At 67.8% G+C, this 54,375-nt stretch carries 63 protein-coding genes (2 of these 63 only partly in view); 30 read left to right on the top strand and 33 right to left on the bottom strand.

Features of this window, described 5'->3' with window-relative positions:
• Positions 1–123: the 5' portion of an NADPH-dependent FMN reductase gene (locus EV650_RS22575; protein WP_134121021.1), read on the bottom strand. 402 nt of this gene lie to the left of the window's left edge; 123 of the gene's 525 nt are visible here — the first part of the coding sequence; the start codon lies at positions 121–123; its stop codon lies off the left edge, out of view.
• Positions 124–158: 35 nt separating this feature from the next.
• A complete protein-coding gene (locus EV650_RS22580; RefSeq protein WP_134121022.1) occupies positions 159–1,259 on the bottom strand; it encodes a M4 family metallopeptidase in 1,101 nt (366 codons plus the stop codon).
• 127 nt (positions 1,260–1,386) lie between these two features.
• On the opposite strand from EV650_RS22580, the gene EV650_RS22585 reads away from it, so the two are divergent.
• Positions 1,387–3,627, top strand: a complete 2,241-nt coding sequence (locus EV650_RS22585; protein ID WP_134121023.1) for a HelD family protein — start codon at positions 1,387–1,389, stop codon at positions 3,625–3,627.
• Here the strand turns inward: EV650_RS22585 and EV650_RS22590 are convergent.
• Both EV650_RS22590 and EV650_RS22595 read right to left on the bottom strand, forming a co-directional pair.
• Positions 3,621–4,202, bottom strand: a complete 582-nt coding sequence (locus EV650_RS22590; protein ID WP_134121024.1) for a hypothetical protein — start codon at positions 4,200–4,202, stop codon at positions 3,621–3,623. The genes EV650_RS22585 and EV650_RS22590 overlap by 7 nt on opposite strands.
• Positions 4,203–4,213: 11 nt before the next feature.
• Positions 4,214–4,408: a hypothetical protein gene (locus EV650_RS22595; RefSeq protein ID WP_134121025.1), complete on the bottom strand. Its 195-nt coding sequence runs from the start codon at positions 4,406–4,408 to the stop codon at positions 4,214–4,216.
• Between the two features lie 93 nt (positions 4,409–4,501).
• Between EV650_RS22595 and EV650_RS22600 the strand changes: the two genes are divergently transcribed.
• Both EV650_RS22600 and EV650_RS22605 read left to right on the top strand, forming a co-directional pair.
• Positions 4,502–5,149 carry an excalibur calcium-binding domain-containing protein gene (locus EV650_RS22600; RefSeq protein WP_134121026.1) on the top strand — a complete coding sequence of 216 codons (648 nt, stop codon included), beginning with the start codon at positions 4,502–4,504 and terminating at the stop codon, positions 5,147–5,149.
• Positions 5,150–5,442: 293 nt separating this feature from the next.
• The gene (locus EV650_RS22605) at positions 5,443–5,958 is read left to right on the top strand and encodes a M23 family metallopeptidase (protein WP_134121027.1); all 516 of its coding nucleotides are present in this window, start codon (positions 5,443–5,445) and stop codon (positions 5,956–5,958) included.
• A gap of 135 nt (positions 5,959–6,093) precedes the next feature.
• Here EV650_RS22605 and EV650_RS22610 read toward each other — a convergent pair whose 3' ends face one another.
• From EV650_RS22610 to EV650_RS22635, 6 genes are all read right to left on the bottom strand, one after another.
• Positions 6,094–6,675: a hypothetical protein gene (locus EV650_RS22610; protein ID WP_134121028.1), complete on the bottom strand. Its 582-nt coding sequence runs from the start codon at positions 6,673–6,675 to the stop codon at positions 6,094–6,096.
• A 61-nt stretch (positions 6,676–6,736) separates the two neighbouring features.
• Positions 6,737–7,390, bottom strand: a complete 654-nt coding sequence (locus tag EV650_RS22615) for a response regulator (RefSeq protein WP_134121029.1) — start codon at positions 7,388–7,390, stop codon at positions 6,737–6,739.
• Entirely contained in the window at positions 7,387–8,517 is a 1,131-nt protein-coding gene (locus EV650_RS22620; RefSeq protein WP_134121030.1) for a sensor histidine kinase, read from the bottom strand. The genes EV650_RS22615 and EV650_RS22620 overlap by 4 nt, the downstream gene beginning before the upstream one ends.
• 4 nt (positions 8,518–8,521) lie before the next feature.
• Positions 8,522–8,878 (bottom strand): YciI family protein, encoded by a 357-nt coding sequence (locus tag EV650_RS22625; protein WP_134121031.1) that lies wholly within the window; start codon positions 8,876–8,878, stop codon positions 8,522–8,524.
• Positions 8,878–9,327 carry a YdeI/OmpD-associated family protein gene (locus EV650_RS22630; RefSeq protein WP_134121032.1) on the bottom strand — a complete coding sequence of 150 codons (450 nt, stop codon included), beginning with the start codon at positions 9,325–9,327 and terminating at the stop codon, positions 8,878–8,880. Before EV650_RS22630 ends, EV650_RS22625 begins: the two co-directional genes overlap by 1 nt.
• Positions 9,324–9,968, bottom strand: coding sequence for a DUF998 domain-containing protein (locus tag EV650_RS22635; protein WP_134121033.1), 645 nt, complete (start codon positions 9,966–9,968; stop codon positions 9,324–9,326). Before EV650_RS22635 ends, EV650_RS22630 begins: the two co-directional genes overlap by 4 nt.
• A 55-nt stretch (positions 9,969–10,023) precedes the next feature.
• On the opposite strand from EV650_RS22635, the gene EV650_RS22640 reads away from it, so the two are divergent.
• Both EV650_RS22640 and EV650_RS22645 read left to right on the top strand, forming a co-directional pair.
• Positions 10,024–12,618 carry an alpha/beta fold hydrolase gene (locus EV650_RS22640; protein WP_202874829.1) on the top strand — a complete coding sequence of 865 codons (2,595 nt, stop codon included), beginning with the start codon at positions 10,024–10,026 and terminating at the stop codon, positions 12,616–12,618.
• A 62-nt stretch (positions 12,619–12,680) separates the two neighbouring features.
• Positions 12,681–13,046, top strand: a complete 366-nt coding sequence (locus EV650_RS22645; protein ID WP_134121034.1) for a VOC family protein — start codon at positions 12,681–12,683, stop codon at positions 13,044–13,046.
• A 260-nt stretch (positions 13,047–13,306) separates the two neighbouring features.
• On the opposite strand, the gene EV650_RS22650 is transcribed toward EV650_RS22645, so the two are convergent.
• Complete coding sequence (locus tag EV650_RS22650) at positions 13,307–13,537, bottom strand: hypothetical protein (protein ID WP_134121035.1); 231 nt, start codon at positions 13,535–13,537, stop codon at positions 13,307–13,309.
• A 193-nt stretch (positions 13,538–13,730) separates the two neighbouring features.
• Positions 13,731–14,495, bottom strand: coding sequence for an SDR family NAD(P)-dependent oxidoreductase (locus tag EV650_RS22655; RefSeq protein ID WP_134121036.1), 765 nt, complete (start codon positions 14,493–14,495; stop codon positions 13,731–13,733).
• Between the two features lie 94 nt (positions 14,496–14,589).
• Here EV650_RS22655 and EV650_RS22660 point away from each other — a divergent pair, with 94 nt between their 5' ends.
• Together EV650_RS22660 and EV650_RS22665 are read left to right on the top strand one after the other, a co-directional pair.
• On the top strand, positions 14,590–15,204 hold the full coding sequence (locus EV650_RS22660) for a winged helix DNA-binding protein (protein ID WP_238174386.1): 615 nt from the start codon (positions 14,590–14,592) through the stop codon (positions 15,202–15,204).
• Positions 15,205–15,265: 61 nt separating this feature from the next.
• Complete coding sequence (locus EV650_RS22665; RefSeq protein ID WP_134121037.1) at positions 15,266–15,631, top strand: VOC family protein; 366 nt, start codon at positions 15,266–15,268, stop codon at positions 15,629–15,631.
• Here EV650_RS22665 and EV650_RS22670 read toward each other — a convergent pair.
• Together EV650_RS22670 and EV650_RS22675 are read right to left on the bottom strand one after the other, a co-directional pair.
• Positions 15,622–16,425, bottom strand: a complete 804-nt coding sequence (locus EV650_RS22670; protein WP_238174387.1) for a DUF3152 domain-containing protein — start codon at positions 16,423–16,425, stop codon at positions 15,622–15,624. The two genes, EV650_RS22665 and EV650_RS22670, sit on opposite strands and share 10 nt — an antisense overlap.
• Positions 16,426–16,510: 85 nt before the next feature.
• Positions 16,511–16,996, bottom strand: coding sequence for a GNAT family N-acetyltransferase (locus EV650_RS22675; RefSeq protein ID WP_238174388.1), 486 nt, complete (start codon positions 16,994–16,996; stop codon positions 16,511–16,513).
• Positions 16,997–17,035: 39 nt separating this feature from the next.
• Between EV650_RS22675 and EV650_RS22680 the strand changes: the two genes are divergently transcribed.
• Entirely contained in the window at positions 17,036–18,565 is a 1,530-nt protein-coding gene (locus tag EV650_RS22680; protein ID WP_134121039.1) for an LCP family protein, read from the top strand.
• Here the strand turns inward: EV650_RS22680 and EV650_RS22685 are convergent.
• From EV650_RS22685 to EV650_RS22695, 3 genes are read right to left on the bottom strand one after another with little or no spacing between them, the layout of a single operon-like run.
• On the bottom strand, positions 18,562–19,329 hold the full coding sequence (locus EV650_RS22685; RefSeq protein WP_134121040.1) for an SDR family NAD(P)-dependent oxidoreductase: 768 nt from the start codon (positions 19,327–19,329) through the stop codon (positions 18,562–18,564). The two genes, EV650_RS22680 and EV650_RS22685, sit on opposite strands and share 4 nt — an antisense overlap.
• A 56-nt stretch (positions 19,330–19,385) precedes the next feature.
• Positions 19,386–20,099 carry a VOC family protein gene (locus tag EV650_RS22690; RefSeq protein WP_134121041.1) on the bottom strand — a complete coding sequence of 238 codons (714 nt, stop codon included), beginning with the start codon at positions 20,097–20,099 and terminating at the stop codon, positions 19,386–19,388.
• A 44-nt stretch (positions 20,100–20,143) separates the two neighbouring features.
• Entirely contained in the window at positions 20,144–20,728 is a 585-nt protein-coding gene (locus tag EV650_RS22695; RefSeq protein ID WP_166678238.1) for a TetR/AcrR family transcriptional regulator, read from the bottom strand.
• 43 nt (positions 20,729–20,771) lie between these two features.
• On the opposite strand from EV650_RS22695, the gene EV650_RS22700 reads away from it, so the two are divergent.
• The 5 genes from EV650_RS22700 (at position 20,772) to EV650_RS22720 (ending at position 24,840) form a co-directional block, all read left to right on the top strand.
• Positions 20,772–21,602, top strand: a complete 831-nt coding sequence (locus tag EV650_RS22700; RefSeq protein WP_134121042.1) for a virginiamycin B lyase family protein — start codon at positions 20,772–20,774, stop codon at positions 21,600–21,602.
• 57 nt (positions 21,603–21,659) lie between these two features.
• A complete protein-coding gene (locus EV650_RS22705) occupies positions 21,660–22,565 on the top strand; it encodes a UbiA prenyltransferase family protein (protein WP_238174389.1) in 906 nt (301 codons plus the stop codon).
• Positions 22,566–22,568: 3 nt separating this feature from the next.
• Positions 22,569–23,522 (top strand): prolyl aminopeptidase, encoded by a 954-nt coding sequence (gene pip, locus EV650_RS22710; protein ID WP_134121043.1) that lies wholly within the window; start codon positions 22,569–22,571, stop codon positions 23,520–23,522.
• 96 nt (positions 23,523–23,618) lie between these two features.
• On the top strand, positions 23,619–24,428 hold the full coding sequence (locus EV650_RS22715) for a phytanoyl-CoA dioxygenase family protein (RefSeq protein ID WP_134121044.1): 810 nt from the start codon (positions 23,619–23,621) through the stop codon (positions 24,426–24,428).
• 67 nt (positions 24,429–24,495) lie between these two features.
• Entirely contained in the window at positions 24,496–24,840 is a 345-nt protein-coding gene (locus EV650_RS22720) for a cupin domain-containing protein (RefSeq protein WP_134121045.1), read from the top strand.
• Positions 24,841–24,921: 81 nt separating this feature from the next.
• Here the strand turns inward: EV650_RS22720 and EV650_RS22725 are convergent, their stop codons facing one another.
• Together EV650_RS22725 and EV650_RS22730 are read right to left on the bottom strand one after the other, a co-directional pair.
• Positions 24,922–25,506 (bottom strand): YdeI/OmpD-associated family protein, encoded by a 585-nt coding sequence (locus tag EV650_RS22725; RefSeq protein ID WP_134121046.1) that lies wholly within the window; start codon positions 25,504–25,506, stop codon positions 24,922–24,924.
• Positions 25,503–26,468 (bottom strand): helix-turn-helix transcriptional regulator, encoded by a 966-nt coding sequence (locus tag EV650_RS22730; RefSeq protein WP_134121047.1) that lies wholly within the window; start codon positions 26,466–26,468, stop codon positions 25,503–25,505. The genes EV650_RS22725 and EV650_RS22730 overlap by 4 nt, the downstream gene beginning before the upstream one ends.
• 85 nt (positions 26,469–26,553) lie before the next feature.
• Here EV650_RS22730 and EV650_RS22735 point away from each other — a divergent pair, with 85 nt between their 5' ends.
• The 3 genes from EV650_RS22735 to EV650_RS22745 all read left to right on the top strand — a co-directional run bounded on the left by EV650_RS22735 (position 26,554) and on the right by EV650_RS22745 (position 29,696).
• Complete coding sequence (locus EV650_RS22735) at positions 26,554–27,507, top strand: ATP-binding cassette domain-containing protein (protein WP_134121048.1); 954 nt, start codon at positions 26,554–26,556, stop codon at positions 27,505–27,507.
• Between the two features lie 121 nt (positions 27,508–27,628).
• Positions 27,629–28,441: an ABC transporter permease gene (locus tag EV650_RS22740; RefSeq protein WP_202874830.1), complete on the top strand. Its 813-nt coding sequence runs from the start codon at positions 27,629–27,631 to the stop codon at positions 28,439–28,441.
• Between the two features lie 94 nt (positions 28,442–28,535).
• Positions 28,536–29,696 (top strand): zinc-dependent metalloprotease family protein, encoded by a 1,161-nt coding sequence (locus EV650_RS22745; RefSeq protein ID WP_134121049.1) that lies wholly within the window; start codon positions 28,536–28,538, stop codon positions 29,694–29,696.
• A gap of 95 nt (positions 29,697–29,791) precedes the next feature.
• Here the strand turns inward: EV650_RS22745 and EV650_RS22750 are convergent, their stop codons facing one another.
• Positions 29,792–30,625: an NAD(P)H-binding protein gene (locus EV650_RS22750; RefSeq protein ID WP_134121050.1), complete on the bottom strand. Its 834-nt coding sequence runs from the start codon at positions 30,623–30,625 to the stop codon at positions 29,792–29,794.
• A 91-nt stretch (positions 30,626–30,716) separates the two neighbouring features.
• Here EV650_RS22750 and EV650_RS22755 point away from each other — a divergent pair, with 91 nt between their 5' ends.
• Both EV650_RS22755 and EV650_RS22760 read left to right on the top strand, forming a co-directional pair.
• Positions 30,717–31,649: an AraC family transcriptional regulator gene (locus EV650_RS22755; protein WP_134121051.1), complete on the top strand. Its 933-nt coding sequence runs from the start codon at positions 30,717–30,719 to the stop codon at positions 31,647–31,649.
• A gap of 39 nt (positions 31,650–31,688) precedes the next feature.
• Positions 31,689–32,207 carry a putative immunity protein gene (locus EV650_RS22760; RefSeq protein WP_134121052.1) on the top strand — a complete coding sequence of 173 codons (519 nt, stop codon included), beginning with the start codon at positions 31,689–31,691 and terminating at the stop codon, positions 32,205–32,207.
• On the opposite strand, the gene EV650_RS22765 is transcribed toward EV650_RS22760, so the two are convergent.
• Genes EV650_RS22765 through EV650_RS22775 form a run of 3 tightly spaced genes read right to left on the bottom strand, consistent with a single transcriptional unit; the run spans position 32,185 to position 33,872 of the window.
• Positions 32,185–32,874 carry a dienelactone hydrolase family protein gene (locus EV650_RS22765; protein WP_134121053.1) on the bottom strand — a complete coding sequence of 230 codons (690 nt, stop codon included), beginning with the start codon at positions 32,872–32,874 and terminating at the stop codon, positions 32,185–32,187. The two genes, EV650_RS22760 and EV650_RS22765, sit on opposite strands and share 23 nt — an antisense overlap.
• Before the next feature lie 9 nt (positions 32,875–32,883).
• Positions 32,884–33,264: a TIGR03618 family F420-dependent PPOX class oxidoreductase gene (locus tag EV650_RS22770; RefSeq protein ID WP_134121054.1), complete on the bottom strand. Its 381-nt coding sequence runs from the start codon at positions 33,262–33,264 to the stop codon at positions 32,884–32,886.
• 17 nt (positions 33,265–33,281) lie between these two features.
• On the bottom strand, positions 33,282–33,872 hold the full coding sequence (locus tag EV650_RS22775; protein ID WP_134121055.1) for a dihydrofolate reductase family protein: 591 nt from the start codon (positions 33,870–33,872) through the stop codon (positions 33,282–33,284).
• A gap of 86 nt (positions 33,873–33,958) precedes the next feature.
• On the opposite strand from EV650_RS22775, the gene EV650_RS22780 reads away from it, so the two are divergent.
• Positions 33,959–34,411 (top strand): winged helix-turn-helix transcriptional regulator, encoded by a 453-nt coding sequence (locus tag EV650_RS22780; protein WP_134121056.1) that lies wholly within the window; start codon positions 33,959–33,961, stop codon positions 34,409–34,411.
• Here EV650_RS22780 and EV650_RS22785 read toward each other — a convergent pair.
• Together EV650_RS22785 and EV650_RS22790 are read right to left on the bottom strand one after the other, a co-directional pair.
• Positions 34,408–35,238, bottom strand: a complete 831-nt coding sequence (locus EV650_RS22785; protein ID WP_134121057.1) for a phosphotransferase enzyme family protein — start codon at positions 35,236–35,238, stop codon at positions 34,408–34,410. The two genes, EV650_RS22780 and EV650_RS22785, sit on opposite strands and share 4 nt — an antisense overlap.
• Before the next feature lie 15 nt (positions 35,239–35,253).
• Positions 35,254–36,474 (bottom strand): MFS transporter, encoded by a 1,221-nt coding sequence (locus EV650_RS22790; RefSeq protein WP_134121058.1) that lies wholly within the window; start codon positions 36,472–36,474, stop codon positions 35,254–35,256.
• Between the two features lie 82 nt (positions 36,475–36,556).
• On the opposite strand from EV650_RS22790, the gene EV650_RS22795 reads away from it, so the two are divergent.
• Positions 36,557–37,462 (top strand): LysR family transcriptional regulator, encoded by a 906-nt coding sequence (locus tag EV650_RS22795; protein WP_134121059.1) that lies wholly within the window; start codon positions 36,557–36,559, stop codon positions 37,460–37,462.
• Here EV650_RS22795 and EV650_RS22800 read toward each other — a convergent pair.
• Together EV650_RS22800 and EV650_RS22805 are read right to left on the bottom strand one after the other, a co-directional pair.
• On the bottom strand, positions 37,459–38,289 hold the full coding sequence (locus EV650_RS22800; RefSeq protein ID WP_134121060.1) for an SRPBCC family protein: 831 nt from the start codon (positions 38,287–38,289) through the stop codon (positions 37,459–37,461). The genes EV650_RS22795 and EV650_RS22800 overlap by 4 nt on opposite strands.
• Positions 38,282–38,845 (bottom strand): ArsR/SmtB family transcription factor, encoded by a 564-nt coding sequence (locus tag EV650_RS22805; RefSeq protein ID WP_134122621.1) that lies wholly within the window; start codon positions 38,843–38,845, stop codon positions 38,282–38,284. The genes EV650_RS22800 and EV650_RS22805 overlap by 8 nt, the downstream gene beginning before the upstream one ends.
• Before the next feature lie 194 nt (positions 38,846–39,039).
• Here EV650_RS22805 and EV650_RS22810 point away from each other — a divergent pair, with 194 nt between their 5' ends.
• The 3 genes from EV650_RS22810 to EV650_RS22820 are packed head-to-tail and all read left to right on the top strand — an operon-like array spanning position 39,040 to position 40,973.
• Positions 39,040–40,116 (top strand): ABC transporter ATP-binding protein, encoded by a 1,077-nt coding sequence (locus EV650_RS22810; RefSeq protein WP_134121061.1) that lies wholly within the window; start codon positions 39,040–39,042, stop codon positions 40,114–40,116.
• A 4-nt stretch (positions 40,117–40,120) separates the two neighbouring features.
• Positions 40,121–40,555 carry a protein-tyrosine phosphatase family protein gene (locus tag EV650_RS22815; RefSeq protein ID WP_238174390.1) on the top strand — a complete coding sequence of 145 codons (435 nt, stop codon included), beginning with the start codon at positions 40,121–40,123 and terminating at the stop codon, positions 40,553–40,555.
• A gap of 22 nt (positions 40,556–40,577) precedes the next feature.
• Positions 40,578–40,973 (top strand): RidA family protein, encoded by a 396-nt coding sequence (locus EV650_RS22820; protein WP_134121062.1) that lies wholly within the window; start codon positions 40,578–40,580, stop codon positions 40,971–40,973.
• Between the two features lie 35 nt (positions 40,974–41,008).
• On the opposite strand, the gene EV650_RS22825 is transcribed toward EV650_RS22820, so the two are convergent.
• Positions 41,009–42,280 (bottom strand): FAD-binding oxidoreductase, encoded by a 1,272-nt coding sequence (locus EV650_RS22825; protein ID WP_238174391.1) that lies wholly within the window; start codon positions 42,278–42,280, stop codon positions 41,009–41,011.
• A 66-nt stretch (positions 42,281–42,346) separates the two neighbouring features.
• Between EV650_RS22825 and EV650_RS22830 the strand changes: the two genes are divergently transcribed.
• Positions 42,347–43,315 (top strand): helix-turn-helix transcriptional regulator, encoded by a 969-nt coding sequence (locus EV650_RS22830; protein ID WP_202875061.1) that lies wholly within the window; start codon positions 42,347–42,349, stop codon positions 43,313–43,315.
• Positions 43,316–43,319: 4 nt separating this feature from the next.
• Here the strand turns inward: EV650_RS22830 and EV650_RS22835 are convergent, their stop codons facing one another.
• A complete protein-coding gene (locus EV650_RS22835; protein ID WP_134121065.1) occupies positions 43,320–43,721 on the bottom strand; it encodes a hypothetical protein in 402 nt (133 codons plus the stop codon).
• Between the two features lie 91 nt (positions 43,722–43,812).
• Here EV650_RS22835 and EV650_RS22840 point away from each other — a divergent pair, with 91 nt between their 5' ends.
• The 4 genes from EV650_RS22840 (at position 43,813) to EV650_RS22855 (ending at position 46,383) form a co-directional block, all read left to right on the top strand.
• The gene (locus EV650_RS22840; protein ID WP_134121066.1) at positions 43,813–44,445 is read left to right on the top strand and encodes a MerR family transcriptional regulator; all 633 of its coding nucleotides are present in this window, start codon (positions 43,813–43,815) and stop codon (positions 44,443–44,445) included.
• A gap of 114 nt (positions 44,446–44,559) precedes the next feature.
• Positions 44,560–45,405 (top strand): alpha/beta fold hydrolase, encoded by an 846-nt coding sequence (locus tag EV650_RS22845; protein WP_134121067.1) that lies wholly within the window; start codon positions 44,560–44,562, stop codon positions 45,403–45,405.
• 79 nt (positions 45,406–45,484) lie between these two features.
• Positions 45,485–46,006 (top strand): SRPBCC domain-containing protein, encoded by a 522-nt coding sequence (locus EV650_RS22850; protein WP_238174392.1) that lies wholly within the window; start codon positions 45,485–45,487, stop codon positions 46,004–46,006.
• Positions 46,006–46,383 (top strand): VOC family protein, encoded by a 378-nt coding sequence (locus EV650_RS22855; RefSeq protein ID WP_134121068.1) that lies wholly within the window; start codon positions 46,006–46,008, stop codon positions 46,381–46,383. Before EV650_RS22850 ends, EV650_RS22855 begins: the two co-directional genes overlap by 1 nt.
• On the opposite strand, the gene EV650_RS22860 is transcribed toward EV650_RS22855, so the two are convergent.
• Positions 46,380–49,514 (bottom strand): replicative DNA helicase, encoded by a 3,135-nt coding sequence (locus tag EV650_RS22860; protein ID WP_439648817.1) that lies wholly within the window; start codon positions 49,512–49,514, stop codon positions 46,380–46,382. The two genes, EV650_RS22855 and EV650_RS22860, sit on opposite strands and share 4 nt — an antisense overlap.
• 356 nt (positions 49,515–49,870) lie before the next feature.
• Here EV650_RS22860 and EV650_RS22865 point away from each other — a divergent pair, with 356 nt between their 5' ends.
• Both EV650_RS22865 and EV650_RS22870 read left to right on the top strand, forming a co-directional pair.
• Positions 49,871–51,193: an MATE family efflux transporter gene (locus EV650_RS22865; protein WP_238174393.1), complete on the top strand. Its 1,323-nt coding sequence runs from the start codon at positions 49,871–49,873 to the stop codon at positions 51,191–51,193.
• Between the two features lie 41 nt (positions 51,194–51,234).
• A complete protein-coding gene (locus EV650_RS22870; protein ID WP_134121069.1) occupies positions 51,235–51,972 on the top strand; it encodes a hypothetical protein in 738 nt (245 codons plus the stop codon).
• A 2-nt stretch (positions 51,973–51,974) separates the two neighbouring features.
• Here EV650_RS22870 and EV650_RS22875 read toward each other — a convergent pair whose 3' ends face one another.
• The 3 genes in view from EV650_RS22875 to EV650_RS22885 are tightly spaced (at most 1 nt apart) and all read right to left on the bottom strand, a layout consistent with a single transcriptional unit that may run on beyond the window.
• Complete coding sequence (locus EV650_RS22875; protein ID WP_134121070.1) at positions 51,975–52,310, bottom strand: YrdB family protein; 336 nt, start codon at positions 52,308–52,310, stop codon at positions 51,975–51,977.
• A gap of 1 nt (position 52,311) precedes the next feature.
• Positions 52,312–52,689, bottom strand: a complete 378-nt coding sequence (locus EV650_RS22880; RefSeq protein WP_134121071.1) for a DUF4913 domain-containing protein — start codon at positions 52,687–52,689, stop codon at positions 52,312–52,314.
• Positions 52,679–54,375: the 3' portion of a type IV secretory system conjugative DNA transfer family protein gene (locus tag EV650_RS22885; protein WP_134121072.1), read on the bottom strand. Its footprint extends 151 nt past the window's final position; the window shows 1,697 of its 1,848 coding nt (coding positions 152–1,848); its start codon lies beyond the right edge, outside the window — the gene reads right to left on this strand; its stop codon occupies positions 52,679–52,681. The genes EV650_RS22880 and EV650_RS22885 overlap by 11 nt, the downstream gene beginning before the upstream one ends.

A 54,375-nucleotide genomic window follows, 5' to 3' on the forward strand; every position in this document is an offset into this window, starting at 1 on the left:
ATCGAGCTTGAACTCGTCCGCCCGCTCGACCTCCCGGGCGAACCACCGCGTCACCGCCGTGCCGAACCGCCCGTCGTCGAGATTGCGCGTCAGCACGACGAGCCGGAGCGGATGAACAGTCACGCCAACGGACGCTAGTACCTCAACAAGACTTGAGGTCAAACCTTCTCAGGAGGCGGTGAGGACGGCGGTGTGGAGGGTTGGAGTTCGGTTTGGGCCGCGTCCATGAGAGTGGTCTGGTCCTCGAGGACGCCGACCGATTGCCAGGACTTGGTGACGGCGGTGAGCTGGGCCGAGTCCGCGCCGAAGAGGTTGCCGGCGACGGCCTGGGTGGCTTCGGCGAAGACCTTGAAGGTGGCGGTTTCGGCGAGGCCGCCCGAGGTCAAGGTGGCGTACCAGATCTTGCCGGCGTCGCCGTACGCGTTCCCGCCGAGAGCGGTCGCGACCAGGTAGAACGCGTGGTTCGGGATGCCGGAGTTGAGATGTACGCCGCCGTTGTCGTCCTCGGTCTCGACGTACCCGGACATGTTGTCCGGCTGCGGATCCTTCCCCAGCCGCGGATCGTCGTACGCCGTCCCGGGGGCCTTCATCGATCGCAGCGCGACACCTTGGACACCTGGCAGGAACAGCCCGGCTCCGATCAGCCAGTCGGCGTCCGCGGCGCTCTGACCGAGTGCGTACTGCTTGGCGAGCGAGCCGAAGACGTCCGAGATGCTCTCGTTCAGCGCACCGGACTGGCCGTCGTACGAGAGGTTCGCGGTGTACTGCGTGACGCCGTGGGTCAACTCGTGGCCGGTGACATCGATCGAGCCGGTGAAGTTCCCGAAGATCTGCCCGTCACCGTCGCCAAACACCATCTGTGCGCCGTCCCAGAACGCGTTCGCGTACCCGCGGTCGTAGTGCACCGTCGAGGTCAGGACGAGCCCGGCGGCGTCGATCGAGTCGCGCCCAAAGCACTCCTTGTAGAGGGTCCAGGTCGCGCCGGTGCCGTCGTACGCCTGGTTGACAGCCTTGTCCTGGGCCGGGTCGTCGCCCTCGGAGCGGACCAGCGTCCCGGGGAGGTCGGTCCCGTTCTCGGCGTCGTACACCTTGCGTTGCCGGCCGCCTGCCGCCGTCGGCGACGCAAGGCCGGCCGCGGGCCGGGTGCGCAGGACGGCATCGTGCTGCAGGGACTGCCGGATGCGGGCCCGGAGGTTGGGGTCGTCGGTCGTCCGCTCAAGCTGCTCGAGCAGGTACGGCGGGATGATCGAGTGGAACACCACTACAGGAAAACCCGGGCACCGGATAAACTCAAGGATTTGTGGCTGCCGCGCGCAGTGTCATTTCTCAAGAACTGGAATGCGGCCTGAAAACCAACGGGACGTATTTTAACACAAGGGGTTTGAATTGCCGAATCCGGTCGACGCCGAACAGGCTCACCTGACCACGTTCTACGCCGCGCTCGACCGGGAGCGCGACCGCACGGACGCACGCACCGACGATGAGCAACTGGTCCATACCCGCAACGCGCAGGCTCTGCACCAGCGCGACGGGCGCATCCGTGACCTCAAGCTCCGGCAGGCCCGGCTGACCGCCGCCGAGGAGGGCCTGTACTTCGGCCGCCTCGACACCGAGGACGGCGAGATCCTGCACGTCGGCCGGATCGGTCTGCACGACGACGACTACGAACCCCTGCTGGTCGACTGGCGCGCCCCGGCAGCGCGGCCGTTCTACATCGCGACCGCGGTGGCGAACCACGGCATCGTCCGCCGACGGCACGTCCAGACCCGGTTGCGCCGCGTGGTCGATGTCCAGGACGAGCAGCTGGACCTGCAACGGGAGGCGGCCGACCCGTCCAAGCCGGGTACGGGCGTGATCGGCGAGGCCGTCCTGATGAAGGCGCTCGAGGCGCGGCGGACCGGCCAGATGGAGTCGATCGTCCAGACCATCCAGGCCGATCAGGACCGGATCATCCGTTCCGATCTGCCCGGAATCCTCGTTGTCCAAGGCGGTCCGGGAACGGGTAAGACCGCGATCGCGCTGCACCGCGCCGCATTTCTGTTGTACACACATCGTGAGCAACTGGAAAAGCGCGGAATTCTTGTCGTCGGGCCGAATGCGGCGTTCCTGCGGTTCATCGGCCAGGTGCTGCCGTCGCTGGGTGAGGACGGCGTTCGCCTGGTCACGATCGCCGAGCTGTACCCGGGTCTCAGCGCCACCCGGCCGGAGCCGTCGGAGAGCGCCGAGGTGAAGGGCCGGACGATCATGGCTGACGTGATCGCGAAGGCGGTCGCGGACCGTCAGTGGCTCCCTTCGGAGCCCGTGCAGGTCACCGTCGACCGGACGGTGCTGACGCTTGACCCGTCCGTCTGCGCCGCAACGCACGCTCGGGTGCGCAACCGTGGTCTCACCCACAACCAAGCGCGACCGTTCATCCTGAACGAGCTCACCGACTACCTCACCAACCAGTACGCCGAACTGATCGGCACCGACCCGCTCGACGGCGAGCAATTGCTCGACGAGTACGACCTGGCCGAGCTGCGCAAGGAGGTGCTCGCGGAGCCCGCCGTACAGGCTCTGCTCGAGCAGCTGTGGCCGTTGCTCAGTCCGCAGAAACTGCTCGAGGAGTTGTACGGCGACGAGGACCGGCTGGCGTCCGCCGCGCCGCAGCTGTCGGAGCTCGATCGCGAACATCTGCTGAGGTACGGCGCCGACTGGAGTCCGGCCGACGTTCCGCTGCTCGACGAGGCGGCGGAGCTGCTCGGCGACGACGGCACCGAGGCAGCGCGAGAGCGGGCCGCTCGGGCGCGCGCAGTCGCTTATGCACAAGGGGCTTTGGACTTGCTGAGCGGTTCGGGGTCGACGGACTTCGACGAGGATGACGATGCGGAGATCCTGACCGCGAAGGACCTCCTGGACGCCGAGGCGCTGGCTGAGCGGTACGAGGCGGACGACGACCGGACGCTCGCCGACCGAGCCGGAGCGGACCGGCGGTGGACGTACGGTCACGTGATCGTCGACGAGGCGCAGGAGCTGTCGCCGATGGCGTGGCGGGCGATCGCGCGACGCTGCCCGTTGCGGTCGATGACCGTGGTCGGCGATGTCGCGCAGACGAGCTCGATCGGTGGCGGGACGTCGTGGGCGAGTGCGCTCGGCGAGACGTTCGGCGATCGATGGCGGCTGGCCGAGCTGACGCTCAACTACCGGACACCGGCCGAGGTGATGGAGCTGGCGAACGACGTACTGCGGGAAGTCGACCCGTCCGCGCGGGCGCCTCAGTCGGTCCGGTCGACCGGTGTGAAGCCGTGGCACGTGGACGTGCCCGCGGCCGAGCAGGCGATGTACGTCTACAAGATGGCCGCGGAGGAGACGGCGTACGGCGAGGTCGGGGTGATCACGTCCCGGAGCCGGCTCGAGCTGCTCCAGGAGGCGGTCGACGGCCTGAGCGGCGTCACCGTCCTGACCGCCCGCGAAGCCAAGGGCCTCGAGTTCGACTCGGTCCTCGTCGTCGACCCCGACGGCATCGTGATCGAGTCCCCGCGCGGCCTACGCGACCTGTATGTCGCTCTCTCCCGCTGCACCCAACGCCTGGGTGTCATCGGCGAACTTCCCGACGTACTGCGCAATTCAGCCGCCTGGAGTCAGTGATCGGCGCAGCACTTCTGTTGGTGCTGGAGTTCGAACGGGATGAGGAGGTCGCCGGCGGCGGGCTGGACCTGGAGGACGAGGCGGCCGTCGCGGCGGACCGGGCGGAGGAAGTCGAGGGTGTCGACCAGCGTGTCGTCCTCGACCGGTACGCCGCCGATGCCTTCGAGGTCATCGATGCCGCACCGGGTGCGCAGCTCGGCGGCGGGCAGTACGCCGTGCGCCTGCTCGTGACCGGGCCAGCGGACCACGCGTCCCGTCGTACCCAGGGCCGCTTCGACCGCGGCGACGTACGCGCCACGGACCAGGCGGCTCGGTCCGGCCAGCTCCGGTTCGGATGCGCCGGGCCGGGTGATCGCCAGGCCAACGTTGCGGTCGGCAACGACCTCGCGGATCGAGTCCGCGAGGTCGGCGGCGCTGGTGAGCGACACCGCGACATGGGGCCGGTCACCGCCCGACACCGTGTGGGTGAGGGCGACGACCGGCTGAGCCCTGATGCCGATCTGATCGATCAGGTCGTACAGCAGGTGGTCGGCCGCGGCCGTGTCCTTGCTGTCGGCATCGATCGCGATGATCACAGCTTGGTTCCTTACTTGGGCAGCACCCAGATCGGGTTGGTGTAGAACCACAGGTCGACCCACGGGTCGGCGTCTCCGACAACGTCGAGCTTAGGCCCGGCCGGGTCGACCGCCGCGCGACCCAACGGGTAGACAGGTTCGAACGTACCTCGCCTGCCCGAGGTGTCCCACCGTTCGACCTCGGCGCGATCATCGCGGTTCTCCATGACCACCAGATGTTCCGTCGGTGAACACACCTACCGACCCCGAGCCATAGACAACGGAGAGTAACCGGGCTTCAATGGCCGACGGGGGGAATCATGAATGGAGAACCGTATTCACGCACGCACTGTCACCGCCTGAACCAGCACGGCAACGCGACCTTGGCAGCTCTGGGGGGAGTTGCGGTCGGCGTCATCCTGGTGCTGCTCACCTGGCTGGTGGTGTTGATGACGAAGGACGATCCGGCGCCTGCGCCGCAGTCCGCGCCGGCCGCGGTGGCCTCGGTGCCGGTGTCGGTGACGACGCGGACCGTCGCACCGAAGCCGGCGGTCAAGGGGACGTCGAACTCGGCGCCGGCGGTCGGGGACGTGCGGTCATTGCCGGGCGGGTTGTTCTGCCGGGATCTGAATGCCAAGGGATACAGCTATGTCGCGGCGATCGACTACTGGCGGCTGCACGGTCAGCCGAACCAGATGGATGCCGACCGCAACGGAATCCCGTGCGAGACGGTGTACTCGCGCAGTGACGTCGCTGCCTACTGGAACGGACGCGAGGTGAGCGGTGTCGTGTTCTGGTCGTCCGGGTTGTTCTGCCGGGACCTCGCCGCGCGGGGTGCGTCCTACGCGGAGGCCGTCCGGTACTGGTGGTACTACGGCATGCCGGATCGGATGGATGCGGACAAGAACGGCATACCGTGTGAGACGGTGTACTCGTCCGCAAACGTCAACGCATTCTGGTATCCGTGACGCGACAGGTCTGGGCAGTCTTTCTGGTAGCGGTGGTCGGTGTCGCCGGCGCCGGGTTGTTTGGCCTGTCCGCGGCCGGGGTCTTCGACCGCACGCAACCTGGCACCGCGCCAACACCGGCACCAGAGGTATCGACTGCGCCACGGGCGAGCACGCCGAGTCCCGCACAGTCGAGGCCGACTCCCGCACAATCGAGTACGACGAAGCCTGCGCCGAGCACGCCAGCACGGTCCAGCGCGCCGACTCGAGCGGTCAGCCCAACGCGGCCGCCGTCCCCAGCTGCACGGCGGTATGTGTTTCCTGTTGGGGGTTGTCGGGCGGATGCTTCGCAGAGTCATCATGACTACCCCGCGTCGGACATCTTTGCCGACGTGGGTTGTCTGTTTGTGTCGCCTGTGGATGGGCGAGTCGACGAGGTGACGCGCGTCGACACCTGGGATCCGAAGACCAACCGCGGTCCCGATCGCGGAGGCCTTTCCGTTTCCGTGGTGGGCGTCGACGGAGTCCGGTACTACGGCTCACACCTGTCCGCGATTGCCGCAGGGATTCGACCTGGCGTGATCGTGCGAGCAGGCCAGACCTTGGCGCGGACGGGCAAGACAGGAAGCGCGAGGGTCACTCCGCCGCATCTGCATTTCGGGATCAGTTGGCCGACGAAACCAAACACCTGGTGGATCCGGCGCGGCGCCGTGCCGCCGCAGGAGTTCCTCAACAGCTGGCATCACGGCGGGCAGCTGTCGCCAGTAGGGCTCGTCGCCAAGACACGGCGTACGTACGGCGTCGATCGCGGGTGCCGCTCGTACTGCTGACACAAGTGGTCTAGCCAGGTTGATTGGCACCAGCGGGTCGGGCTCGAAGAATGAGGAACCACCCAGGCAACCGTTTCGAGGTCCGCTTCGCGCCGGTCCGGGCTCACCACGTGAAGGTGGCCTTCACCCGCACCTTCACGAAGGCTGCCGACGGAGTGTTCCTGGACGAAATCGAGGTGTACTGAACGCCAGGCCGAGAAGGGCGCCACCGATCGGCATCAGGTCGAGGTTCGCACTGATCAGCACGAACCCGGCGACCAGGACCGGTGCCGCCCAGACCGGCAGCCGGCGTTCGACGGTCAGCAGTACGGCGAGCGTCAGCAAGCCGACCAGGAACAGGATCGGCCCAAGGGTCTGCAGCGGTTCGTAGATCCCGAGGTTGCCCGGCCAGCGGTCGTAGTTGCCGCCGATCGCCGACATCTGTGCATGATCCGACGCCCGGAAGCCGACGATCAGGTCGGTCAGAATGACCCGGACGAAGGCAGCCACCCCGACAAGGCCCACGACCATGGCCGCGGTACCGAGCGGCCGCCGGCTGGTGAGGGTGTTCCGCCCGACCACCAGAACGGCGCCGAACAGCAGGAGGCCGAGCAGGAACAGGAGGTGACCGCTGGTCCAGGCGAGTCCTGGGCCGCGGTCGCCGTTCGCTCCGTCGATCAGCCGGATGATGCCGTAAGCAACGAAAAGGGCGCCGGCGAGGATGCCGAGTTTCTTCATGGGCCGAGCGTCGCCGAACCCGGCGGCCCACACATCGCCGATGAGAGGGAGATGGCGGCGGTTACTGGTTCGTGGGAATGATGAGCCCGGTCTCGTACGCCGCGATGACGGCCTGGACGCGGTCACGCAGCCCGAGCTTGGTCAGCGTGTTGCTGACATGGGTCTTCACCGTGTGTTCGCTGACGCCCAGGGCGGTCGCGATCTCGGCGTTGGACAGGCCGCGGCCGAGCAGGACGAGAGTCTCCCGCTCGCGGCCGGTCAGGACGTCGAGAGCCGCGGCCGGCGTCGTGCGCGGCCGATTCCGGGTCAGGTCGGCGATCAGCCGGCGGGTGATGCTGGGCGCGAGCAGTGACTCCCCGGCGACGACGACACGGACGGCGTGAACCAGGTCGTCACGCCGTACGTCCTTCAGCAAGAACCCGCTCGCTCCGGCGTACAGCGCGTCGTACACGTAGTCGTCGGAGTCGAAGGTGGTGAGCATGACGACCTTCGTCCTGGTGCTCGCACAGATCGCGCGTGCTGCGGCGAGGCCGTCGACGCGGGGCATCCGGACGTCGAGCAGAGCCACGTCCGGGGTCAGCGAGCGGACCAGCGAGACCGCCTCGGCGCCGTCCGCGGCCTCGCCGACGACCTCGATATCCGGCTGAGCGTCGAGGATCATCGCGAACCCACTGCGGACGAGCTCCTGGTCGTCCGCCAGCACCACCCGGATCATGAAACTCCTTCTAGATAAGGCAATCTGGCCCGCACCTCGAAGCCACCACCGGCCCGTGGTCCGGCTTCCGCCGTACCTCCGCAGGCTGCGGCACGCTCCCGGATCCCGACCAGGCCGTGCCCGCCCGAGGCGACGTCTCCGCCGATACCGTCGTCCGTGATCGACAGGTCCAGCTCGTCCGCCGACCAGTTCAGCCGTACGGCGACCTGCTGAGCGCGGGCGTGTTTGACCGTGTTCGTCAGCGCCTCCTGGACCATCCGATAGATCGCGACCTCGGTGTCGGGCGTAACAGGACGCCGTACGCCGGTCTCCTCGAACTGCGCGTCCTCCACGAGCTCCGGCAGCGACGCCAAGGTTGGTTGCGGAGCACGATCCTCACCTGCCTTGAGTACGCCGAGCAGTCGTCGGAGCTGCACCATCGCGTCCCGGCCCGCGTCGGCGATCGCGTCGAAAGCCTGCTCGGCCCGGTCCGGATCCGTGCGGACGACGACCGGTCCGGCCTCGGCCTGGACGACCATCAGGCTGACCGCGTGCGCGAGGATGTCATGCATGTCGCGGGCGACCCGGGCCCGCTCCTCCGCGGCGGCGCGGGCGGTCTCGGCGGCGCGTTCCCGCTCCAACTGGTCAGCCCGTTCACGCAGCGCCACGGCCTTCTCGCGGTGGCTGCGTTCCAGCGATCCGGCCAGGAACGCGGCCACCGGCAGCAGGAAGGTGAACATGAACTCGGCCGGGTCGTTGTGCTTCAGCAACAACGACGCCGGCGGGAACGTGATCAGGATCAGCACGAGTACGCCGATCCGCTGCCACCGCTTCCGGCCGAGGCTCGCGACCGAGTAGATCGCCACCAGACCGCCGTACTGCAGGTACTGCCCGGGCCGGTGGTGGAGCGACACCAGCGCGGCGGCCGTGGCCACGACCACCATGACCCCGAACGGCCACCGCCGCCGCCAGAGCAGCGGGACCACGGTCCCGAGGTTGAAGAGCACGCCGAGCCAGGTGATCTCGCCTGGAGCGCGGCCGATGAACGGCACCGACGACGCGATCGCCACCGCGACCACGACGGCGAGGTCGATCACCCGGTCCACACCACGTGGCCCAGGGATACCGAGCCGCTTCAGTGCGCCCACGGCCTCAGGACTCCGGGCCGAAGATCTGGCGGATCTCGGATTCGCCTTCCCAGGTCGGCCAGGTGCGGCGGTGCAGGTCCATGAAGCGCTTGGTCCAGTCGATGACCTCGTCGCGGGTGGTCACGTCGTAGACGGCATAGGCGCCGAGGGGCGCCGGGTCGTCGAACGGGCCTTCGGTGACGGTCAACTCGCCGGCCGTGACCCCGACTCTCGTGGCCGTTGCGACGGGCAACAAGCCGGCGGTGTCGACGAGGACACCTGAGCGAGCGGCCTCCGCTCCCAGCGCGGCGATCCCCTCAGCCAGCTCCGGCGGCGGGAACCCGTGTGCCTCGGCAGTCCGCAGTACGGCGATGAACCGCATCAGCGGGCCTTGCCTTCGCGGAGCATTCCGATGGACTTCTCGATCCGGCGTTCCCGGGTCGCATCCGTCTTCGCCGACGTGACCTGCAGGACGTGCCACTGCTGCTTGCTGTAGCTCAGCGTCGCCCAGAACTCCTTGGCCTTCGCATCCGCGGCCAGCGCAGTCGCAAACTCCTTAGGTACGTCGAGCACTCGCTCGGCCGTGTCGAGTTCGACCTCCACCTCCATCATGGAGCCGGGTGAGACCCCGGCCTCGGTACGGCGTTCCGCGCTGAAGCCGAGCAGATAGCGGCCACCCATCCGGGCGATCGACGTACGGAATGTGTAGCCGTTGACCGTGACGGAGACCTTCGGGTGACCACCGCCGCCGAGGGACTTGACGACGTCCTCGGGGACTTCGAAGCCGGCGGTGTTCCTGCCGGTCGACAACAGCTCTGCGGTGAATTTCATCGGACCTCCTCCGTTCGAGCGTGCAGCAGCAGGAGGGTCAGCCAGGCCCAGCCGAGAATCACCGCCACCGAGAAGCCTAGGTTCACGAACGTCGTACCGCTGCCGGCGCCGAGCCCGACCAGGCCGAGGAAGTACACGATGCCGGTGATCAGCGAGAAGCGGGACCAGCCGGTGTTGCCTTCCCGGCTGAATCTGCGGGCGAGGACGAGGCAGGCGATGATCAGGCCGATGAAGCCGATCATCCCGGCGATGATGTGCCCGAAGCTGTGCCAGGAGACGGTCTCCGGGAGGCCGGGCGGCGTACCGATCGGGAAGCCGTCCATCGGATCCGCCCGCATCAGGCCGGCGGCTGCGACCCCCGCGCCGTACACCGCGAGACCGCCGAAGGCCCAGCGGGAGCGGAGACCGGCGCGGCGCAGGGCGAACGCGCCGATCACGGTGAGCAGGCCGGTGAGGACCATCATCGCGGAGTGGATCCAGCCGCCAGCGCCGTTGGCCAGGAGGCTCAGCGAGTGCCGGCGGATGTCGAAGCCGTCTCGGACGATCGCCTCGATGGTCCCGATCCCGACGTACAGCGGACCGGCGAGCGCGGCCGTGGTGAGTAGTGCCGTGGGTGCGGATTGCTGCGTTGTGGTTGTCATGCGGCCAGGCTGCGGCGGAGCACTTTAGAAACGCTTTGGATCTACTGTGGCGGGCATGCGCTTTGGGGTGCTGGGACCGGTCACCGCGTGGACCGATGACGGGCAGGCGGTGCGGCTGCCGGATCGGAAGGTGCGGGCGCTGCTTGCCGATCTGTTGCTGCACGCCGGGCGTCCGGTCTCCGCCGCGATCCTGATCGACGACCTGTGGGGTGACGAGCTGCCGGTGAATCCGACGGCCACTCTGCAGACCCGGGTGTCCCAGCTGCGCCGCGCGCTGGACGAGGCCGAGCCGGGAGCGCGCTCGCTCGTGCAGACCAGCCCGGCCGGCTACCTGATCTCGACGGCACCCGAGGCGGTCGATTCGGGTCGCTTCCGCGCACTCGCGGCGCGGGCTCGGCAGACCGGTAGCGCGCGGATGCGGGCCGCGACCCTGGCTGACGCGCTGACCGTCTGGCGTGGTCCGGCGTACGCCGATGTCGCGGCGGATGCGTTCGCCCGGGCTGCCATCGACCGGCTCGACGAGGAGCGGCTGGCGGTCCAGGAGGCGTACGCCGAAGCGCGGTTCGTGCTCGGTGAACACGAGGAGCTGGTCGCCGAGCTGGCCGAACTGGTTGCCCGCAATCCGTTGCGCCAGCGGCTGCGCGCCGTACAACTGAAGGCCTTGCATCAGGCTGGGCGGCAGGCGGAGGCGTTGGCCGGCTACGCGGAGCTGCGCGACCGGCTGCGGGACGAGCTTGGGCTGGATCCGAGTGCCGAGCTGGTCGAGCTCCAGCAGGCGATCCTGGCGGGACCACCGGCTGAGCCGCGGCCGAAGACCAAGCTGCCGGCCGCCGTGACCGAGCTGATCGGTCGCGATTCCGCTGTGGACGAGATCGTGGCGCTGCTCGACTCGGCGCGATTGGTGACGCTGACTGGGCCTGGTGGAGTCGGCAAGACAAGCCTTGCGCTCGCGGCCGCTCGACTGATTCCGGACGCCGCACTGGTCGAGCTCGCAGCGCTGGAGGTCCATCAGGTGGTGGCCGCCATCGATACGACCGGCGTGGGACTGCTCGTTCTGGACAACTGTGAACATGTGATCGGCGCGGCGGCGGAGGTCGTTGCGAACCTGCTCCGGCAGTCACCGGATCTGCGCATCCTCGCGACCAGCCGGGAGCCGCTCGCGGTCGCGGGCGAACACCGTCTGCCGGTGCCGCCGTTGGAGGAGTCCACTGCCGTCGAGCTGTTCGTAGCGCGGGCTCGGGCGGCGGATCCTCGGTTCGAGCTGACGGCCGACACTTCCGAGGCGGTGCATACCTTGTGCCGGCGGCTGGACGGGTTGCCGCTGGCGGTGGAGCTGGCTGCGAGCCGGGTCGGTGCGATGGATGTGCGCGATCTGGCCGACCGCTTCGACGATCGGTACCGGCAGCGTGGTCTGCCGGATCGCCAGCAGACCGTTTCGGCGATGGTGGAGTGGAGCTGGGACCTGCTCGGCGACCAGGAGCGGGCGGTGCTGCGTCGCCTCGCTCCACATCCCGGCGGTTGCACCCTGGCTGCGGCCGAGGCGGTCTGCGCAGGTGACGACGTACCGGTTGCCGAGGTGGCGGAGCTCCTGAGCCGGCTGGTCGACCGGTCCCTCGTCGTACGCATCGACGGGACGTCTGGGTCGCGCTATCGGTTGTTGGAGACGGTCCGCGCGTTCTGCCTGCGACAGCTGGACGCGGCTGGTGAGGGCGAGGTCACGCGGCGACGGTACGAGCGCTATTTCGAGAGCCTGGCGCGGCGCACCGAGCCACGGCTCTACGGACACAGCGAGCTGTTCACCTATCTCGGTGGTCTGTACGGCGAAAGCGCCGCGCCACGGTCGTTGCCTCCGGCAACACGTCCGCGGATCGAGACCGTCGTGTCGGCGGACAGTACGCCGATCGTCGTCGAGGTGTACGGCGACAGCGGGCCGGCGATCGTGCTCGTCGGTGGAGCGCTGAACGACCGGCGTACGTTCATCCCGCTGGCGAAGCGGCTGGCGAGTCGCTTCACGGTGGCGACGTACGACCGGCGCGGGCGTGGGGACAGCGGCGACGTACAGCCATGGGCGGTCGAGCGGGAGCTGGAGGACCTTGCGGCGGTGGTCGAGCTGGTGGGCGGATCGGCGTACGCGCTCGGGGTTTCGACGGGCGCTGTGTTCGCGGGAGAAGCCGCTGCACGGGGTGTGCCGATCAGCGGGCTGCTGTTGATCGAGCCGCCGTTCATCACCGACGACACCCGGACTGTGCCGCTCGAGCTGGCGGGGCGGCTGGAGGAGCTGGTCGAGCAGGATCGGTACGGCGATGCGACCGAGCTGTTCCTGATCACCGCGGTGGAGATGCCGGCCGAGGTGGTCGCGCCGATGCGTACGTCGCCGTTCTGGAACGATCTGGAGGCGTTGGCGCCGACGCTCGGCTATGACATGCAGCTGATGGGTGACTTCAGTCTTCCGGACCACTGGGCGAGTGCGATCACCGTGCCGACGTTGGTGATCGACGGCGGGCAGAGCCGGGAGTGGCGGCGGAACACCGCGCGGACCGTGGCTGAGCTGCTGCCGCGGGGACGGCGGTTGACGATGGATGGTCATCCGCATGACGTCGAGCCCGAGGTGCTGGGTCCGATCATCGAGGCGTTCGTCTTCGGGGACTGATGTCGATCTGGTGGCTGCGACTCCGACGTACCGGGTGATATCCGGAGGACAGAGGAGAGATCGTGGCCAAGTTCGTTCTGAACAGCATGTTGCTCGGTAGTACGGACGCCGAGCGGTTGAAGGCGTGGTACCGCGACGGCTTCCACGCCGAGGTCGACGGGTACGGGAACCTGAACCTCGGTGGGTTCGGCCTGGTGATCGAGCAGCGCGACGACGTCACCACGAAGACGGTCGAGCCGGGGCGGCATATCGTGAACTTCGAGGTCGAGGACATCGAGGCGGCGGCCGCGCACCTGCGCACCCTCGACGTCGACTGGCTGGTGCACCCGGAGGACCGCGGGGTCGGCTGGTTCGCCACCCTGATCGACCCGGACGGCAACTACGTCCAGCTGATCCAGATGAAGCCGGAGTACTTCGCCAACCTCTGAAACAAAAGTCCGCACCGGACCTGGGGGATCCGGTGCGGACGATGAGGTTTGTTCAGTTTTCTTCAGGCGCATTGCAGGAGAGAAATGGCGGCAAGCGAGGGGCAGAACGCCCGACGCCCGCTTGCCGCCCAATCACCGGTGCCTTTGCTGTGATCGAGGTGAGGTTCTCGACCTGGGCCACGTTCCGCGTGGGTTGTCTGGTGAGATACGGAACGCGCAAGGTGCCGGATGCCTTGTTTCTCAGGGTTTCTCAGGGTTTCTCAGCGGGGTGCTACGTCCCACATGCGCTCGCCGGGCAGGGGGTCGGGGAGCTTGTCGACGGTGGGCATCGGGTCGTTCGTGACCCGCAGTCCGGCGAATCGACGGCTCATGGCGTCTGCGTACCGCTCGGCCAACGCCGGCTCGGCGTTGTAGTCGGCGATGACGTGCTCACCGAACCAGACACGGACGCGTCGGCGCTCAATTGTCTGGGTGGCGGTGGCGGTTGTCACTGGTCCTCCTGGCTGCTACTTCGAGGGGTTTACGGCCTGGAAAACGCGGGCGAGCGCGGTGCCGGTGCGCCGTGTTGTGTTCACCGTCACGTCAGATCCAACGGAGGATGCAGAGCCGAGGTCACGCCCGAATTCAGAAATTCCCAGCCTTTTTCGGACCCGCCGGGCCCGAATTCTTCGCAGGTATGTTCGATTACCCAAATGGACCGCGGACGGAGACGCCGCCGTCGAGGACGATCTGCTGCCCGGTGATGTAGGACGCGGCGTCGGAAGCCAGGTAGACCACCGCCTGCGCGACCTCCTCGGAACGGCCGAAACGACCGGTCGGGATCTCGTCGACGACCTCGGCGTCGACGTTCGCGTTGGCCACCGCGGTCGCGATGGCGCCGGCCGCGGCCACGTTCATCCGGATGCCGTCGCGGGCGTACTCGGCGGCGACCGTCCGGGCCAGGCTGAGGATGCCGGCCTTCATCACGCCGTACGCCGCTTGTTCCGGAGCGGCCATGAAGCCGGTGACCGAGCCGACGCTGACGATCGTGCCGCCGGTGCCCTGGTCCAGGAAGACGCGGAGTACGGCCCGGACCGCGCGGGCGACGTACCGGAGGTTGAGCTCGTAGATCGTGTCCCAGTCCTCGTCAGCCATCTCGTGCAGCTTCACGGCCGGCACGAACGCGACCTGCCCGCCGACGACCGTGACCAGCACATCGAGCCCGCCGAGCTTCTCGACCGCGGTCGCGACCATCGCCTCGATGTCGGTCGCCGAACGGACGTCGCCGGACACCGGGTACGCCGTACCGCCGCGCGACCGTACTGCCTCCGCAGCCTCCTCGGCACGCTCCGGGTCGACATCGGCTACCACCACCGCCGCACCTTCGTTGCCGCAGGCCTCAGTCGTCGCACGACCGATCCCGCCACCACCGCCGCCGATCACCAGCACTCGTTTCCCGTTCAACCGCATGGCCGGAGCGTAGATCAGCAACGTCGGGATATTCACAGTGTTTCTTCAGGAAGGACACGCCGAAGCTGTCGGAACGGCTCCCTACTCTGGAGACGTGACCATCGAAGACGCTGGAATCAGGCCACAGGGACCCGCCGAGCGGGTTGTGGCGAAGGCCCTTGTGGTGCCCGAGCGGGTTATCGGCGGCGTCGTGCCGTCGCCCGTCAGGTCGGGGCCAACCGGGATCGCGGCCGTCCAGAGTGAGCACCTGATCGGTGACATCGGCGACGCGCTCCGGCTGCTCGACGCGGTGGAGCGCGTGCGCGGCCACGCTCACCCGCTGATCATTGGTCTGCAGGAAATGGTCGGGATGAAGATGCCGGCCGCCCTGGTGCTGAACGCGATCGCCAACGGCCGCACCACGGCAGCCGAGGTCTCCGAGCAGGTCGGCATCACGACCGGCGAGGCTCAGCTGGCGATCGCCGACCTCGAAGCGCTCGGCATGGTCCGGACCACGCCGGCCCTCGCGGCCACGGCGATGGGTCAGGCCCGGCTCTCCCAGCTCGACGGTCTCACCGTCCGCGTCCTCGACGTCATCACCGGCATCCTCGGCCCGACCGACGCCGCTCACCTGGTCCGCCTGCTCCACACCGTCGCCGACGGCCTCGAGTCAGCGTCCGTCGCGGCCGCCGTGAACGACGCTCTCCCCAGGACCGTCCTGCACAACTAGTGTCGAAATGCCGGCCGTGGTCTCGACGTAGCTGGTGTCAAGCGATCAAGGAGGGCATCAGATGTTGCACGACAGCAAGGCGTACAGCGGGTTCTCGGTTGACGACATCGTGACCGCGAAGGAGTTCTACACGAAGACGCTCGGGCTCGACGTCGGCGAGGAGCACGGGATGCTGCACCTGCAGATCGCGGGTGGTCCCGTGATCCTGGTGTACCCGAAGCCGAACCATGTCCCGGCGGAGTACACCGTGCTCAACTTCCCGGTGACCGACATCGAGGCGACCGCGCGTGAGTTGACCGAGCGCGGCGTCACGTTCGAGCAGTACAACGACGACCAGGACAAGCTCGGCATCTACCGCGGGCAGGGCCCGTTGATTGCCTGGTTCAAGGACCCGGCCGGCAACGTGCTCTCCATCATTCAGGGATGAGGCACCGGGTCGTCGTACTGGCCTAGGCGGCCGGAGTAACGCTGGCCGTTCAGATACGGCCAGGCGTACGCCGTGCAGCCGTGCAGGCCGAGGGTTTGTTGCTGCATCACCGGCGCCGGTTGGCCCGGTCCCGGGCACAGCTCGTGGCCGTGGCCGAGCCGGTGGCCGGTCTCGTGGTTGACCATGTACTGCCGGTACGTCGTCAGCGATGCCCCGAAATTCGGTACGCCGTGCGCCCATCGCGCCACGTTCAGCACGACTCGATTCCCGATCCGGCAGCTCGTGTACCGGTCCGGCGCCGCACCACAGATCACGTCCCGCGTCTGCGGCGTGACCAGCATCAAGGTGAAGTCCGGATTCGTCCCCGGCCCGACCTGCTGGAACCGCCACTGCCCGCGCGACGCCCACCCTTCCGCCCCGCCGTACGTCGTCCGGACGAACCGCGCGAACGCAACCCGATCGATCCCGGTGATCCCACCCTCGATCGCGACCTGGAATCGCATCAGCTTCCCGGCCCGCCCGATCACCGCAGGATCTCCGGGCAGTACGGCGTACGACTGCGTCCCCGCGACCGGATAGGAGATCACCGGAGCCGCCGGTGGGATCGTGGCTCGCTGCGGTACGACGGTCCGCGTCGACGACTGTACGGACGGTTGTGACGACGACTGCATCGACGACGGTACGGCTGACTCATGCCGGGCCAACGGGCTCGCGGGCAGTTGGTAAACCACCCCAATAGCGACCACAGCCGTGATCGCCAGCCCGATCGTCCTGACCACACTCCAGCGGCGCATCCGGTGAGCTCCTCCCACCGCGCCCGGTCGGGCGCGTCCTCACTGTCTTCTTGCCACTGTGCCCACAAACCCTTCTCCGACCCAGCTACGCCTTGGCAGTCCGGAACCTCAGCGACGGGTACCTCGACTCGATGAACCCGAGGTCGCGGTACAACCCGATGCCGTAGTCGGTCGCGTGCAGTTCGACCTGGCCGACGGCGGTCTCGTCCTGGAACCAGTCCATCAGCGCGACCACGCAGGCCCGGGCCAGCCCGCGCCGACGGAAGGCCGGCTCGGTGCTGACGTTGTACAGGTGGCCGCGGACCGTGGTCAGATCTCTCGGCCCCGGTGGATGCACATAGACGTTGCCCGCGGCCCCTGCGACCACGCCGGCGTCCGGGTCGTCGACGACGTACGCCGCGAACGTGTCCGGCGACGCCAGTTGCCCGGCGAACCACTCGACGGCGGTCGTCCGCCAGGGTCCGTCGACATCGTTGCCCATGGCAGCGAGCATCAGCCCGCGTAACCGGACCAACGACTCCGCATCTTCCGGGCCGGCCCGTCGTACCTCAATGTCACTCACGGGTCTCATTTTGCCAACTTTTTGCCGAGTCAATGAATCGAAGAGGGCATGGCCCCGAGCAGAGCGCAGCGAGCGTCGCACAGCAGCCGAGCACGGAGGGCCAGACCACGGCAACGGTCCGCGTTCGCCGCGCTGGCGATCGCCGTGTTCGGTGTGCTCCTGCCCGGTACGGCGTACCTGGTCGCGCGCCGGACCAGGCTCGGCTCGGTGGTCACCTTCGTGAGCCTCGCGTTGTACGGCGCGGCGGCGTACATCGCTCTGCGGAAACGGGACGCGATCATCTCGTGGGCGCTGGATCCCGGGCTGCTGCTGTGGATGATCGCCGGCCTGAGTGCGGTCGGACTGTTGTGGATCGTCGTCCTGGTCACGTCGTACAAGATGCTGCGGCCGCTGACGGTGCGCCCGGGATCGCGACTGCTCGGTTCGCTGGTGGTCGGCGCGGTCTGCTTCGCGATGACGGTGAGTACGGCGACCGCCGCGCAGACCCTGATGGCCCAGCGGAGCCTGGTCAAGAAGGTGTTCGGCGACGACAAGACCAAGAGCCAGACCCGGCCGACGATCTCCACGAAGAAGGACGTCTGGCAACAGCTGCCGCGGGTGAACGTGCTGCTGCTCGGCGCGGACGACGGCGAGGGCCGGCAGGGAACGCGGACCGACACGGTGATGGTCGCGAGCATCGACACCAAGACCGGCAACACCTCGCTGATCTCGCTGACCCGGAACTTCATGCGGATGCCGTTCCCGGCCGACTCACCGCTGCACAGGCTCTACCCAACCGGGTACTGGGATCCCAGCATCGATCCGAGCAAGGAGCAGCCCGAGTTCTACCTGGATGCGATGTACCGCAACATCCCGAGCCAGCACCCGGGCGTCATCGGCCCGTCGGACAACGAGGGCGCGGACATCCTCAAGCTCTCGGTCGGTGAGGCGCTCGGGCTGAAGATCCACTACTACGTGCAGGTCAACCTGGCCGGGTTCGCGCAGCTGGTCGAGGCGCTCGGCGGGATCACGGTGAACATCAACTACCCGGTCCCGGTCGGCGGGAACGACGACAAGAAGATCCCGCCCAGCCGGTACCTCCAGCCCGGGCCGAACCGGAAGCTGAACGGCACGGACGCACTGTGGTTCGCCCGCGGCCGGTACGGCGTGGCCACAGCGGACCTCGCCCGGCAGCAGCGGCAGCACTGCACGATCCAGGCGATCGTCGAACGCGCGACCCCGCAGAACGTGCTCGCCAACTATCAGGCGATCGCGCACGCCGGCGAGCAGCTGATCCGGACCGACATCCCACCGAACCTGACGGGCTCCTTCGTCACGCTCGGCCAGCGGGTCAAGACCGCGAAGATCACCAACATCGACCTGGACAAGGAGAAGAACTTCCCGAACGGTCGCGACCCGAACTACGCCGGGATGCGCGAGATCGTCGCGAAAGCACTCAACCCGGTGACGACGCCGGTGCCGCGCAGGACCACGACGAGAACGCCGTCGACCGCGGCTCAGCCCCGCACGACGCCCAAGCCCGCCGACGACGACGACCTTACTTCGGCGTGCGCGTACAACCCAGGTCCGCCGAGTTAGGCGTAGCGGACGCCGAGGCCGCCGTCGACGGCCCAGTTGGCGCCGGTGACGAAGGCGGCGGCTTCGGAGGCGAGGAAGCAGACGACCTCGGCGACGTTCTCCGGGGTGCCGATCCGGCCGAGCGGGTGGACGCGGAGGGCGTTCTCGCGTTCGCCGGGGATGGTGTCGAAGAACTCCTCGAGCAGGTCGGTGGAGATGTAGCCGGGGCTGACCGCGTTGACCCGAACGTTGTGCGGGGCAACGTCCAGCGCGAGTGAGCGGGTCATCCCGACCAGGCCGGACTTCGCCGCGGCGTACGGGAACATGCCGGCCGTGGTCAGCTTCGAATGGATCGAGGCGATGTTGACGATCGAGCCGTGCCGGTTGTCGATCATCGGCTGCAGGACCTGGCGGGACATCAGGAACGCGCCCTTCAGGTCGACGTCGAACACGTCGTCCCACTCGGCCACAGACATCTTGGTCGGGTCGGCGTACGAGTTCTTGCCGGCGTTGTTGACCAGCACGGTGACGGACTTGCCGAGCTCGTCGGTCAGTTTGCCGACCGCCTGCCGGACCGACACCTCGTCGGTGATGTCACCGACGGCCGATGCCACCTTGGCGCCGCCCTCGGCGAGCTCCGCGGTGGTCGCGTTCAGCTCGTCCACCAGGATGTCGACCAGGCCGACCGCGGCACCCTCCTCCGCCGCCTTGACCGCAACGGCCCGGCCGATCCCGCGCGCGGCCCCCGTCACCAGCACAACCTCGTTCGCCAACCGTCCGGTCACCAACGTCTCCTCAAACTAGGCGTTGTCATGACCCTAGTCGGAGCGGCCGGGGTGGCTCAGTGCGTGGTCAGAATGCAGAACTCGTTGCCGTCGGGGTCGGCCATCGCGATCGCGTCGCCGTCCTCCTGACCGCTCTCGAGCCGCGTCGCGCCGAGCGAGATCAGCCGCTCGACCTCGGCCTGTACGTCGGAGCCGGCCGACGGCACGAGGTCGAAATGCAGCCGGTTCTTCGGCGCCTTCGGGTTCACCGGCGGGCCGCCCCAGGAGATCTTCGATCCACCGTTCGGCGACTGGATCGCCGTCTCCTCGTCCTGGTCCCAGACCAGCGGCCAGTCGAGTGCCTTGCTCCAGAAGTAGCCGACCGCCTGCGTACCGTCGGACGACAGCGCGCCGATGACCCCGGTGTTGGCGAGGAAGTTGTTCCCCGGCTCGATCACACAGAACTCGTTGCCCTCGGGATCAGCCAGTACGACGTGCTCTTCCTCCGGCGACTGCCCGATGTCGATGTGCTGCCCGCCGAGCTCCAGCGCCCGCGCGACCGTTGCCTCTTGTTCCTCCAGCGACTGACTGGTCAGATCGAAGTGCATCTGGTTGGCGCGATCCTTCGGCACATCACTCTGCAGGAACCGCAGCAGGAACCGGGCGCTGTCGTCGGGCAGCAGCGAGGCCCCGTCCGCGCCGGCTTCGCGACCGAGCACGCCGGCCCAGAACCGCGCCAGACCTCCCGGATCCTTTGCATCAAAGGACAGTGCGTAAAGCTCGACGCTCATCGGGAACTCCCATCTGCCGGAGCTGCCACCGTAAGGCGGTTTGATCAAGCGCCGCAAAGAGATTTCGCCGCAACTCTGGCGTGCTGGTCCGCAATCGAACGAGACATCGGCCGGCGAAGCAGGACCAGTTGGTGATACAGCGGACCCGTAGCGGTGAGGAGCAGCTGGTGCGCATCCGTCCCGGCCGGGATCTCACCACGCTCGACAGCCCGGCGTACGACGACCGCCGTACGTTCGTACCGATCGACCCAGAACTGAGTGAGTGCCTCGGCGGCTTCCGGCGTACGGAAGGAGGCCGCGATCACTGCCTGGGTGACGGACGGGCGAGCGGTGAGCGCCGCGTGTACTTCGCGGTTGACGGCAATCAGGTCGCCTTCGAGAGAACCGGTGTCGGCCGGCTCCCAGGCGTCATCGGCTCCCGCCTGCAACAGATCGACGAGCAGCCCAGCTACGGTCTTCCACCGGCGATACACCGTCGTGCGATGAACACCCGAGCGCGCCGCGACCGCATCGATCGTCAACCCGTCGTACCCATGCTCCGCCAGCTCGGCCTCAACCGCGGCGAGCACGTCCGCCCGCACCCGAGCGGTCCGCCCACCCGGCCTGCTTGCACGATCGGTCCCGGTCATGGCACCATCCTAACGCAACATTCGTCGCATTAGGGAGAACGTCTTGTCAGTCACCGAGTTTCCGCTCGACGGTCCGTACGGCGTTGCTGCCGCAGGTGGTGAGGTGTGGGCGACGCTCGTCCACACCGGTCGCGTGGCGACTGTGTCCGGGCGGGAGTTCGACCTCGGTGCCGCGCAGTCGCGGCCGAGCGTGATCGTCGACGGTCCCGACGACGCCGTCTGGTTCACGCGGAACGGCGACGACCGGGTCGGGCGGATCGGGTACGACGGGGTGGTGACCGCGATCGAGATCGCCGGAGCGCCGTACGGGCTGTGCGTCGGACCGGACGGCGCCTTGTGGTGCACGCTGATGAGCGCGGACGCGATCGGCCGGGTGAGCGTTGACGGCGAGGTGTCGACGTACCCGATCGGGACCACCGGGGCGTTTCCGGCGATGATCACCAACTTCGGCGGCGAGTTGTGGTTCACGCTCAACCAGGGCAACGCGATCGGCCGGATGGATACCAGCGGCACGGTCACCACCTATCCCCTGTCCACCGAATCCACCGGCCCGGTCGGCATCAGCGCAGGTCCGGACGCGGTCTGGTTCGTCGAGATCCTCGCGGATCGGGCCGGCCGGATCACCGCGGACGGGAAGGTCGAGGAGTTCGCACTTCCGGCCGGCTCCAAGCCACATGCGGTCGCGGCGACCGCGGACGGTGGTTGCTGGATCACCTTGTGGGCGGCCGGATCGCTCGCCCGATTGGATGCCGAGGGCAACATCACGGAGCAGGTCGCGCTCGGTGAAGGGTCCGAGCCACACGGTCTCGCCCTTGACCACGGCTCGGTCTGGGTCGCGTTGGAGAAGGGCTCGTTGGTCCACCTCGAAGGGTGAGCAGCTTCACTCCACGGAGGGAGGACGGGAGCCGTCCCGCGGGTGGACAGTGGTGGTGTGAGCACGGTGGTGCAGGTTCGGGGATCGACGCGGGTTCGCGACATCATCGCGGTGGGGCGGCCGGCGTTCTGGGTGGTCTCGATCGTCCCTTATTACACAGGGATCCTGCTCGCCACGCACCAGCTGATTCCGCCGGTCGAGGAGTGGCTGCGGCTGATCGTGGGCGCCGTGGTGATGGGGCCGTTGGTGTGGCTGGCCGTGCTGGCGGTGAACGACGCGTACGACCTGCCGAGTGATCGGCTCAATCCGCGGAAGGCGAAGTCGCCGCTGCTCGACGGACGCATCACCCTGCGGGCAGCCAAGCGGCTCGCATTCGCGGCAGCTGTCGCGGCGGTCGGGTTGAGTCTGAATGTCGGGATCGTGTTCGCGCTCGGCGTCCTGCTCGCGGTCGTGCTCGGCTACGCGTACTCCGTCCCGCCGGTCCGCCTCAAGACCCGCGCCGGCTTCGACGTCGCGGTCAACGCACTCGCCCTCGGCGCCTTCGGACCGCTGGCCGGCTGGGCCGCCATCAACCCGGACCTGAGCGACTTCCCTTGGCTGATGGGCCTGCAGGGAACGCTTGCAGCCATCGGCCTGTACCTCCCGACCACGCTCGCGGACCTCGAGGCCGACCGGGCCGCCGGCTACCAGACGATTGCGGTCCGCTTCGGCGCACGGACGACGTACCTGATCGGGTACGTCGCCTGGATCGGCGCCGCGGCGTTGTCCGTCGTACTCGCCGCAACCGCGACGATCATCCCACGCAGCATGCTCCCGCTGGAGTTGGTGATGGTCCCGGTGCTGATCGCGGCGTACCGGAAACTGATCGGACCCGAGCAGTCCTTCAAGGGCATCATTGTCCTCGCCGCGCTCTTCTTGCTCCCCTGCGGCACCTTTGCCCTCACCTACACCGGAGTCCTCTGAGCCATGTATCCAGACCTCGAGCCCTACGACCACGGCCTGCTCGACGTCGGTGACGGGAACCGCGTGTACTGGGAGGTCTGCGGCAACCCCGACGGCAAGCCCGCACTCGTCGTCCACGGCGGCCCGGGTTCCGGCGCCGGCGCCTGGTGGCGGCGGTACTTCGATCCGTCGAAGTACAAGGTGGTTCTCGTTGATCAGCGCAACTGCGGCCGCAGTACGCCGGACGCCGCCGAGCCCGATGTCGACCTGAGCACCAACACGACCGCCCACCTGATCGCGGACTTCGAGCAACTGCGCAGGCAGCTCGGTATCTCGCGATGGCTCATCCTGGGCGCTTCGTGGGGAGCGACGCTCGGTCTTGCGTACGCCGAGCAGCACCCGGAGGCGATCTCCGAGGTCGTGCTGTTCAGTGTCACCAACACCACCCGGCGTGAGGTCGACTGGATCACCCGCGAGATGGGCCGGATCTTTCCCGAGGAGTGGGCGCGCTTTCGGGACGGCGTACCGGAGGGCCAGCGGGATGGGAACCTCCCGCTCGCCTACAGCGGCCTGCTGCACGACCCGGACCCCGAGGTGCGCGACCGGGCCGCCCGTAATTGGTGTGATTGGGAGGACACGCACGTCCGCACACACCCAGGCTGGCGGCCGGATTCCCGGTATGACGATCCCGTCTTCCGGCTGCGGTTGGCGCGGCTCGTGACGCACTACTGGGGTCATGCGGCTTGGCTGGAAGAAGACGTTCTCGTGCGCGAGGCGGGCAAGCTGGCCGAGATTCCTGGCGTGCTGATTCATGGGCGGCTCGACATCAGCAGTCCGGCGGATGTCGCCTGGCGGATGGCGCAGGCCTGGCCGGGCGCGGAGCTGCACCTGGTTGAGCAGGAGGGGCACGGCGCCGGAGGTGCCGACACTAAAGAGCTGATCCTGGAGGCGTTGGACCGTTTCGCATTACGGCCCTGACCGCTTTGCTCGGGTGTGCGGATGCATGTGCACGTAGGGACAAGATTTGATCACTGATCTTTACAGCGATGAAACGTTCATGGACGCTTTACTCCCATGACTCTGACCCGCCCGGAGCTCGAGACCGACTACACCCTCAGCCGGTCCGACATCGCGCACTTCGCCGAGCACGGCTTCGTGAAACTGAAGCACGTACTCAGTCCGGAGACGATCGCGGAGTACGAGCCGGAGATCACCGGCAAGGTGATCGAGCTGAACACCCAGCACCTGCCGCTGGACGAGCGCGACACCTACGGCAAGGCGTTCCTGCAGGTGACGAATCTCTGGCAGGACAGCGAGCGGGTGCTCGAGTTCGTGTCGTCACCGCGGCTGGCGCGGATCGCGGCGCAGTTGCTCGGCGTGCAGTCGGTGCGGCTGTACCACGACCAGGCGCTGTACAAGGAGTCCGGCGGCGGCGTGACGCCGTGGCACGCGGACCAGTACTACTGGCCGTTCTCGACCGACCGTTGCGTGACGATCTGGATCCCGCTGCAGGAGACCCCGATGGAGATGGGGCCGCTGTCGTTCGCGGCCGGCAGCCATACCTTCGAGCACGGTCGCGACCTGGCGATCAGCGACGAGTCGGGGCGGGTGCTGCAGGAGACGCTGGCCGAGCAGGAGTTCCCGGAGATCTCCGAGCCGTTCGAGCTGGGCGAGGTGAGCTACCACCTCGGCTGGACCTTCCACCACGCGCCGCCGAACACGACCGACATCCCGCGCCGGGTGATGACGGTGATCTACGTCGACGCCGCGATGGAGATCTCCCCGCCGGTGAACAAGAACCAGGAGGCCGATCTGGCCAGCTGGATGCCCGGCAACCAGCCCGGCGAGACCATCTCCTCCCCGCTCAACCCGGTCCTCTACTAACAGCTCCCGCAGGCCCCGAGCCGGGCCTTTGATGCGCTCTGTACCTATTGGTATGTACGATGCTGCCATGAACCCAGCAGAGTCACCGATCAGCCGAGTCGTCGTACTCGACCAGCACCTGCCGGAGGCGCTCCCGGTGCAGCGCGTCGAGGTCCGCCGGATCACGATCGACCCGCACACCGCGCTCGGCGCTCACGTCCACAACGGACCCGTGTTCGGCAACATCGTCTCGGGATCAGCGATCTACCAGCAGGCCGCCGACGCCCCGGCCCAGGTCCTGCACCCGGGCGACGTGTTCTACGAGCCCGCGGTCGAGCGGATCTCCCGCTTCGACACCGAGGACGAGGGCGTCACGTTCCTCGCCTACTTCCCACTGACCGCGGATCAAGACGCGACACTGGATCTGGTCTAGGCGGACCTGCACGCATGCAGAACCGCCCCCAGCATGGTGCGTCGCCCTGTTTTCAGGGGTTCTGCATGCGTGGCGGTCCGCCTACAGCGTCCGCTTCTGCGGGTAGATCGTTTCGCCTCGGCTCAACTGGTCGACGTACAGCGTGATCCGTTTCGTCCGGGTCTCGGGGCGTTTCGCCTCGTTCACGCGGTGGACGATCGCGAACCGATTGGCGCTGGTCAGGATCTCGAACATCGCCTGGGCTCGAGGATCCGCGGCCAGCGCCGCCGCCAGGTCCGCCGGGATCTCCAGCGAACTCGAACCGCCGTACGCCTTGTCCCATCGCCCGTCCGACTTGGCCCGCTCGATCTCCGCGCGCCCGGCCGGACGCATCCGTCCGTCCTGCTCGAGCCTCGCGACCAGGTCGACGTTCCGCTTAGACCACATGCTCCTAGTGCGTCGCGGGGTGTACCGCTGGATGAACGTCTGCTCGTCGCGACTCCGGCGCTGCCCGTCGATCCACCCGTGACACAAGGCCTCTTCGAGCGCCTCGGCGTACGTCAGGCTCGTCGGGGTCGTCACGTTCTTCTTCGCCAGCACGAGCCAGACGCCGTCCGACTCCTGATGATTCTCGCCGAGCCAGACCTGCCAGGCGGCGGCATCCACAACGGTTAGTTCCGTACTCATGACACAGCCTCCTGGTAGCGGGCCGCCAGCTGGGTGGCGGCATCCTTCAATTCCTGCGGCCCGACGAACTCCAGGTCGCACTCGAACATCCCGAACGTCGCGGCCAACCCGGTCCACGACCACGCACTCATCACCAGCCGGCAACTGGTCGGCGTGACCTCCTCGACGATCGCCCGGCGGTCGGCGTACTGCGCGATGACCGACGCCTTCGCCTGCAGGATCGCCTCACCGATGCACGGGTACTGGTCCTGCCCCTTGAACCGGGTGGAGATGTACGTCGCCACGTCGGGCGCCGGCAATTCGCGCGTACTGAACCGTGGTCCGGTCGGCGTCTTCGGCGTCATCCGGTCGACCCGGAACGTTCGCCAGTCCTTCCGATCCAGATCCCACCCGACCAGATACCACCGTCCGCCCCACGTCACCAGGTGATGCGGCTCCACCTTCCGCGGCGGCGCCCACTCGTCCTCCGTCGCACCAGGTGACGCGTAGTCGAACCGCAGTACCTCCTGGGCACGGACCGCCATCCCGATCGCGATCAGTTGGTCGGAGTCCACCGTCGTACGGCGGTTGGCGTACCGATCGACCGTGGTCACCTGCAGCGCGTCGACCCGCTGCCGCAATCGCGCCGGCATCACCTGACGAACCGTGGCCAGCGCCCGCAACGCGCCCTCCTCGATCCCGGTCACCGTGGTCGTCGCGGTCTGCAAGGCGACCGCGACCGCGATCGCCTGGTCGTCGTCGAAGAGCAGCGGCGGCAGATCGGCCCCCGCGTCCAGGCGGTAGCCGCCGTCGGGCCCCTTGCTCGCGCGCACCGGGTAGCCGAGATCGCGGAGCCGATCCACATCGCGGCGAACCGTACGCGGGCTGACCTCGAGCCGTTCGGCGAGCAAGGCGCCCGGCCAGTCGCGCCGCGCCTGCAGCAGCGAGAGCAGCGCGAGGAGTCGGGCTGAGGTTTCGGACATGACTTCAGATTGACACGAGTAGCGGTCAGAACCTGTCCTCTTCCACTGGAAATGTCAGGGCCATCGACCTGACGAAGGAGACCTTGTGATCAGCATCCGATCGCTCACCCGGGATTTCGTGGTGAGCCGTACCGAGACCGTCCACGCCGTCCGCGGCATCAGCCTGGACGTCGAACCCGGCGAGCTGGTCGCCGTCCTCGGCCCCAACGGCGCCGGCAAGACCACCACCCTGCGCATGCTCACCACCTTGATCACCCCGACCTCCGGTACGGCGACGGTCGCGGGGTACGACGTGACCAGGCAACCCAGCCAGGTCCGCCGACGGATCGGGTACGTCGGTCAGGGCAACGGCGCCGGCCACTCGCAACGGGTCGGCGACGAACTCGTCGGGCAAGGCGTGATCTACGGCCTCGACCGCCGCGCGGCCGGGCTGCGCGCGGACGAGCTGCTCGATGCGTTGGAGCTGCGAGAGCTGGCGCAGCGCAAAGTTGCGGACCTGTCCGGCGGACAACGTCGGCGGCTCGACGTCGCGATGGGACTCGTGCACGCGCCGTCGTTGCTGTTCCTGGACGAGCCGTCGACCGGCCTCGACCCGCAGAACCGGGCGAACCTGTGGGACCACATCCTGCGGATGCGCGAGCAGCACGCGATGACGATCGTGCTGACCACGCACTACCTGGACGAGGCCGACTCGATGGCCGAGCGGGTGGTCGTGGTGGATCACGGCGAGGTGATCGCGGACGACACCGCCAGTTCCTTGAAGGCCAAGCTCGCCGGTGACCGGCTCGCACTGACTGTTGCTCCCGACAACCTTTCGCAACTGACGATCCTTGCCGAGAAGTTGCCCGGAGCCCGTGAAGTCGTTGCCGTTGGCGACGAGCTCAGCGTCCGGGTCGCGGACGGTCCGGCGGCGCTCCCGGAACTGATCGCGGCCGCTCAGCACGACGGCGTACCAATCGCGTCGGCACAGGTACATCGGCCGACTCTCGATGACGTGTTCCTCAACCTCACCGGCCGAAACTTGCGAGAGGCAGCCTGATGACAGTGCTTTTGGCCGGGCCTTCGGCGCCGGCAGGGTCATTGGGCCTTGACTCCCGGCCTTCCCTCGTCGCTCCAGTCGCTTCGCTCCCTCCGCTCCTCAGTCCAGGCCGGGAGGCCCAATGACCACCATCGTCACGTCCGACAAATCGATCATGACCCACGCGCAACCATCTCGCAGTCTGTTGCGAGACGTCCGGATCGTGATGACGCGCGAGTTGAAGCCGGTACTGCGGGATCCGTTCACCCTGCTGTTCGGGATGATCCAGCCGCTGGTCTTCCTGGCCTTGTTCGGACCGCTGCTGTCCGGCTCGATGGGCGGGACGTTCGGCGACAGGGTCTGGCAATGGTTCGTGCCGTCGATCCTGGTCATGACCATGCTGTTCGGTACGTCGACGACCGGGGCGAATCTGCTGTTCGAGTTCCAGACCGGTGCGCATGAACGGATGCTGGTCACCCCGTTGTCGCGTTCGTCGCTACTGATCGGCCGGGCCCTGAAGGAGATGGTGCCGCTGTTCGGGCAGGCGGTGATCGTGATCGCGGTGATGACGCCGTTCGCGTTCGACCTGTACGTCGGTGGCGCGTTGGTCGGGCTGGCGCTGCTCGCCGTGTTCGGGGTCGGGCTCGGTTCGTTCAGCTACGCGCTGGCGATCGCGGTTCGCAAGCAGGACTGGATGTTCTGGGTCGTGCAGCAGACATTCCTGTTCCCGTTGATGATCCTGTCCGGGATGCTGCTGCCGCTCGAGACCGGTCCGGGCTGGATGCGGGTCGCGTCGAAGTTCAATCCGCTGTCGTACCTCGTCGACGCCGAGCGGACGCTCTTTTCGGGTGATGTTTGGTCGAGCGCGGTGCTCTGGGGCTGGGTCGCAGCACTCGTGACCGTGACCCTCGGACTGACCGTCGGTATCCGGTCAATGCTCCGGTCAGCCGGCTGACCCAATTGGGTCAGTGACCCGACCGGGCCATCTCCATCGAGAGGAATCACCTACGGTAGCGCTCAGATCACCCACCGCCCCCGAAGGAGATCTGATGAGGCCCCGCCCCGCCTTGTTCGCCGTACTGACTTCTCTGGCCGCCGCCGCACTCGCCACCACGAGCGCGGCGGCGGCTCCAGCTCCCTCGCTCGACAGCGCCGGTACCGTCGTGGCGCCGGCTGCGACCGACACCGACGGCGACTCGCTGCCGGACAGTTGGGAGACCAACGGGTACGACGCCAACGGTGACGGCGTCGTCGACGTGGACCTGCCCGCGATGGGCGCGAACCCGAACAAGAAGGACCTGTTCGTCGAGATGGACTACATGTCCGGCCTGCTCGCGAGTACGGCAGCGCTGGACCGGATCGTCCAGGTCTTCGCGTCGGCCCCGGTCAGCAACCCGGACGGCAGCACCGGGATCGAGATCCACCTCGACGCCGGCTCCGCCCGCGGTACGGCGTACAACCTGGGCGGAGGCAACGAGGTCACGTACGACGCCGACCTCAACCCGTCGGCCACCGATACCAACGCCATCAAGGCGGCCAACTTCGCGTCGGTCCGCAAGGCGGTCTTCCACTACATGATCTGGGGAGACAGCTACGACGGCGGCTGCAGCAGCGGCCAGGCGTTCAACATCCCGAACGACACGTTCATCGTCACGGTCGGCCCGAAGTGTGGTTGGAACGCGACCGACGACACGAACGCCGGCACGTTCATCCACGAGCTCGGCCACAACCTCGGCCTGAAGCACGGCGGCACCGACAACCTGAACTACAAGCCGAACTACCTGAGCGTGATGAACTACTCCTTCCAGCTCGGCGGCGTGCTCAAGGCCGACGGCACGAAGTACTGGGGCTACTCGAACGTCCAGCCGACGTCGATCAACGAGGCCCGGCCGGACGAGACGGTCGGCCTGGGCAGCCTGGGCGCCGGCTACAAGACCAGCTGGAAGTGCCCGAACGGCTCGACCCGGACGACGGCAGGTCCGGCGAACGCCCCGATCGACTGGAACTGCGACGGCGACACCACCGACACCACAACCGCGGCAGACATCAACGGCGACAAGACCACGTCGATCCTGATCGCGCAGAACAACTGGGCCAACATCGTCTTCGGCGGCGGCGCCGTCGGTGGGGGTACGACGCCCCGCACCAAGACCCCGGCGTCGGAGCTGACGGAACTCACCCACGCCGAGTGGGAGTCGATGCACCGCTGACCCGGACCTCCAGCACTCATCAATTGCCGCTCGGCGGGCCGCCTGAGCGTGCGGCCACTGCCGAAACCGCAATTGATGAGTGACTGGGGTCCGCGTTACTCGGCCCACACTCCAGACTTGGCCGTTTCGTAGGCCCAGTCGGCGAAGTCGCGGGGCGGGCGGCCGAGGACCTGCTCGACGCCGTCCGAGACGTACTCGGAGCGGTGATTGCGGATGACGGCGAACAGGTCGCGGACCGCGTCGGCGTCCTCGGGCGTCAGTCCTTGCTCGACCAGCTCGGCGACGTGCGCCTCCGGGTCCAAGTCGACGTACGAGATCGGGCGGCCTGTCGCGGCGGAGAGGACGTCGGCGATCTCGGTCATGGTGAGCGGACGCGGACCGGAGATCGGGATGGTCCGGCCGGTATACGTCTCGTCGAGAAGGGCCGTGGTCATCACGTCGCCGACGTCATCGGTGTCGATCCAGGCCTCGGCGCCGGTACCGGCGGACAGCCGGATCTCGCTCGCCAGCACGTGGTACCGGAGGAAGTCCTCGCTGAATCCCTGCGCGAACCAGGCCGGCTGGACGATCGTCCAGTCCAGACTGCTCGCCTTGACCACGTTCTCCAGGTCCAGCTGACCGTCGTACACGGCGAAGTCGCGCCCCGGGCTGCCGACGCCACGACCTGAGAGCAGGACCAGGCGGCGGAGCCCGTCGGCTTGCTGGATGAACTTGCCGGCCTGCGCGAGTCCGGTCGGTCCGACCGGAGGTGCGAGGTACGCCGTGTCCGCGCCGGCGATCGTTGCCGCCCAGGTGCTCTCGTCGTACCAGTCGAAGGGCTGCTCGCTGGATCGCGAGGCGAGCCTGTACGGGACCTTCCGCGCGTCGAGCTGTGCCGCGACGCGACGGCCGGTCTTGCCTTTGCCACTGAGGATCAGAATCGGTGTCATGGCTCTAGTTCAGCGGGCTTGAGTGAGACAAACCATGGCTATCCGGCGCAATTCGATGTTCGAGACACTCAGCATGGCGTACCCTCTTCGCATGGACGTGCTCGACGAACTGCTGACTGGGACCCGCGCGCAGGACGGGGTGTTCAACCTGACGATCCTGGATCTGCCCTGGGCGCTGGAGATCCGGGACGAGGCGCCGCTGGCGCTCGCGATCCTGGTCCGCGGCTCGGGCTGGATCACCCGGGACGGAATCGCGCCGGAGCGGATGGAGCAGGGCGATGTCGCGATCATCACCGGGCCGGAGCCGTACGTCGTCGGTGACAGCGTGCAGACCGCACCCCAGTTGCGGATCCACCCCGGCGGCATCTGCGAACCGTTGCCCGGGGCACCGGCCGACTACTCGGCCCGGCTCGGCGTCCGGACCTACGGCAGTCGCAAGTCCGGCGAGGTAATGGTTGCCAGTGGCACCTATCAGGTGGCGGGCGACGTCAGCCGCCGACTGGTGACCGCGCTGCCACCGGTGCTCGTCGTACCGGCTGCCGAGGTGGCCGGGTCGGTGATGGACATGATCACGAGCGAGATCCAGCGGGATGCGGCGGGGCAGCAGAGCGTGCTGGACCGGTGGCTCGACCTGGCGCTGATCACCACGCTACGGGCGTGGTTCGCCCGGCCGGAGTCGCATGCGCCGGGTTGGTATCAGGCGCAGACCGATCCGGTCGCCGGGACCGCGTTGCGGTTGCTGCACGAGGATCCGGCGCACCCGTGGAACGTCACCGATCTCGCGGATCGCGTCGGGGTGTCCCGGGCCTCGTTGGCCCGACGATTCACGGCCGTCGTGGGCGAGGCCCCGATGAGCTACCTGACCGGCTGGCGGATCACCCTCGCCGCCGACCAGCTGCGCTCGACCCGCGACACGGTCGAGTCGATCGCCCGCCGAGTCGGCTACGCCAACGCCTTCGCCTTGAGCGTCGCCTTCAAACGAGTCCGCGGCATCACGCCGACCGACCATCGCCGGGCAGCGTGAAAGCTTAAACACCGGGGTTCAACGATACGGTTGAGACCCATGGAGATCGCGTTGAGCCTCGACGAACTGCGGCAGTTCAGCCTCTGGAGCGCGGACTGCGCGGAGCGGGCGTTGCCTCTCTATGAGGCGGTGGCTCCGGACGATCGGCGGCCGCGGGAGGCGATCGAGGTAGTCCGCGAATTCGGTGCCGGAGGCAACCGAACGAAGGCGATCCGGACGGCTGCCTGGGCGGCACTCAAGGCAGCGGGTGAGGTTGACGATCCAGCCGCCGAAGCAGCTGCCCGGGCGGCGGTTGCGGCGGCGGGGTCGGCGTACCTGCATCCGTTGGCGGCGGCCACTCAGGTGAAGCATATCGTGGGAGCGGCGCAGTACGCGGCGTACGCGCACGAGCTGGCTGGGCGCGATCCTGAGGCCATCGTCGACTGGGCGATCGAACGCGTGCCGCCTATGGTCCGGGATGTACTGCGGCGTTACCCGAATGGCTCCCCCGGCCGCAGCCGGCTCGGCGAGCTGCACCGCCGGCTGGAGACCGAGCTCAGGCGATCGTTGCCTTCATGAAGGCGAGGGCCTGGGGCCAGGCGAGTCGGAAAGCGTCTGCGTTGACGTCCTTGTCGTGGCGGGATTTGTCAGAGAATCCGTGGTCCGCGCCCGGGAAGTACTGCGTGAACGTCGCGCCGGCCGTCCGCGCCTGCAGCACGGTCTGCAGGGTCTCGAAGTCGGCATTGGGTACGGCGGTGTCCGCGCTCGGGTAGCTGACCAGCACCGGCGCCGTGATCGCGGCCGACTCGGCAATCGCGTCGTACGTGTGGTGCGGCGGCCGATCCGACGGGACGGTCGGGTGGAAGGCAACGACGTTCGCCACCCGCTGGTCACGCGCCCCGAGCAGGAACGCGAACCGCCCGCCGAGGCACCACCCGATCACACCGACCTTGCTGCATCCGAGCTCGTCGATGAGATAGTCCAGCAACGCACTCTGTTCGGCGAGGGCGGTGTCGTCGTCCATCTCCCGCAGCAACCCACTCAGCTCTTGCCGACTGGTGTTGTCGGTACTCCGCCCTTTGAACGGATCCCACGCCAGCGCGGTGATCCCCTCCCCTGCCAGCTCGTCGGCCCAGGCCCGGACCTGCTCACCGATCCCGGTGATCATCGGCAGCATCAACATGCCGGCCCGGCCGACCCGAGCGAGATATGCGTCCTGCTCCCCGACTGTCACAGTCACACCCATGCGCGCATCCTAGACGCCGACGGTCTGGTGCTCCGGCTCGATGACGCCGATGACGCGTTGCAGGTTGCGGTCGTACGGCTGGCCGATGTACTTCATCGCGATCTGGTCGACGAGTTCCCAGCCGGCGTCGCCGTCGATCCACTCGACCACGCGGCCGCGGATGATGACCGGCTCGTACGGGTTGTCGACCGGCGCGATCGAGAGCGCGACGCGAGGGTCGCGGCGGAGGTTGCGGGCCTTCTGCGAGTCGGGCCCGGTAAGGAAGAGGATGCGCTCGTCGAGCGTGGTGACCCAGAGCGGGATCGAATGCGGCGAGCCGTCCGGCAGAACGGTGGCCAGGTGGGCGATCGAGGTGCTTTCGACGGCGTTACGTACGGCGGGCTTCAGCATGATCGTGTCCCTTCGAGTCAACGTACGACGGAGTAGTGGAGGTGAGTCACGCCCGGCGCGGGCACGGCCTCGACGAGGTTGAGGCGCACGTGTTCGGGCAGCTCCTGGAAGAACGGCCGGCCGCCGCCGAGCAGCACCGGCACCTGGTGGAGAACGAGTTCGTCGACCAGTCCGGCGGTCAGCGCCGCGGTCACGACACCGCCGCCCATCAGCCCGACGTCCTTGCCGTCCGCGAGCTTGCGAGCCGCCTCGATCGCGTCCTCGATGGTGTTGGCGAGCGTCTGCTGCTCGCTGATCTCCGCCACCGGACCATGGCTCAGCACGACCAGCGGCGCCTTGGCGTGCGGGCTGCCGCCACCGAAGTGACCGGAGTCGTCGTACGTCTTGTGCCCGGCGATAACCGCGCCGACCCGCCCGGCGAGTGCGTCGAACATCAGGGCGCTCGGGGCGCTGAGATGGAACCCGTCGAAGACCTGGCTCGGGGTGTCGCCGTCGAAGTACCAGTCGAACAGCATCGGTGCGTCGCCGAGTCCGTGGTCCGGACCGGAGTCGCGACCGGTGATGTAGCCGTCGACCGAGACAGCCAGGGCGCAGAAGACCTTGCTCATCGTTCCCACCTTCCATTTGGAGTTCCTTGAAGGAACGCTAACACGTCGGGGTTTCCTTAGGGAACCCCAATTGCTAGACTGATTCCATGCAGCGCACAGACTTCAGTGAGATGGCGTGTTCGATCGCGCGGACGCTCGACGTGATGGGTGAGCCGTGGTCGCCGCTGATCCTGCGGGACATCTTCGTCGGGATGTCGCGGTTCGAGCAGCTCCAGGCGGACCTCGGGATCTCCCGCAAGGTGCTTACCGAGCGGCTGAACCATCTGGTCGATCGGGGCGTGCTGGAGCGCCGGCCGTACGACAAGCGCCCGCGCTACGAGTACGTGCTGACCGGCAAGGGCCTGGAGCTGATCGACGTACTCATGGTGATGGTTGCCTGGGGCGACAAATGGCTGGCCGGCAAGGCGGGACCGCCGGTCCTCTACCGGCACCACGCCTGCGGCGAGATCAGCCATGTCGAGCTCAGCTGCTCGCACTGCGGCAAACCCATGCACTCCAACGATATCGACGTACTGCCCGGCCCAGGGGCGGCTGCCTAGGGGCAGTAGTGGCGGAACACGTCGAGATCGCTGTCCAGGCGGGCGATCCGGTCGAAGCCCCAGATGTCCACGCCGGGTTGATCCAGGTTGTGCATCACCCGGGCCGACATGTCCCGAAGCCCACGGGCGAGCAGGGCGAACTCGAGGTGATCGGAGTCGAGGTCGTCGGCGCCGTACGCGTCGAGGAACCCGACGAGCTCGTTCCCGTCGGCCGCGACCCACACGTCGTACTCGCGGGGCCCGATCACGGCGTTCTCCCAGTCGAGGATCGCCGCCACTTCACCTTTGTCGTCGATCAGCACGTTGAGCCCGTGGAAGTCCGTGTGACACACGACGTCCCGCACCGGCTTGTCCTCGAGTCGCGCACGGACGCCGTCCAACCGCGTGATCGCCGCGGCAACCTCGTCGGCGCGATCTGCGATCCACGGGTGCTGCAGGTGCCGGCCCAGGGTACGGATGTGCGGCTCGCTGAGGTCCGGTCGCGGAAGGGTCAACCGTGCCGGCGTCTCATGCACCTGCCGCATCGCCTGGGCGACGACTCGCCAGTCGTCCCACTTCGCCGTACGCCCTTCTATATAAGGAAAAACGGCGTACGCCCGGGTGCCGGTCGTCGCGGACAATTCGCCTCGCAGGGTCCGCCGCGGCTCGACCACTGGCAACCCGAGCGCGTGCAACTCCGCCAAGAGGTCCAACCCCACCGGCTGCTCGCCGGCCTTCCACACCTTCACGAACCATTGCCCGTCGGCCACCCAGCCGTCAGTTGCGAACCCACCGGGGTGCGGCTCGAGTGCCGAGACGGTCAGTCCGTAGTCGCGTTCCAGGTCCACCCGCGCATCATCACATCACCGCTGGGCGGCGAGCATGCGGATTACGGCGGCGTTGACCAGGATCAGGATGAGTGCGGAGAAGAGGACGAGCGCGACCTCGGCGGGGAGGAAGGCGATGCCCAGGCCGATCGCGAGTACGGGGATCGCCAGCCCGGCGTACGCGATCAGGAAGAGCGCGGCGAGGACCTCACCGCGCGAACTCGGGTCAGCCAGCGAGGCTGCGGTAGCAACAGCGCCGCGGAAGACCAGACCCACACCGGCCCCGGCGACGACACCACCGATGACGAAGAGCCACAGGTTGGGGATGAGCCCACCGATGGCCACGCCCACCAGACCGACCGACATCGCGACCAGCCCGAGCCGCAACTGCTGCGGACGCGACAAGCGCACGAACACAGCCTGACTCGCCGCCCCCGCGATGAACACGGCAAACGTCACGACGCCGGCGAGCAGGCGCGAGGTGTGATGCAGGACGCCGGCCAGGAACGTCGGCGCCAATGAGGTGAACAGCCCGAAGATCGCGAACGCCGCGAACGCGCCCATCGCCGACGCGAAGAAGAGCGGACGAGCCGACGACGGCAAGGCCACCCGCTGCGGCCGGTACGCCGGTCGCTCCTCCAACCGCTCCACCGTCTCCGGCACCAGCGCGATCCCGATCGCGCTGAGCAACAGCAGTACCAGGAAGATCTCGTACGGACGCTGCAACGGCGACGACACGTACTGCGCCAGCAGTCCGCCCACCAGCGGACCGAACGCGAGCCCACCGAGGTTCACCATGCTCGAGATCAGCGCGGATCGGCTCGGGTCCTCCCCCGGCCGCGCGATCTGCCGCAGCTCGGACAGATGCGCGGTCGCGGTCGCAGTCAGTACGCCGACCCCGACGCCACAGATGAACCGCGCAACCAGCAGACCAGGCACAGCCGGCCAGACCAGGAAGATCACTGCCGACAGCGCTTCCGCAAGTACGGCGAGCAGCGCGACCCGGCGACGGCCGAGCCAGTCGCTGACATGTCCGGCCAGGTAGAGCGACGCCATCACGCCGACCGCGTAACTGGCGAAGATCACCGTGATGACGTACGTCGGGAACCCGTCCCGCTGCTGGTAGATCGCGTAGAGCGGAGTCGGAATCGTCGAGAAGGCCATCGTGGTGAGGAAGGCCGCCGCGATCACCCAGAACCCGGGCGCGTGAGCGAAACGGATCCGCACAGCGGTCCGCGAAGACGTCATGGTGGACATGTTTCCAGCGTGCCGCGCGACATCTATCGAGTCCAACGAAAGTTCTTGCACGCTCTTATCGCCAAACCCGATAATTCGGGCTATGGACAGTCGGCAGCTCGAGTACTTCGTCGCCGTCGCCGAGGAACTGAGTTTCACCCGGGCGGCGCAGCGCGTGTTCACCGTGCAGTCCACGGTGTCGGCCGCGATCCGGGCTCTCGAGTCCGATCTGAAGACGACACTGTTCGACCGCTCGACCCGGCGAGTGGTGCTGTCGGCCGCCGGCCAGGCGTTGTTACCCGAGGCGAAGGCCGCACTTGAGGCCCTGGACCGAGCCCGGGCCGCGGTCGAGGAGGCCTCGTCGGGGTTGCGCGGCAGCATTCGGATCGGAACGCTCGCCCGGCTCAGCCTGGTCAATATGGCCGAGCTGCTCGGTGCGTTCCATCGGACGTATCCGCTGGTCGAGATGCAGGTCGCCACCTCACCGACCGGCTCAACCGGTCTCGCGGACGACGTACGCCACGGCCGGTTGGACGTCGCCCTGCTCGGGCTGCCGAAACCCGAGCTGAGTGGGCTCGACGTGCGGGACATCGCGACCGTCCCGTTCGTCGCACTAGTGCCTGCGTCGCATCCGCTGGCCGGCCATACGGCTGGAGTCCGGTTGGAGGAGCTGGCCGGCGAGCGGTTCGTGGACATGCCGACCGGCTTCGGCAACCGGAAGATGGTCGATCGCGCCTTCGACACGATCGGGACGCCGCGGCGGATCCAGGTCGAGGTCCCGGAGCTGACCACGATCCCCGACTACGTCCGGGTCGGGCTCGGCGTGGCCGTCGTACCCGATCTCGAACTGCCCGAGGAGCGTGGGGTCGCGAAGCTGCCGATCAACGGCACCGACCTGATCTGGACGTTGTCCGTCGTGACGCTGGCCGGACGGCGACCGAGCAGAGCGGTGACCGCCCTGCTCGATCTGATCGGCGACTCGACAAGCCCCGAGGGTCCGTACTTCTAGTCGATCCAGATCTTCCAGTCCGAGAGCTCGCTGAAGCGACGGAGTGCTGCGACTCCGTACAGCCAGCCGGTCCAGGCGCCGTACGGCGGGTTGGTCTCGTCGAACCCGCTCATCACGAAGGTGAGCCGGGTCTTGCCGTCGGACTCGGCCAGCTCCCAGGTGCTGATGCCGCCCGGACCCCAGTCCATCGACATCTTCCGGCCCTCGACCAGGTCGACGATCTCCACGCCCGGGCCGGCGTCGAACCCGCCCATCGCGAACCGGCCGCCCTTCCGCGGGTCGATGTCGACCGGGTACCCGAACCACTCCGACGCCTTCGCCGACTCGGTCAGCGCCGAGTACACCTGGTCGATCGGCGCGTCGATCAGCGCGTCACCCTCGAACGTCGTCGAGGTGAAATCCGGCCGGGTGGTCAGCTCGCGCCCCTCGACGTGGTCGACGAGGTTCGCCAGCGCAAGCGACCAGAAGGTCTGGAGTACGCCGCGGATGTTCGCGCCGCTGATCGCGTCGGCGAAGTCGAAGTGGGTCTGCGTCACCTTGATCACGGTCGCGTCGTCGCCGTCGGACGTGAGCGTGATCTCGGACGTGGTCTCCTCGCCGCCGAGTGTCCACGCCAGCGTCAGCGTGCTTCCGTCGTACCCGAGGACCCGCTGGTGCGGCGCGTCGCCTTCCGGGATGTAGCGGCCCCAGAACTCGAAGGTGCCGGGCAGGTCGACGGTCGAGTGTTCGCCGAGCCAGAGGTTGAGGGCCTTCGGATCGGTGAGCGCCTGCCGGACCTCGTCGATACCGGCCTTGGCGCGTGCTTTCAGAGTCAGCAGTTCAGTCATGGTCTTGGTCTCCCTTGGGGTAGCAGGCCACGGCGAGCTTGAAGGCATCGCCTTCACTGCCGCCGTAGCGCTCGAAAAGGTCCTGCAGCGTGCCGCGCAGGTCCTCGAAGAACTCCCGCCGTCGGTCCGGTGGGACCCGGATCTCACCGGAAACCCCGATGGACGGCAGCTCCGGAGCCGACCGATCCAGCGCGGCGATGTCGGTCTGGACCTCTTCCATCAGGTCCAGCACGTAGCCGAGGCTCAGCTCGTCGCGGGTACGGCGGAGTCCACCGATCCGGCCGACGAGCGTCGGGGACAGCCAGTACGAACGGGCCGTCGCCTGGTAGATGCCCTCGCGGATGCCGCGCACCTTGCGCTCGTCCACCTGGGTCACCAGTCCCGCCTCGACGAGGCGCTTGACGTGGTAGTAGACGCGCTGCGGAGTCTGACCGAGCTGCTCGGCCACCTCGCCACAGGTGGCCGGCTCCGCCAGCCGCCGCAGCACCTCGATCCGCTGCGGCTTGAACAGCGCCTCGGCCTGTTCGAGCTGCTCCAGGTGCATCACGTCTCTCATCACAAAAAGAACTTTGTACGTAAAAAATCTGTTTGTCAATCGAGCGGCTTACATCACCCGGGAATGTAAGTGCCGGGTCGGTCGTTGTACTTTGTGCTTCGGTGATGCGTCACCAAGCAGACACCCAAAGACCTGGGGGCCTTTGCTACGGATCGTCCGGCACGTTCCTGCCGGCGAAGGAAAGGAAGCGCGACATGGCAACTGTCTCGTTCAAAGGAGCCACCCGGGTCTACCCGGGCACCGACCTCCCCGCGGTGGACAAACTCGATCTGGACATCGAGGACGGCGAGTTCATGGTCCTGGTCGGACCGTCGGGTTCCGGCAAGTCGACCGCACTGCGGATGCTGGCCGGGCTCGAAGAGGTGAACGAAGGCGCGATCTTCATCGGCGACAAGGACGTCACGAACGCCCCGCCGAAGGAACGCGACATCGCGATGGTGTTCCAGAACTACGCGCTCTACCCGCACATGTCGGTAGCCGACAACATGGGCTTCGCCCTGAAGATGCAGGGCATCCACAAGGACGAGCGCGCTCAGCGCGTCCAGGATGCCGCCAAGCTGCTCGGTCTGGAGGAGTACCTCGACCGCAAGCCGAAGGCACTGTCCGGTGGTCAGCGTCAGCGGGTCGCGATGGGCCGCGCGATCGTGCGCAGCCCGAAGGTGTTCCTGATGGACGAGCCGCTGTCGAACCTCGACGCCAAGCTGCGGGTCCAGACCCGCACCCAGATCGCCGAGCTGCAGCACCGCCTCGGCGTCACCACCGTCTACGTCACGCACGACCAGGTCGAGGCCATGACGATGGGCGACCGCGTCGCCGTGCTGAAGGACGGCGTACTGCAGCAGGTCGACACCCCGCTGAACCTGTACGACGGCCCGAAGAACAAGTTCGTGGCCGGCTTCATCGGTTCGCCGGCGATGAACCTGATCACCGCCGAGATCGTCGACGGCGGCGCGAAGATCGGCGACTACGTCGTACCGGTCAAGCGTGAACTGCTGGCCAAGGCCGGCGACGACAAGACGCTGACGCTCGGCATCCGGCCGGAGGCGTTGCACATTGCCGACAAGGGTCTGCCGGTGAAGGTCGCGGTGATCGAGGAGCTCGGCTCGGACGCGTTCCTGTACGGGACCGCGGATCACGCCGAGAACCAGCAGATCATCGCCCGGATCGGGACCCGCCTGCACAACGACAAGGGCACTGAGGTCTACCTCGCACCGGACCCCGACAAGCTGCACCTCTTCTCCACCTCCACGGAGGAGCGCCTAGTAGCTTGATCCCGTGGGCCATTGGGAGAAGGACGCACCAGGTGTGATGGAGCTGCCGTCGGGTCGGCTCGTGCGCGGACGCAGTCTGCGCCGATCCCCGGCGGCAGCGCCATTTCCGACGTACGGCGTGTATCTGACCAGCACGGAACCGCCGGACGTGCCGTGGGAGACGCACTGGATCAAGTGGCCGGACTTCCGGCTTCCCACGGACCGCCCTGCCGCGTTGACCACCTTTCGGGAGGCGTTGGAGGCGACCGGGACCGGGCGCGTCGAGTTCGCCTGCGACGGCGGCCGCGGCCGGACGGGCACCGCACTCGCGTGTCTCGCCGTACTTGATGGTCTGCGCGCTGACCAGGCCGTCGACTATGTACGGCGCCACTACGACAAGCGGGCCGTGGAGACGCCTTGGCAGAAGCGCTACGTGCTAAATCTGTTGACCCGAGGATGAACTCTCGCGTTGGGTTCCGAACGTGAGCATCATCCGGACGAACCCCAGCGAACTCCACCCGACCCCCGGCTACCACCACGTCACGAAGGTCCAGGCGGAGACGCTCGTCTACCTGGCCGGGCAGTGTCCGTTGCAGCCGTCCGGTGAGCTGGCCTCGGGTGGTCTGGAAGGCCAGACCGCTCAGGTCATCAGCAATATCCTCACTGCACTCGAGTCCGCCGGCGCTCGTCCGGAGCAGGTCGTCAGGACCGTCATCTACGTGGCCAGCCCGGACCGCGAGGACCTGTCCGCCGTCTGGACGCAACTCAACGCGTCACCGCTAGGTCCGGCCTTCACCACCGCCAGCACCCTGCTCGGCGTAGCCCAGCTCGGATTCCCGGGCCAGCTGGTCGAGATCGACGTGACCGCGGCCCTGTGATCGTTCCGGCCGGAGTCTGGTCGAAGAGTTGATTGTTAGAGCTGGTGGTTTGCTTGGAGGCGACGGTCCGGGTCGTAGTGGTGACGGAGCTCCGTCAGCCGGCTGAACGTCTCCGCGTCGTAGACATCCCGGAGGTCGATCCCGGCCCCGTTGAAGTTGAGCAGTCGGCCGACCGTCAGGTCACGCCAAGGCTCCAGGACGGCGCTGTGGAGTTCGCTGGCGTCGTCGGCGCCAGGTGAGATCAGGGTCAGCGAGTACGCCGCATCCCGATGGCTGACTGCGTTCGCGGCCGCCGGCTCCCTGGTCAGCGCGCCGCCGAGATGGCGGATGGCGACCACGCACATCGTCGACGCCTCTGGGCCGGCGAGCTTCGGCACGGTCGCCAGCGCCGTCGGGTCGAGGTCGCTGACCAGAACGTTGCGCGAGCTGAAGCTGTCCGGCCGATCGGGCTCGGCGAAGATCTTTCCCGACTCGACGTACGGCAGCTCGCCGACCGTATCCATCACTGGCTCCCCGATCGCCCGCAGCGGCCTGATCAGCTCCTCGGCGTTGTCAGCGAGAATCGCGAGCTGCACCTGCGCGATGTACTTCCCGCGCAGCTCGGTCGGGATCTGCGGGATGTCCGGCAGCGGAACGAGTGCCACCGCCGACGTCACCTCGTCAGGAACGGTCTTGGTCCATTGCCGCCATACCTCAAGGACGTCGGGGTGCTCCGCGAAGTCGAAGTACAGGCTGCCTCCGTACAGCGTCGGCACGTCGAAGAGCTCGATCTCGATCCCGGTCACGACACCGAAGTTGCCGCCACCACCCCTTGTCGCCCAGAACAGGTCCCCGTCGGCGTCCCGCCGTACCCCGTCCATGGTCACGAGCTCGATCCGGCGGACGTGGTCCGCGGCGTACCCGAACCGTCGCGCCATCAGCCCGAGACCGCCGCCGAGCGTGTAGGAGATCGCCCCGACGCCTGGGAAGCTCCCGGACAGCGGCGCCAGACCGTACGGCGCGGTCGCTTCCAGCACGTCTCGCCACGTCGCACCCGCTTCGATCCAGGCCGTCTTCTTGTCCGGATCGACCGTCACGCTGTTGAACCCGGCGGTCGCGATGAGCACGCCGCCGTCGATGCCCTCGGTCAGACCGTGACCGGCTGCCTGTACGGCGATCTTGCTGTTGTGATCGATGGCGTAGCGCACGGCCTCTTCAACCTCGGTCGCGTTGGTGACCGGGAAGATCACCTCGGGCCGATGTGGGTCTCGCCGCTGGAAACCGAGCCGCTTCTCGTCGTACTCCGTGCTTGTCGTCGTCAGCATCATAAAACTCACGCTATGGGCCCTTGCGGACAGCATCTGTCCTCAAGGCATCCTGTGGTGGTGAACACGATGCCTGGTCGGATGCTCCGGCTGTTGTCGTTGCTGCAGAGCCGGCGCGAGTGGTCCGGTCGTGAGCTCGCCGACCGCCTCGGCGTCACCGAGCGAACGGTACGACGCGACGTCGACCGGCTCCGGTCCCTCGACTACCCCGTGACCGGGACGACCGGGACCGCGGGCGGGTACCGACTCGGATCCGGGACGCATCTGCCGCCGCTCCAACTGGACGACGCCGAGGCGATCGCGGTTGCACTCGGTCTCGTCGGCGCGGCCGGCGGTGGCGTGAGCGGGATCGCGGAGAGCTCGATGAGTGCCCTGGCCAAGCTGGAGCAGGTCCTGCCCGCAAGACTTCGGCCGCAGCTCGCCGCGGTGAGTTCGTCGGCGGAGGCGATCCCGCGGCCCGGCGTACCGCAGGTCGATCCGGGGGCACTCGCAGTACTCGCGCGTTGCTGCCGGAACCACGAGATCGTTGCCTTCGACTACCAAGGGCGGCAGCGCGCGGCGTCGCGGCGTCGAGTAGAGCCGCATCAGCTGCTCACGTTGGCGTGGCGGTGGTATCTGCTCGCGTTCGATCCGGATCGGGACGACTGGCGGATCTTCCGGGTCGACCGGATCGCTGCGGTGACACCGGTGTTGCATCGTTTCACTCCGCGGGTGTTGCCGGCGGCGGACGCGGCGTCTTATCTGGTGGAGTCGTTCGTCTCAGCGCAGTACCGGCACACGGTGCGGTTGACGGTCGAGGCGCCTGCGTCGGTGGTTACCTCGGCCTTCGAGGGCGTCGTACGCGGGATCGTCGAGCCGACCGGGCCGTCCTCGTGTGTGGTCCGGTTCAGTGCGGACACGCCGGCGATGCTGCTGACCCAGGTGGCCGCGATCGCCTCACTCGGGGGCTTCGTGGTCGACGAGGCGACGCCGGAGACGGCTGCTCTGATCGCCCGGGTCGGCGATCGGCTGAAGCAGGCCTTCTCCGGCGCGACATGATGCCTCAGGCAACGATCAGCCCGATCCCGAGCGTCAGCACACCGGCCGCCAGGGACGCGGCGCCGAGCCAGAGGATCCACAGGAACTGGTTGGGCTGGGTCCGGTCCTTGCCGGCCGACGACGCGAAGAAGCCGCCGGACATCAGGACGGCCGCGACCGGGATCGCGAGTCGGCCGACCCACAGCCAGAACCCGGTCAGGCTGGTCTGGTCGACGTACAGGAGTGCGACCAGGCTGAGGATGACCAGTACGCCGGCGTGGGCGTGACCGGCCCGGGCGAACGACTTCTGGAAGCCGGTCATCGGCACCTGACCGCGGACGATCTTGGTCATGAAGTAGCCGCCGAACTGGATCGTCACGATGGTGAGCAGGATGACGCCGGCGATGATCCGGGACGTGTCGGTCATGAGCACACACTTTCTCTTCAAACGGATAGTCATGGTATCCGCTTATGGATACTGATACTATCCATCACAGCCGATGGGAAGGCAAGCGAAAATGCGAATCGGGGAACTCAGCAAGGCCACCGACGTCCCGGTGCCGACGATCAAGTACTACCTGCGCGAGGGCCTGCTGCCCGCCGGCGAACTCAGCAGCCCGAACCAGGCGTCGTACGGCGAGACCCACGTCCGCCGGCTCCGGCTGATCCGCGCCCTGATCGAGCTGGCCCAGGTCCCGGTCGCGAAGGTCAAGGAGATCCTCGAGTCACTCGACTCGGATACCGAACCGCTGCACGAACAGATCGGCCGCGCGCACCGCGCCCTCACTCCTACTCGCCGCCTCGCCGCCTCCGACGACGCCCGTACCGCCGCCACCGCGCAGGTCACCGAGCTGATCGCCAACCGCGGCTGGTCGGTCCACCCCGAGGCCCCCGCCCTGGCCACCCTGATCGACACCATCGCCGCCCTGCGCAGCCTCGGCCAGGACAACCTCGTCACCCATCTCGACACGTACGCCGAATCGGTCGAACGCTTCACCAACCTGGAGATCGACGCGGTCACCGCCAACCCGACCCGCGACCAACTGGCCGAATCCGTGGTGATCGGCACCATCCTCGGCGAGACCCTGATCGCGTCACTCCGGCTGCTCGCCCAGGAGTCGATCTCCGCCGAACGCTGGAAGAACCGCTAGCGGGCACCCTCGTTCGAGGGTTGTGGCGAGGGGTTCCCCCGATGTCTTGACGGTTGCTCCCTCCGTACCTTCACTGACGTTCAAGCACGTCAACTCCAGACCAAGGAGAACACCATGGGTACGAACGTCTCGCGCCGGAAGGTACTGGGGGCCGGTGCGGCCTTGGCCGGATCAGCAGCGCTGATGGCTACTCCGTTCGAGGCGAGCGCGGCAACCGCTGCCCAGGACGACAAGGCAGCGCCGAAGGTCAAGCCGACCATCGTGCTGGTCCACGGCGGGTACGCCGATTCGTCATGCTGGAACGCAGTCATCAAGGAACTGCAGAGCAAGGGCTACCCCACGATCGCGGGGTCGAACCCGCTGCGGGGTATCCCGACCGACGCGCCGTACATCGGGAGCCTGCTGGACTCCATCAGCGGGCCGGTCGTCCTGGTCGCCCACTCCATGGGTGGAACCGTCATCACGAATGCCGCGGCCGGGAAGAGCAACGTCAAGGCGCTGGTCTACATCTCCGCGTTCGTGCCCGATGTGGGCGAGAGCCAGGGCGGGCTCATCGCCATGTTCCCAGGTAGCGAGATCCAGGCCGTGAGCGTGCCGGTCCCCTACACGAAGCCCGACGGCACCACCGGGACCGATCTGTACCTGAGCAAGGACGGCCAGGCGGCCTTCGCCGCCGACGTGTCCGCAGCCACGTTCCGCCTCCTGCAAGCCACTCAGCGGCCCTTCGATGTGGACTCCTTCACCTACACGACCACGGCCGCCGCGTGGCGGACGATTCCGTCGTGGGGACTGGTCGCCGGCCGCGACAAGACGATCCCGCCGGCGGCCGAGCGCTTCATGTACAACCGCGCGAACTGCCGCGAGATCGTCGAGTTGCCGACCTCGTCCCACGTCGCGATGATCAGCCACCCCCAGGCCGTGGCCAACCTGATCCAAGACGCCGCCAAGGCAACCAGCTGACTTGTTTATGTACCCTTGCAGGTACGTAACCAACTGGGTACATTAGGCGCCTGGATGCCGACGGAAAGAAGGCGCGGAAGTGAAGCTGATCGGGACCATGCGGTCGCTGGACGAAACCAGTGGAGCGGTGCGGGTCGAGGACGTGTACGACACGGATATCGACGACCTGTGGGCAGCATGCACGACGCCGGACCGGCTGGCGCGCTGGATCGCCGAGGTGTCCGGCGAGCTGCATGTGGGCGGAACGGTTCACGCCGTCTTCACCAGCACCTGGTCCGGCCCGGCGAGGATCGAGGTCTGCGACAGCCCGCGGCATCTGCTGCTCACGACCGAGCCGGGCAACGCCGATGAGGGACAGCTCGAGGCGTGGCTCACCGCGGAGGGATCGCGGACGAGGTTGGTGGTCGAGGAACGCGGCCTGCCGGCCGACAAGCTCCACTTCTACGGAGCTGGTTGGCAGGCGCACCTGGAGGACCTCGGGCGTTCGCTGACGAGCGCTGGCGCCGTACACGAAGACGGCTGGTCGGAACAGAAACCGGCCGGTGCCTGGCACCAGCGCTGGACGGAACTCACGTCGGCGTACCGGGATGGGGTCAGCTGATGTCAGACCGGATCAGGTTCAGCGGCGTCACCGTGAACGCTCCGGACGCTCTCGCGTTGGCGAACTTCTATGCCGAGATCACCCGAGGCGTGGCGAAGGGGAGCGAGCACTGGGCGACAACGACCGGCCCCGACGGCAGCATCGGATTCCAGCAGGTCGCCGACTTCCGCGCACCGCAGTGGCCGGACGGCGACGTACCCATGCAGATGCATCTCGAATTCTTCGTGGACGACCTGGCGGCGACCGAGGCCCGCGTCATGGCCGCCGGCGCCACCAAGTTCGACCACCAGCCGAACTCCGACCACTGCTTCGTGTACGCCGACCCGGTCGGGCACCCCTTCTGCCTCTCCACCTGGGACGGCCCCCACCTCGACTAACCGTCGTGCGCCATATCCACAAACCGCGAGTAATGCCCTTGGAAGGCCACAACCACGTCGGCCGTAGGCCCATTACGGTGCTTGGCAACGATGAAGTCCGCTTCCCCAGGCCGAGTCGACTCCCGCTCGTAGGCATCCTCTCGGTGCAGGAGGAGGACGACGTCGGCATCTTGCTCCAGGCTGTTATGAAGAGCGATGCCTTCGGCAACGAAGTTGTGGGTGCCGAGGACGGTGGCGTCGTACACCTCCTGCTCGCCGAGGCTTTCGACCGAGGTGATGGTGTCCCAGAAGATGTCGTTGGTGGCCAGGACTTCGAGGTCGGCGTCGTCGAGGATGTCGGCGACCCTGGCCAGGCGCTGCCGGCTGGGGGCGTGCTTCCACATCGTCGAACCGGAGAACTGGGTGCTCATCGCGGTCGCGAACTCGCGGTGCGAGACCTGGCGTGCGGCGAGAACCTCACGCACCTTGGACCACACCTCCTTGGGCACGGTGTCCAGGTTGGTGTTGGGCTTGATGTCCCGCAGGGCCGTCGCCACCTCGAGCACCTTCAACCCGCGCAGGCCGTGTACGCCGATGCCGTCGCAGAACCGCAGCTGGTTCTCGGCGCCGTAGATGTACAGGTGGTAAGCGTCCCGGTAGCCGGTCTTCTTCACGGTCTTGATCCGGCTGAAGATGTTGTGGCGGAGGAGGAGGCGGGCCAGGTCATCGACGAGGCGGCGGCTGGTGGAGGCGTAGTAGATGCGACCCTGGCCGGCTTTCGCGTCCCAGCGGACCGAGCCGTCGGTGGCCCAGAGGTGGCGGATGAAGTGGGCGACCTGCTCCTTGGGGAGGGCAAAGACACCGTCGGGGATGAACTTCTCGTGGCTGCGGAGTCCGAAGAGGCCAAGGCCGTCGAGCCAGGCGGCGATCGGGTTCCGCTTGCCGCGGGCGAGCCGGTACGGCGCCGGCAGTCGGAGCGTGGTGACGCGTGCAGCGGCGTACTCGTCGCGGATCGCGGTGATGCCGAAGCGTCGCTGGGCAGCCTCGCCGACCGCGGTCAGGTTGGCCTCGTCGATGCTCGCGTAGCGGATCGGCTGACGCTTGACGAAGGATCCGTCGCCGAGCAGGTGACCGAGCAGCGTGAGCTCGTCCTCGTCCCACGGCTTCACGTCGAGCGGTGCTGGGACGTGCCGGAGTGATCCCACCCGGGCGCCGGGCGACAGTTCGCCCAGCGGCTTCCATCCGTCGTACGTGAGGAAGGGGTGGTTCGCGGTGGCCTTGATCTCCCGGCCGGAGGCCAGCTTCAGCCGGAAGACCTCCTTCACCCCACTCGGGAAGGCGTGGGTCAGCGTGCGTGGCACCAGCTTCAGGCGATCGTCGAGCGACCAGACCGGGATATCCCGTGCACCTCTCGCGAGCAGTTCACCGATCGAGATCTCCGCACCGGTGTCGGCCCTCATCAGCCGGGTGTCTGCGGTGACGCAGCCGGATTCGCGGAGGTCGGAGGCCATGGGGCGTTTGTCGGAGCGTTGTTCGGAGCCTCGGTTGAGCTGACAGATGGCTACGACGGGGAGCTCAAGTTCTTTGGCGAGGAGCTTGATGGAGCGGGAGAACTCGGAGACTTCGAGTTGGCGGGACTCGACCTTCTTGCCCGATGTCATCAGCTGCAGGTAGTCGATGATGATCAGCTTGAGGTCGTGACGCTGTTTGAGGCGGCGGGCCTTCGCGCGGATCTCCATCATGGTGAGGTTCGGCGAGTCGTCGATGAAGAGTGGGGCCTCGGAGACCTCACCCATCTTGCGGGCCAGCCGGGCCCAGTCCTCGTCGGTCATCTTGCCGTTGCGCATGTGGTGCAGCGGGACCTTGGCCTCGGCGGAGAGCAGACGCATGGTGATCTCGTTGCGGCTCATCTCCAGCGAGAAGATGCACGAGGTCAGGCCGTGCTTGATCGAGCAGGAGCGGGCGAAGTCCAGGCCGAGCGTGGAGTTGTGGGTCGGGATCATCGTCTTGCCGGCCAGGTACAGGTGGTCGGGGTTGTCGACCTCGACGCAGCGCACCGGCACGCTGTCCACCGGGTCGACCCACTCGAGCCGACGGTCGCCCTCACCGTGCAGCGCGGCCGGGAAGCCGTGCCCGGTGATCTGCCGCGGCGCCGACCCGGGGATCGGCGGTGTCAGTCCGGGACTCGCCGACATCGCCGTGTACAGGTCGGCGGTCGTGCAGACCACCGGGCGACCGCCGTCCTCGACCCGCCACTGGTGCTCGGCGTCGGCGACGATCGTGCTGCCGTCGGAGAACGACAGCCGGAAACAGGGCCGGTCGACCATCACCTCGGTCGCCGCGACCACCGTGGTCGGCAACCCGTTGGCATCCAGCAGCTGGTCGCCGATCGCGACCTCGGCCATCGTGGTCCAGCCGGCCGGCGTCGGCAGTGGGGTGTCGAGGGCGAGCGCCTTCCCCATCGCGGGACGGGCGGCGACGATGATCATCTGGCCGGGGTGCAGCCCGTTGGTCAGCTCGTCCAGGTCGGTGAACCCGGTCGGTACGCCGACCATCGCGTCACCACGGGAGTCGATCGCCTCGATCTCGTCGAGGGTGCCCTCCATGATGTCCTTCAGCGGGGCGTAGTCCTCGGCGGTCCGCTTCTCGGTGACCGAGTAGATCTCCGCCTGCGCCTCGTCGACGACGTCGTCGACCTCGCCCTCACCGGCGTACCCGAGCTGGACGATCTTGGTCCCGGCCTCGACCAGCCGGCGGAGGATCGCCTTCTCGCGGACGATGTGCGAGTAGTAGCTGGCATTGGCCGCGAGCGGGACGGACGCGACCAGGGTGTGCACATACGGCGCGCCGCCGATCCGGGCCATGTCGCCGCGCTTGGTCAGCTCGGCGGCGACGGTGATCGCGTCGGCCGGCTCACCTCGCGCATACAGGTCGGTGATCGCGTCGAAGACAGACTCGTGGGCCGGGCGGTAGAAGTCCGTCCCGCGCAGGGTCTCGATGACGTCGGCGATCGCGTCCTTGCTCAGCATCATCGCGCCGAGCACGCACTGCTCGGCCGCCAGGTCCTGCGGTGGGGTGCGGTCGAAGCCCATCGCCGGACTGCGCTCTTCGTGGCCGTCGTCCTGGCCCCCGCGGAACTCCGCCACGCTCACTTTGCCCGACCTCCTCGTCCGCCGCCGTCCGGCCGGCGCGACCCGGCCGATGTGGCCGAGTTCGAACACCTGCTCGAACCGTATTCCTTGCCGCCGACAGTTTCCGGCGTCAGGCCTCGCGACCGTACGCCGGTGCGGTCACCGAAGGCCACTCGGTCGTCCACACCCCCTGTGGACGAGTCGTGGATAACCCCCGGATGGGGTGTGCACAGGTTGGGCACAACCCTGTGGATATCTGCCGAGAAGAACTCACAACAGCCCCCTGACCTGCGCTTTCTCCAGTGCACAACTGTGGAGAAGAAAAAGTCTGAGACGAATTTCGGCGCGCCCGAGCCGGCCTGGGTAACCTCGCTCCGGTGAGACGCAGACGATGGGTGGGCGAACAGGATCGGGAGATCCTCCGGCTGGCCGTCCCTGCGTTCTTCGCCCTGGTGTCCGAGCCGCTGATGCTGCTCGCGGACTCCGCGATCGTCGGCCACCTGGGTACGCCGCAACTCGCCGCGCTCGGCGTCGCCGGCACGATCCTGCAGACCCTGGTCGGGGTCTGCGTGTTCCTCGCCTACGGCACCACGTCCTCGGTCGCCCGGCGGATCGGCGCCGGCGATCACAAGGGCGCGCTCGCCCAAGGCATCGACGGACTCTGGCTGGCGTTGCTACTGGGCGTCGTACTCGCGCTGCTCGGACTGGCCCTCGCCCCGCAGGCCATCGCGGCGTTCGACCCGTCGGCCGAGGTGGCCGACTACGCGGTGACCTATCTCCGGATCTCCTGTTTCGGCATCCCGTCGATGCTGCTCCTGCTCGCGGCCACCGGCGTACTGCGTGGGCTCCAGGACACCAAGACCCCGATGGTCGTCGCGATCACCGCCAACCTCGCGAACATCGGACTGAACGTCCTGCTCGTCTACGGCCTCCACCTCAACATCGCCGGCTCCGCGCTGGGTACGGCGCTCGCCCAGACCGGCGCCGGGATCGCGCTGGTGGTGGTCGTCGTCCGCGGCGCCCGCCGCGACGGCGCCAAGCTGCGACCGGACCGCCCCGGCATCCTGGCGTCCGCGCAGATGGGCGTGCCGCTGATCGTCCGGACGCTGACGTTGCGGGCAGCAATCATCCTGCTGACCTTCGTCGCGACCGCACTGGGTACGACGTCGGTCGCCGCGCACCAGGTCGCGTTCACACTGTGGTCGTTCCTGGCCCTCGCCCTGGACGCGATCGCGATCGCCGCGCAGGCACTCACCGGCCGCTCGCTCGGCGCCGGTGACGTGGCGGGCACCCGCGCGATCACCCGCCGGATGATGTGGTGGGGACTGTTCTCCGGCCTGATCGGCGGCCTGGCGCTGTGGGGGCTGCGCGACATCTACGTCCCGTGGTTCACCAGCGATCCGGAGGTACGGCGTACGCTCGCGGCCATCCTGATCGTCTCCGCACTCTGGCAGCCGGTGAACGGGGTCGTCTTCGTACTGGACGGCGTACTGATCGGCGCGGGCGACGGGCGGTACCTCGCTCTGGCCGGGGTCGTCGCGCTCGTGCTGTACGTGCCGCTCGCTCTGGCGGTGCTCTGGCTGGGCGGCGGGATCGTCGCGCTCTGGTGGGCGTTCGGTGGGTACATGCTGCTGCGGTTGCTCACGCTGACCACCCGCGAACGCCGGGACGCCTGGCTGGTCACTGGGGCTACCCGCTGACCCCACGGTGCGGCATCGTGGAGCGGAAGGAAAGGAGCGGCATGCCCGACACCCCCGACGACCCGTTGGTCGAGCTCGTGCCCGAACAGCGCGACGACGACACCGAGGCCGAGAGTGAGCGGCGAGCCGCCCAGGCTCGAGCGGAGGCCGACAAGCTTCCGACCCACGACCTGGCGGAGGAGGCGGCGAAGCTCCGCGACGAGGAGGACGAGCAGGCTCGCTTCGACGAAGCGGACGACGCCGCTCGTGCCGAACGGGTCGAGCTCGCCGCCAAGGACGAACTGGAGCGGCTGGAGCTCCGCGATCGCAACGGCCTCGACGCCACTGCGGAGACGATCCGCGCGCTCGAGCTCGCGCACGTCGACGAGGAGGCCAGCCGCCGCTACCGCGAACGCGCCACTACCGAGGTGCAGCATTCCGTCGGCGACCTCGCCCGCGGCAGGCACAAGCTGGACGAGGCGGAGGCGCACCCCGATGAGCGCGGCGCAGCCGGCTTGGCCGCGAGCGGCCGGCGCGACGAACGCGCCAGCGGTATCGAGGCCCGGCGCGCCGAGTCCTACGATCGCCGAGCCGACGGGTACGAGGAGTCGGCGGAGGATCACCGCCGCGACGCCCGCCAGCCGGAAGCGGACGCCAACGGAGCGGTCCAGAACCCACCCCTGGAAGCCCCCGAGGCTCAGCTCCCCCGGGCCCGCCTCCTTGCCCGGGGTCCGCGGAGTAGGCAGAAGAAGAAGCAGCAGGAGCAACGCCGGGACACCGGCATCGACCTGGACATGTAGCGCTAAGGCTGCAGCTTCTGGGTGTGGATGATCAGCAGGTTTGCTGCGACCACCACGACGAAGACGACGGCGAGCAGCGGGTGCCCCAGGCTCCAGAGGGCGGCACCCGCGAGGCCGAAGACCAGCACCTTCACGATCCAGCGCACGGCCGGCGTACCGCGGGTCGCGGTCGGCGCCGCGAAGAGCCCCCAGACGACCGCGGTCACCAACGGCAGCCCGATGGCGAGCAGCCATCGGGCCCACGTCGTACCGTCAACTTCCCAGCCCCACCAGGCAAAGATGCCTAAGGCAACCAGCTCGACGAGGAACGCCAGCAGCAGGTTGCCCCATCGCCACACTTCAGATGCCGCGGATGTTGGGCTGGCGCTGGTCGAAGAACAGGCCGGACGGCGGCTCCTGGACCGGCAGCGGCGGGATCGGGTAGTCGGTGTGCTGGTTGTTCCGGCAGGCGGCGAACGCGCCGTCCGGGTCGAGCAGCGCCATCATGTGCGGGTCCGCGTGGTCACGCCACCAGACCGACATACCGGTCGCCGGGTCGAGCCGCAGGTGCTCCCACGCACGCCAGATCGAGTCGAGCCGGCTGAGCGCCTCCGCGTGCCGGTACCACTCCGGGCACCAGATGAACTGCTGCCCGAGCCGCCGGGTGTAGAGGTAGATCAGCCGGTCTTCTACGAACGCCGCAACGTGCGGGTAGAAGAGCTCCTGTTCACCATCCACCTCGGTTGTCCCCTTCGTTCTGCTCCCAGACCGGCCGGTCCGGACCGCGCTGCGGCGCAGCCGCCTGCCCGCCGTTGGCTGCCGCCACCCACGGGTTGTTGCTCACCGGTACGGCGCCCGCTCCCGCTCCCGGATCGTACTTCGCCAGCGACGCCTTGACCGCACCGGCGTCCGGCCGGGTGAACCACGGGACCGTCTTCACCAGCGTGGCCGGGATACCGGACGGGAACACGACCGCGCGCCCGGGCGGCATCGAGGCGAGGTCCGAGACCTCCATGATGTTGTGCCGCTGGACCTGCTGGCTCGTACCGCGCTTGCCCTCGTTGTACGACACCGAGTTGGAGCTGATGTCGTAGTCGCCGATCATCTTGCTCAGGTTCTCCAGGAAAGACGCGTCCGCCGCGCCACCGCCGTACACCCGGATGTTGGCCGAACCCCAGAGCTTCTGCATGCCGTGGTCGCCCCAGCACTCCTGGCCCTGCGCCCACGACTGCAGGATCGTCATCAGCACGATGCCGCGGGAACCGAAGTGCGAATACAGGTCGGGCAGGTTCTTCCACCGGCACACGTTGGCGGCCTCGTCGAGTACGCCGACCAGAGGGCTGGGCATCCGGCCCATCGGGCAACCGCGTGCGTACTGCTCGGCGGCCTCGACGACGGCGACCGTCAGCGCGGTGACCAGCGGTCCCGCCGTACCGGCGCCTTCCTTGGAGAGGCTGTACAACGTGCCGCCCTTGCGGACGAACTCGTGCGGGTTGAACTGCGGGCGGTCGTCGTTCGGCCCGCTCGGGATGACCCAGCGGGTGACCTTGCGGTTGACCAGGAACTGCGCGCTCTGCTGCGCCGTACCGTAGACACCGGCGCGCTGCTTGTCCGGCGCGTTGATGACACCGGACAGCGCGTCCGCGGACAGCCCCAGACCCGGAGTGTTGCGCAGGATCCGCTCCGGCTCGTCGTTCCGCTGGTCCGCCAGCCAGGAGTAGACCTGGGTGATCGGACGCTTCGCGACCGCTGCGGCGAGCAACAGGCCGGCCAGCAGGTCCGTACCGGCGGCGTCGAAGAACGCGTCGGTCTGGGCGCCGACCTGGCGCTGTGACGCGACGAAGTGCTCGGCCAGTTCACGCGCCTTGGTCTCGTCGGTGATGTAGCTCAGCGGGTTCCACCACCAGGTGTTCGGCTCCTCGCAGACCTCCTGCGGGTCGAACACCCAGACCGGGCCCTTCTCCGTGCGCGGACCACGGGTGGCGTCGACGATGTCCCGCTTGTTGGAGGTGGCGACGACGCAGCCGGGCGCGTCCAGGATCGCCGGCACCGCCCGCGAGGTGGTCTTACCGGTTCGGGGACCCCAGATGTCGACGTGCATGTCTTCCCAGTTGCCGAACACCTCGAGGTTGTCCCGAACGGTCCGGCCGATCAGGATGCCCGGGCCCGCGTGCCCGGCGCCGAGCTGGTTCGCCTTCTCCTGCGCGCCTTCGCGGGTGAGCTTGTAGATCTCGGACCGCTTCGACATCAGCTGCGCCTGCCGGTCGACCCGGCCGACCGAGGCCTGCCGGTTCCGTAGCGTCCACCACACGCCGCCGGCGGCGCCGAACAGCACCACGAGCTCGAGGATCAGGACGCCGGTCGCCGCGCCGGACCAGTCCAGGTTCCCCTTCATCAGGTCGACGATCGCGTCGAACGGGTTCC

The organism is Kribbella kalugense (genome assembly GCF_004365875.1).
Classification (GTDB): Bacteria; Actinomycetota; Actinomycetes; order Propionibacteriales; family Kribbellaceae; genus Kribbella; species Kribbella kalugense.

Bases quoted from the DNA above. Each gene is read 5' to 3' on its own strand.
- EV650_RS22845 (WP_134121067.1), top strand. From the start codon at position 44,560: ATGGGTACGAACGTCTCGCGCCGGAAGGTACTGGGGGCCGGTGCGGCC.
- EV650_RS22830 (WP_202875061.1), top strand. From the start codon at position 42,347: ATGCCTGGTCGGATGCTCCGGCTGTTGTCGTTGCTGCAGAGCCGGCGC.
- EV650_RS22760 (WP_134121052.1), top strand. From the start codon at position 31,689: ATGGAGATCGCGTTGAGCCTCGACGAACTGCGGCAGTTCAGCCTCTGG.
- pip (WP_134121043.1), top strand. From the start codon at position 22,569: ATGTATCCAGACCTCGAGCCCTACGACCACGGCCTGCTCGACGTCGGT.
- EV650_RS22695 (WP_166678238.1), bottom strand. From the start codon at position 20,728: ATGACCGGGACCGATCGTGCAAGCAGGCCGGGTGGGCGGACCGCTCGG.
- EV650_RS22835 (WP_134121065.1), bottom strand. From the start codon at position 43,721: ATGACCGACACGTCCCGGATCATCGCCGGCGTCATCCTGCTCACCATC.
- EV650_RS22625 (WP_134121031.1), bottom strand. From the start codon at position 8,878: ATGCGGTTCATCGCCGTACTGCGGACTGCCGAGGCACACGGGTTCCCG.
- EV650_RS22690 (WP_134121041.1), bottom strand. From the start codon at position 20,099: ATGAGCGTCGAGCTTTACGCACTGTCCTTTGATGCAAAGGATCCGGGA.
- EV650_RS22600 (WP_134121026.1), top strand. From the start codon at position 4,502: ATGAATGGAGAACCGTATTCACGCACGCACTGTCACCGCCTGAACCAG.
- EV650_RS22610 (WP_134121028.1), bottom strand. From the start codon at position 6,675: ATGAAGAAACTCGGCATCCTCGCCGGCGCCCTTTTCGTTGCTTACGGC.
- EV650_RS22825 (WP_238174391.1), bottom strand. From the start codon at position 42,280: ATGATGCTGACGACGACAAGCACGGAGTACGACGAGAAGCGGCTCGGT.
- EV650_RS22755 (WP_134121051.1), top strand. From the start codon at position 30,717: ATGGACGTGCTCGACGAACTGCTGACTGGGACCCGCGCGCAGGACGGG.
- EV650_RS22780 (WP_134121056.1), top strand. From the start codon at position 33,959: ATGCAGCGCACAGACTTCAGTGAGATGGCGTGTTCGATCGCGCGGACG.
- EV650_RS22680 (WP_134121039.1), top strand. From the start codon at position 17,036: ATGGCCCCGAGCAGAGCGCAGCGAGCGTCGCACAGCAGCCGAGCACGG.
- EV650_RS22765 (WP_134121053.1), bottom strand. From the start codon at position 32,874: ATGGGTGTGACTGTGACAGTCGGGGAGCAGGACGCATATCTCGCTCGG.
- EV650_RS22795 (WP_134121059.1), top strand. From the start codon at position 36,557: ATGGACAGTCGGCAGCTCGAGTACTTCGTCGCCGTCGCCGAGGAACTG.
- EV650_RS22800 (WP_134121060.1), bottom strand. From the start codon at position 38,289: ATGACTGAACTGCTGACTCTGAAAGCACGCGCCAAGGCCGGTATCGAC.
- EV650_RS22665 (WP_134121037.1), top strand. From the start codon at position 15,266: ATGTTGCACGACAGCAAGGCGTACAGCGGGTTCTCGGTTGACGACATC.
- EV650_RS22745 (WP_134121049.1), top strand. From the start codon at position 28,536: ATGAGGCCCCGCCCCGCCTTGTTCGCCGTACTGACTTCTCTGGCCGCC.
- EV650_RS22640 (WP_202874829.1), top strand. From the start codon at position 10,024: ATGCGCTTTGGGGTGCTGGGACCGGTCACCGCGTGGACCGATGACGGG.
- EV650_RS22615 (WP_134121029.1), bottom strand. From the start codon at position 7,390: ATGATCCGGGTGGTGCTGGCGGACGACCAGGAGCTCGTCCGCAGTGGG.
- EV650_RS22635 (WP_134121033.1), bottom strand. From the start codon at position 9,968: ATGACAACCACAACGCAGCAATCCGCACCCACGGCACTACTCACCACG.
- EV650_RS22730 (WP_134121047.1), bottom strand. From the start codon at position 26,468: ATGTCCGAAACCTCAGCCCGACTCCTCGCGCTGCTCTCGCTGCTGCAG.
- EV650_RS22840 (WP_134121066.1), top strand. From the start codon at position 43,813: ATGCGAATCGGGGAACTCAGCAAGGCCACCGACGTCCCGGTGCCGACG.
- EV650_RS22870 (WP_134121069.1), top strand. From the start codon at position 51,235: ATGCCCGACACCCCCGACGACCCGTTGGTCGAGCTCGTGCCCGAACAG.
- EV650_RS22775 (WP_134121055.1), bottom strand. From the start codon at position 33,872: ATGAGCAAGGTCTTCTGCGCCCTGGCTGTCTCGGTCGACGGCTACATC.
- EV650_RS22770 (WP_134121054.1), bottom strand. From the start codon at position 33,264: ATGCTGAAGCCCGCCGTACGTAACGCCGTCGAAAGCACCTCGATCGCC.
- EV650_RS22805 (WP_134122621.1), bottom strand. From the start codon at position 38,845: ATGAGAGACGTGATGCACCTGGAGCAGCTCGAACAGGCCGAGGCGCTG.
- EV650_RS22855 (WP_134121068.1), top strand. From the start codon at position 46,006: ATGTCAGACCGGATCAGGTTCAGCGGCGTCACCGTGAACGCTCCGGAC.
- EV650_RS22675 (WP_238174388.1), bottom strand. From the start codon at position 16,996: ATGAGACCCGTGAGTGACATTGAGGTACGACGGGCCGGCCCGGAAGAT.
- EV650_RS22655 (WP_134121036.1), bottom strand. From the start codon at position 14,495: ATGCGGTTGAACGGGAAACGAGTGCTGGTGATCGGCGGCGGTGGTGGC.
- EV650_RS22790 (WP_134121058.1), bottom strand. From the start codon at position 36,474: ATGTCCACCATGACGTCTTCGCGGACCGCTGTGCGGATCCGTTTCGCT.
- EV650_RS22810 (WP_134121061.1), top strand. From the start codon at position 39,040: ATGGCAACTGTCTCGTTCAAAGGAGCCACCCGGGTCTACCCGGGCACC.
- EV650_RS22630 (WP_134121032.1), bottom strand. From the start codon at position 9,327: ATGAAATTCACCGCAGAGCTGTTGTCGACCGGCAGGAACACCGCCGGC.
- EV650_RS22750 (WP_134121050.1), bottom strand. From the start codon at position 30,625: ATGACACCGATTCTGATCCTCAGTGGCAAAGGCAAGACCGGCCGTCGC.
- EV650_RS22715 (WP_134121044.1), top strand. From the start codon at position 23,619: ATGACTCTGACCCGCCCGGAGCTCGAGACCGACTACACCCTCAGCCGG.
- EV650_RS22740 (WP_202874830.1), top strand. From the start codon at position 27,629: ATGACCACCATCGTCACGTCCGACAAATCGATCATGACCCACGCGCAA.
- EV650_RS22725 (WP_134121046.1), bottom strand. From the start codon at position 25,506: ATGAGTACGGAACTAACCGTTGTGGATGCCGCCGCCTGGCAGGTCTGG.
- EV650_RS22720 (WP_134121045.1), top strand. From the start codon at position 24,496: ATGAACCCAGCAGAGTCACCGATCAGCCGAGTCGTCGTACTCGACCAG.
- EV650_RS22595 (WP_134121025.1), bottom strand. From the start codon at position 4,408: ATGGAGAACCGCGATGATCGCGCCGAGGTCGAACGGTGGGACACCTCG.
- EV650_RS22670 (WP_238174387.1), bottom strand. From the start codon at position 16,425: ATGCGCCGCTGGAGTGTGGTCAGGACGATCGGGCTGGCGATCACGGCT.